This is a genomic window from Brucella sp. MAB-22, from assembly GCF_025908475.1.
GTDB lineage: Bacteria > Pseudomonadota > Alphaproteobacteria > Rhizobiales > Rhizobiaceae > Brucella > Brucella anthropi.
Genome location: NZ_CP109781.1, coordinates 229542 through 286598, shown reverse-complemented (window position 1 = coordinate 286598; position 57057 = coordinate 229542). Strand labels below are relative to the sequence as shown.

The window sequence follows — 57057 nt, the reverse complement described above, 5'->3', positions numbered from 1 at the left end:
CCATTGGAGAACTGCGGATCACGCACGCGTTCAAGCACAGCATTTTCCCAAAGCGTCAGATCACCGATTGCGCCTTCAGCGTTGCGATCTTCCGGGATGCGGCCAACACCTTCGGCCACAAACTGGCGCGGGTCGAATTTGGTAACTGTCTGCCCGAACATGACAAGTGAGCCACTCGCAGGCTGGCTGAGACCCGAAACGAGACGCCCAAGCGCTGCCTGCCCATTACCCGACACGCCAATGATGCCAAGCGTTTCGCCAGCGCGAAGGTGAAAGTCGAGGTCACTAAGGCGGGCCGCGCCATCTTCCACCACTGTTACATTCTTCGCTTCCAGCAAGGTTTCGCCGGGCGTTGCCGCAGCACGCGAAGGGCGCGAAACACGACGGCCAACCATCAGTTCGGCGAGTTCCTCTTTGGAGGTTTCGGAAGCCTTGCGTTCGGCGACCAGCTTGCCACCGCGCAGCACGATCACCCGGTCGGCGGCGGACATAACCTCATGCAGCTTGTGCGAGATGAAGATCAGCGACAGGCCTTGACGCGCCATTTCTTTCAGTGTCGCAAACAGGTTCTCGGCTTCCTGCGTGGTCAGAACGGCGGTCGGCTCGTCGAGGATCAGAATATCGGCGTCGTTATAAAGCGCTTTGAGAATTTCCACGCGCTGCTGTTCACCGACCGAAAGATCGCCAAGCCGTGCATCGGGATCAACCTGCAGGCCGAAGCGTTTGGCGATTTCCGCGATCTTGTTACGCGCAGCACCATGCGCAGATTTGAGCTTCCAGAGGCTTTCAGTGCCGGTGATGATGTTTTCCAGAACCGTGAGATTGGGCGCGAGCGTGAAATGCTGGTGCACCATGCCAACGCCCGCATCGATGGCGGCGCGGGGCTTGCCCTGCGGGATTTCTGCACCCTTAACGAAGACACGGCCCTCATCCGGCACATAATGGCCGAACAGGATATTCATCAGCGTGGTTTTGCCTGCGCCATTCTCGCCCAGGAAAGCGAGGATTTCGCCGCGCTCAAGCTTCAGCGAAATATCGTCATTGGCGGTGAGCTGGCCAAACCGCTTGGTGATGTTCTGCAGTTCAAGAACGGTCGTGGTCATATGTTCAACCCCGCAACGGGAAATCTGTGCTGCCAGCGCTGGTCCGCCTCCAGACGCTGGCCAAGGCTCAAAAGCAGCCGGTCCGCGCCCATCGGCGCTACAAGCTGCAAGGCGACCGGCATGTTGTTGGTATCCGTCGCAAAGGGAAGCGAGAGCGCCGGAAAACCGGAAATATTGGCGAGCGCTGCATAAGGTGCGAAAGCATTCATCTTCTGCCAATGCGCATCGACATCACCGTGATCCATGGGAAAGGAGCCGAGCCGCATCGGCCCGCGCGCGAGCATAGGCGTGATCAGCACGTCGATGTCGCGGAAAATCTGCCAGAGCATATGTGCGGCGCTGACAGCTCCGTTCATGGTGCGGTAAAGCGCGGTGGCTTCCATGCGCCGCCCGCGCTCCGCAACGGCGCGGGTGAGCGGTTCAAGCTTGTCTTCATCAAGGGCCAGAAAATCGATTGCAGCCGCAAGATTGACGGAAATGATACGGTCGAATGCGCGCGCGCTGGAAGCGATCAGCGGGCTGAATTCCGAAGCCGGGATTTCGCGGATTGTGTGCCCCTGTGCCTCAAGGAAATGCGCTGCATCTGCCACAACCTGCAGGCGCTCTGATGTGATTGGATAGTTTGCGAGATCGCCGGTCACGATGCCGATACGAAGGCGGTCCGGCAAATCGCCTGCCAGCATCGCCGGGTCGGGCAGAAAGCCTTCCGTTTTGCCTTCAACAAGCGGCAGAAGCGCTTTCGCATCACGGACCGAGCGGCAAAGCGCAAACTCGCTCGCAATGCCTGCAAGATAATTGCCGAAATGCGGACCCGCTGGCATAGCGCCACGACTTGGTTTCAGACCGACAAGCCCGCAGGTTGCGGCGGGCACACGGATGGAACCACCAGCGTCGGTAGCGTGCGCAATTGCGACTATCCCGGCTGCAACCGCTGCTGCCGCTCCGCCGGATGATCCACCGGGTGAAAGCGTTTCATCGAAGGGATGGCATGCAGGCGGTGCTCCCGCTGGTTCGCTCGCAAGCGCCAGACCGAATTCGGGAACGGTGGTAGTACCGAAGAAATTCAATCCGGCTGCGCGTAGCCGGTGGCCGAGTTCGGAATCCATCTGAGGTGAGGCATTGAGGAATGCCTGCGAGCCGAGCCGGATCGGCAGACCGGCACAGGGCCCGCCCAGATCCTTGAACAGGGAGGGAACGCCCGCGAAGGCAGCTCTGGATGGCGCTGCATCGAATGAAATAGCACCGGCGCGGCCAAGATCGCGATCGAGATATGCAATGGCGCCCAAGGGGCGCCATTTTTCTGCTGCGTCGAGAGCGGCATCCATGGCCTGTTCGGCACTGAGGATTCCTTCCGCAATCGCCTGCGCGAGCGCGGTCGCATCCTGCTGGTTCATGTCGATTGCCACGATATGCTTGCCCGTCCTAAATGATTACTTCGGTTCGGCCGGGTTCGGCTTGTACTCGAACTTGCCTTCCTTCAGTTCCACACGGCGGGCTTCCATCTTGGCTTCCGCTTCGGCAGGGGCAATACCCTTGACGTAGATGATGTCGTTGCCGCCTTCCTTCATCAGGCTGAACGGCGTGTAATCCTTGCCGGTTGCCTGGCTGGCCTTCACGTCGGCGATAGCCGCATTCAGGATCGGGCGGAAATTCCAGATCGCATTGGCGAAGACCGTGTCGGGATAGCGCGGCGTATAGTCGATCAGCGAGCCGATGGCCTTGATACCACGTTCCTTGGCCGCGTCTGCCGTGCCGATGCGCTCGCCGAACAGGATGTCCGCGCCAGAGTCGATCTGGGCAAGACCGGCTTCACGTGCTTTCGGCGGGTCAAAGAAGGTGCCGATGAACGACGCGATGAACTTCGCGTCGGGACGGGTTTCCTTCACGCCATCCTGAAAGGCATTGATGAGCATGTTGACTTCCGGGATCGGCACGGCACCGACGGAGCCGAAGGTGCCGGACTTGCTCATCGCGCCTGCCAGCATGCCCGCGAGATAGGCAGATTCAAAGTTCCATGTGCCGAAAACACCAAAATTATCGCCCTGCGGCTTGCCGGAGGAGCCCATGACGAAAGCCGTCTTTGGATAATCGCCTGCCACTTGGCGCGCTTCGCGTTCGACGGCATAGGATTCGCCGACGATCAGCTTGATGCCCTGTTCGGCATATTCGCGCATGGCGCGGGGGTAGTCGCTCGCCGAAACGCCCTCGGAGAAGACATATTCGATGACGCCGTCGTCATTTGCCTGCTTCAGTGCCTCGTGAAGGCGGGAATTCCAGGCATTCTCGACCGGCGAGGCGTGGATGCCCGCGACTTTCAGCTTTTCATCGGCCGCAAAGACCCGAGTGGTCATTGCCGTTGCGCCGAGTGCTGCAGACATTGCGAGAATGTTGCGACGGGTAAAGTTCGGTGCTTTGATGATTTTGGTCATAGGACCCCTCTTTTGTGTTTTCGGCGTGCCGGGAATGCACTGCCGGTTGCTTCGTTTTGTGTGAGCAGAATGTATGAGCAACGGTTCTATCTTTGCTCAATCTGCCTCGAATACAAGCGAATTAGGCTGCGGCCTGAAAATTAGGCATGGGGTTTCAAGCCGCGACTGTTCCGGTTCGTTCATCCAGCAATGTGCTGGGTAGGCCGAAACTGTTGATATTATTAGCCGATTGGCGCGTAATCAGCCCCGTCAACCGAAGACGGACGGCCTTCGAGGTTGAGGCGGCTTATGCGCTGCGGTGTTTCGGCGATGACCTTGCCACGCTTCACGACGGTCAGGCGGTTTGCCTTGAGCCGCAGCGCTTCAATTGGATCGCGCGCCTGCAGCACCACGAAATCGGCATTGCAGCCCTTTGCAAGACCGTAGCCTTCGAGGCCCAGCGCCTTGGCGGAATTGACGGTGAGTGCATCGAAAACCTGCTTCTTGCCTTCGATCGACGTCATCTGCGCCACGTGAATGGCCATATGGCCGACTTCTAGCATGTCGCCGGAACCCATCGAGTACCAGGGGTCCATAACGCAGTCGTGGCCAAAAGCAACGTTAACGCCAGCCGCCATCAGCTCCGGCACGCGTGTCATTCCGCGGCGCTTCGGATAGGTGTCCGCGCGGCCTTGCAGCGTGATGTTGATGAGCGGGTTCGGAATGGCGTTCATCTTCGCTTCCGCAATCAGCGGAATGAGCTTCGAGACATAATAATTGTCCATGGAATGCATGGAGGTAAGGTGCGAGCCGGATACACGGCCCTGCAGGCCAAAACGCATGGTCTGCGCCGCCAGCGTCTCGACATGGCGCGACATCGGATCGTCGCTTTCGTCGCAATGGATATCGACCGGCAGCCCGCGTTCAGCGGCAATGCGGCAGAGTTCCTCCAGCGAGGCTGCGCCATCAGCCATGGTGCGCTCAAAATGCGGAATGCCGCCGACGACGTCGAGGCCCATATCGAGCGAGCGGTTGACGAGATCGACCGCGCCCGGCGAACGGTAGTAACCATCCTGCGGGAAGGCCACGAGCTGCAGATCGATGTAAGGCTTCACCTTCTCGCGCACTTCGATCATCGCTTCAGCAGTGAGAAGGCGCGGATCGCTGACATCGACATGGCTGCGAATGGCCAGCAGGCCCTGCGAAACGGCCAGATCGCAATAACGCAACGCGCGCTCGACCATGGCTTCAACGGTCAGCATTGGCTTCAATTCGCCCCATAGCGCGATACCCTCAAGAAGCGTGCCCGAGCGGTTAAGGCGCGGCAGGCCGAGCGACAGGGTCGCATCCATGTGAAAATGCGGATCGACGAAAGGCGGGGTCACGAGCCGGTCGGTCGCATCGATTTCCTGAGCCGCCTGATGCTCCCCCTTGGAGGGCCCGATATCGGCAATCTTGCCGTCCTTGACCAAAATGTCCTGCTTCTCGCGACCGTCGGGGAGATTGGCGTTTCTCACGATCAAATCGAACATCGGCAGGACCTTTCGTCTGGATATGCAAGAACAGAGCTCAAAAATATGGGCTCATTTTCCAATTGCCTTATACCCTATATCCGGTGGGCGCAATGCCGGGGGAAGCTGGAAGGGGTCGTCATCCTCAATGGAAAATGCTAGGCCCCGCAATCATCTTTGTAGGATTGCCATGTTCACGATCAGTCGCGTCGAAACCTTTAGTCAGGAGATCAAGAAAAGTCGATTTCTGGCCATTGCTTCGCCTGTCGCAAACGAGCAGGCGGCGAAGGATTTTTTGAGCGAGCATTCCGATCTGTCGGCGAGCCATAATTGCTGGGCCTGGCGCATGGGGCAGAACTACCGTTTCAGTGACGACGGTGAGCCAAGCGGCACGGCAGGAAAGCCGATCTTGCAGGCAATCGACGGCCAGCAGCTGGACAATATTGCAGTCGTGGTTACGCGCTGGTTCGGCGGCATTCTTCTGGGAAGCGGCGGCCTGATGCGCGCCTATGGCGGCACTGCCGCCACCTGTCTGCGACAGGCTGAGAAAACAGAAGTTATTCCGCTGGTCGGATTTCAGTTCGCCTGCGATTTTTCAGATCATGCGCTGCTGAAAGCGCGCCTGACAGCGGTGGAAAACCTTGCCATCGCGCAAGAGAATTTCACCGGCACCGGCGTGGAAATGGCGGGCACGATGCCCATTGCCATGCGGGATGAACTATCCCGCCTTGTCACCGATCTGACGCGCGGCAAGACGATTATCGCATTTGATGACTAGAGCATGTCTCCCAAAAGTGCGGACCGGTTTTGGGATAAAGACATGCTTAAAAACAAAGAGATAGAGTGTTTCCAATGATTCAATCAAAACAGGAAATGCTCTAGATCATACCGCTCGTATATTGCTGACGCTTGTTCTCATACATCAGCAGGTCGGCGCGCTTGGCAACGGTTTCCAGCTTCTCGCCCGGCATGCTGGTCGCGGCGCCGATGGAAAGATTGAGCTTGAGCTGGGAATAATACTGGTTGTTGATATCGACCAGCCGCTGAATGTCCTCGACCATCGCCTCGGCGCCGCGCTCATCGACATAAGGCAGCACGATAGCGAATTCGTCACCGCCAATGCGTGCGGCATGGCCCGGCTGCTTCACGGCTTCATTCAGCACTTCTCCGATGCGTCGCAGCAATCCGTCGCCTGTCGCATGGCCCCATTGATCATTCGCGGCCTTGAGGCCGTTGAGATCGATGATGATGACTGAAACGGGCGTATGGCCCTTGCGCTCAAGCCGGTTAAGCTCATCGACATAATAGGCGCGATTGTGCAGCTTGGTCAGCACATCGTGCTTGCCCAGATATTCCAGATAGGCCTCGGCCTTCTTGCGCGCCGTGATGTCGGTAAGTGCGACCTGCACCAGCGACCAATCCGTCTCATGTCCCGGCAGAACAGAGAACTGCAGCAGAACATGCCGTTCGGACCCATCGAGCGCATAGTTCACCACTTCGCGACGCTGGAACAGGATTCCGTTCCACAGATCGATCAGTTGTTCGCGGAAAGAGGCTTCCATCTCATCCTTGAAGATATGCGGCAGGTTCTGCAGCAGCGTTTTCTTGTCGGATGCGAGGAAGAGGGCCGTCGTCTCGGTGTTGATTTCGAGCACGCGGATCTCGCTCATGCACTGGCGCACGAATTCTGGATGCACGTCGGTAAACACCCGAAAATCAACGATGCCGCGCTGGCGCACATCGTCCATCAGTTGCTTGATGCGGCTGAAATCCTCGACCCAGAGCGAAACCGGTGAATGTTCGAAGAGGCCCACGGCGTGCTGTTTGTGCCGATCCTGCTCGCGGCGGGCATTCTCGCGAGCGGTCACATCCTCGATGGAAAGCAGAACCCGCTCCCACGTGTGTTCATAGCCGGGAAGCACGACGCCCTTGAGCTGGATGTCGAGCCGCTTGCCGCCGAGCGAATAGTTGATGGTGTCGCTTGAGAAAGTGCCGCCGCCGTTCCAGAGCTGGACCATCTCATCGATATGCGGGTCCAGCATGTCGTCGCGAAACACGCGTTCGAGGTTGGCGACCAGATGACTGACGCTGTCCGCCTCGAAAAGCGAAAGCGTCTTGCGGTTGACCTTCAGAACCCGGATATGGCTGGTGCAGATGCGCAACCGGGTCGTGTCTTCGTGCAGGAAAGCCCCGAGATCGGTAACGCCAAGCGCACGCCATTCTTCGAACTGCTTGCGCAGACCGCTATAATCCTCAAGCCACAGGGAAATTGGCGCAAGGTCAAAAATATTGGCGCTGTCGCTCAAGGCAGACTCGATATTCATGGATTTCCCGCTCTACCATTGGCTTCCCGCATTTCCGAAACTGAGGCGTTCAGGATATGCGTCCAAACCGGATTCTCTTTTCCCATCGGGAAAAGCCGCGATGGATTATTGGGAGCGCGTTATATTACGTGAGGCTCAGATAAACTAGAGGTTTTAGTGTAAAAACACTTCGCTTTTTACGAAAAATACAAAGGGCGGCCCCTTGGGGCGCCGCCCTGAATAGATATATAGGCGGCTATCAGTTCTCAATCGGCAGCCGATGGCGCACGAGCGTTGTCCAGTACGAGCAACCCCAGGCAATGACATCGTCGTTGAAGTCATATTTCGGATGATGGAGATTGGCGCTCGGGCCGTTGCCGATGTTGATCATCGCGCCCGGCACCTCGTTCAGCATGAAGGCAAAGTCTTCACCGCCAAGCGTTGCCGGCATATCCCGAGCCACGCGGTCAGCGCCCGCAACTGCATCGGCAGCGATTGCGGCCAGTTCTGTCTCGCGTTCGTGATTAACGGTGACCGGATAGCTGCGCTGATAGTTGAGCGTGGCCTTGGCGCCGAAAGCATCGGCAATGCCCTGCACGGCGCGAGCCAGTTTTTCCTCGATATGGTCGCGCACTTCCTCACGAAGCGTGCGGACGGTACCGGTCAACCGGATTTTCTGCGGAATCACGTTGAACGCATCACCACCCTGAATGGTCGTGATCGAGATCACTGCGGAATCCAGCGGGTCGACGGTGCGTGCGGTCAGCGTCTGGATTGCCTGAATGAGTGCTGCCGTCACCGGGATGGGATCGATGGTCTGGTGTGGGGAGGCCGCATGTCCGCCAACGCCCTCGATGGTGATGTCGAGAATGTCAACCGATCCCATGATCGGGCCGGAATTGATGATGAAGTGTCCGACGGGAAGATTAGGGCGGTTATGCATGCCGTAGACTTCATTGACCGGCCAGCGCTTGAACAGGCCGTCGTCGATCATCGCCTTTGCGCCTGCGCCGCCTTCTTCGGCAGGCTGGAAGATAACGATGACGGTGCCGTCGAAGGCGCGGCTTTGCGCCAGTTCGCGGGCAGCGCCCAGAAGCATGGTCGTGTGGCCGTCATGGCCGCAGGCATGCATTTTCCCCGGCACTTTCGATGACCATTCCGCGCCGGTTTCTTCGAGGATCGGCAGTGCGTCCATGTCGGCACGCAGGCCGATGGCGCGACCGGAACGGTTCGACTGACCGCGAATGACGCCGACGACGCCGGTGCGCCCGATACCAGTCACGACCTCATCGACGCCAGCGGCGCGTAGCGCTTCGGCAACTTTTTCGGCAGTCCGGTTCACATCGTAAAGCAGCTCGGGGTTTTCGTGCAGGTCACGACGGAACGCGACGAGTTCGTCAAGCTGGTTCGATGTCCAGTTTTCAACCGGCATGTCAGGCTCCTTTTGTGTTGTCTTCAGTCTTGTCGAGGCGGTAGCGGAAATCGCAATGGCTTGCGCCCTTCATGATGGTCTGCGAGCGTTCCAGCTTCATTTCGGGATTGTAGCCGATGCAGAAATCGCCATCGCGATTGCAGGACAGCAGGTGACCGATATGGCCAAGACCCATCTCGCGGTACATTTCCGAATAACGGCAGCGCGTAACGTTGAAATCGAAATGATCTTCGCCCTGCGAAATCACGTCGATCTCCAGTGCGTTTTCCTTCGTCCACAGCGGCTGGATATCGGCAAAGTCCTGTATCGTTGGCGTGCGGCCCAGCTCGTCGGCAAAGCTCTTGCCCTGTTCGATGGCCGAACGGCTGACTGCTTCGCCGATTGCAGCCTGCGCTTCTTCCTCACCGGAGCGTTCGCGAATAACTTCGTAAACATTCTTGAGAACCAGCGCTTCGATGCGGCGACGTTCGAGAATTGACATTTGATTCATGGACCTGACCTTTCACATGAACGTTAAATGAGCGGGACTAGAGATTTGGCTCGGTGAGATCCTTGCGCCGAAGCCATGCGAGATAGAACGGCGCGATCTTCCGCGCGACTTTATGAAAAGGCAGTGGTGCCGGTTCCGAGACGGGCAGGGCAAGTTCCTGCACAGGCTCGCCGTCGAGCGCCCGTGCGAATTCACGCCCGAGCGATGTGCCAAGCGCAACACCGCGCCCGTTGCAGCCGATCCATGCCCAGCCATTGGGGCCGAGCTGATGAACGCGCGGGAAACGATCCCATGTCATGCCGATATAACCGCTCCACACATGGGTGATTTCCGGCTCGCCAAGTGCAGGGAAAGCTTCCGCCATATTATGCGCTGTCTTGCGCTTGACGCGTTCGGCGATGTTGAAATTACCCATTACCACGCCGCCGGTAATCAGCCGGTTGCGGGCATCGTAGCGGAAGAAGCGCAGATCGCCGCGCGTATCGGAAACCGCCTGCCGTCCCGGCAAAATCGTCGCCCGCAGATTGTCGCTGACAGGTGCCGTCGCCATTTGCCACGAGAGTACCGGCACGATGGTGCGGGCTAGGCGCGGGGCAAGCCCTTCGCGCAACTCGCCGGTATAGGCGTTGGTGGCGAGCAGAAAGCCCTTGGCACGAACTGTGGCGCTGGCGGTCTTGACTTCCCAATAGTCGCCCACCTGGGCATAGGAGATGACCGGGCTTTGTTCGTGAATGATTGCGCCGTGGCGTTCGGCTGCGGCTGCAAGCCCGCGCGCGAAAGCCAGCGGATTGATATGGCCGCCGGTCGGGTTGAACATGCCGCCATACCAGAAATCGCTGCCCAACAGCCGCGATGTTGCGGCGCGGTCGAAAAACTCTGCCGGGAAGCCGAAACGTTTCCATGCGTCCACGCGGGTTTGCGAAAGCTTCACCCGGCCCGGCGAATGGGCAGGCTGGAACCAGCCGTTCTGTTCGGCCTCAGCGTCGATATTTTCATCACGCACGATGGAAAACAGAATGTCGGCGCTATTGCCGATCAGTCTGGCAAAACGTTCACCTGATGCGCCGTAGCGTTTGGCGATTGCATCGGGTTCCGCCGAAGTCATGGTCGGAATGACCTGTCCATTGTTGCGCCCCGATGCGCCCCAGCCGACCGCATTGCCTTCCAGCAGGATGACGCGCTTGCCGCGTTTCGCCAGATGGAGCGCTGCTGAAAGTCCCGTAAAGCCACCGCCGACGATGGCGACATCGGCTTCCGCGTCATTGGTCAGCGGCTTTGCTTGTGTGCGGGCAGGGGCAGTGGCAGCCCAGATGGAGGGTGGAAAGACTATGTTCTGCATAGTGTCACGCATTTTCCAAACGAGGAGGCGTCCAGCCCTTGCCGGGAATGGAGGCAAGGAGGCGCTGTGTATATTCATGTTGCGGATTAGCGAAGACCTCAGCCGTCGGACCTGCTTCGGCGATCTCGCCCTTCGACATGACGATGATGCGGTCGCAAAGCTGAGCCGCGACGCGCAGATCATGCGTTACGAAAAGAAGCGACAGATTGAGCCGTTCGCGGAGGTCGGCCAGAAGCCGCAACACTTGAGCCTGTACCGAGACATCGAGCGCGGAGACCGGTTCGTCGGCGACGATGATGCGAGGCTCCAGCGCCAGCGCGCGGGCGATGCCGATGCGCTGCCGCTGCCCGCCCGAAAATTCATGCGGAAAACGGTCGGCTGCGGCAGGCGAAAGCTCGACCAGCTCCAGCAACTCGCGGGCCTTTGCGTGCGCCTCTGCCTTCGGTACGCCATGGACGATTGGCCCCTGTGCGATCAGGTCCACGACGCGGCGGCGCGGGTTGAGCGAGGCCATCGGGTCCTGAAAGACCATCTGGATGTCCTTGCGCATGGCACGCACTTCACGCGGGCTGGCGCTCAGAAAATCTCTGCCATTCACATCGACCTTGCCGCTATCGGCTTCAAGCAGACGGGTGACGATGCGCGAAACGGTTGTCTTGCCCGACCCGCTTTCGCCCACGACGCCAAGCGTTTCACCCTGACGTAGTTCAAACGAAAGGTCCTTCACGGCAGGAACGGCACTTCTTTTGCCGGTCAGCAATCCGCCGCGCGCCTTGAAGGTTTTGCGTAAAGCGCTCGCCTTGAGAATGATCGGCTGAGCGTCCACAGATGGCTTCGGTTCGGGCGGAGTGAGAGCTGGAACCGATGCAATCAGCGCCTTGGTATATGGGTGCTGCGGATGGTTCAGCACTTCGTTTGCCGGGCCTTCCTCGACCAGTTCGCCAAGCCGCAGAACGGCAACGCGGTCGGCAATTTCCGCCACCACGCCGAAGTCATGCGTGATGAACAGGATGCCGGTATCGTGTTCGCGTTGCAGGTCGCGGATCAGTTTCAGGATTTGTGCCTGCGTGGTCACATCGAGCGCGGTGGTTGGTTCATCGGCAATGATGAGGCGCGGTTTCAGGATAAGCGCCATGGCAATCATGACGCGCTGGCGCTGTCCGCCCGAAATCTGGTGCGGATAGGCGTTGTAAGCGGATTCCGGGTCCGGAATTTTCACTTCCGCCAGCATGTTCAGCACGGCGGCGCGACGTTCCTTGCGACCGAGTTTCGTGTGCAGGCGCAACACTTCATCGATCTGCCAGCCGACCGTCTTCTGCGGGTTGAGTGCGGTCATCGGCTCCTGAAAGATCATGCCGATGCGGTCGCCGCGCAGCTTCTTCATGTCGGTTTCGCTGAGCGAATAGAGATCGGTGCCTTCCAGCCTGATTGTGCCATTGGTCACGCGCACATGCGGTTCCGGCAAAAGGCGCATGATTGCGCCTGCCGAAAGCGATTTGCCGGAGCCGCTTTCGCCGACGAGGCAGACGATTTCACCGGGGTTGATGGTCAGTGTCAGGTCCTGCAGGGCGTAAGGGCGGTCGGCGCCCTTTGGCAGCGCGATCTGCAGATTTTTGATTTCGAGAACGGGTGCAGCGGTCATTATTTCTTCTGCCTCGGATTAAGCGCGTCGTTCAGGCCTTCGCCAAGCAGGCTGAAGGAAAGAACGGTGAGCAGAATGGCGATGCCGGGAATAACCGAGCAGAACCAGTCAGTGCGCAGCACGGCGCGACCTTGGCCGATCATGTTACCCCAGCTTGCATAGTTTGGGTCACCGAGGCCGAGGAAGGCGAGCGCGCTTTCCATCAGGATGGAAGTGGCCATCACCACGGATGCGAAGACAATCACCGGCGGCAGGGCATTCGGCAGGATTTCACGGAAGATTATTGAGGCATTCCCGACGCCGAGATTGCGCGCTGCATCGATGAATTCGCGCTTGCGCAGCGCCAGAAATTCGGCGCGCACCATGCGGGCAGGCGCGGTCCATGACACGATGCCGATGCAGATGATGATATTTTCGATCGATGAACCGAAGATTGCCACCAGTGTCAGAAGCAGTACGAAGCTTGGAACGGTCTGGAAGGCTTCGGTGATGCGCATCAGAACGTCATCCACCCAGCCGCCATAATAGCCGGCAAGCGCGCCGATGATGATGCCGATCACTATAGAAATCAGGGTGGCGACCACGCCGATCAGAAGCGAAATGCGCGCGCCATGGACGATGCCTGCCATGATATCGCGCCCAAGCTGGTCGGTACCAAGCGGCGTTGCAGCATTGACGAATGGCCAGACAAGCGGATCGCCAGCGCGCCGCAACGGGTCGCCGGGCGCAATGACGTCGGCCAGCAGCGCGATCAGGACCACGGCGATGAAGAGGATAAGGCCCAGCACGGCGGCGCGGTTGCGGCTGAAGCGCTGCCACAGAACTTTCGTGCGGGAGACCTGCGGGCGGGTGAGGGAGAGGTCCTGTGAAGTCATGACAGTTCGATCCTGGAATCAAGCCGCGCATAGATGAGATCTGTGATGAAATTCACGATCACCACCAGCACCGAGCACAGGAAGATGATGCCCATCAGCGTGTTGAGGTCGCGCTTGATCACGGAAGTGTAGGCAAGCTGACCGAGGCCGGGCAGCGAGAAGATTGTCTCGATCACGACGGAGCCGCCAAGCACAGTCGAGAACTGTAGTCCGAGCAGCGTAACGACAGGCAGGAATGCGTTGCGCATGATGTGATGAAACATCAGCCTTGCACCGCTGGCGCCCTTGGCTCGTGCGGTACGAACATAATCGAGGTCGGCCACTTCCAGCACGCTGGTGCGCATCAGGCGCATGTAGAAGGCGAGATAGATGAGCGAAAGCGCCGTCGTCGGCATGACGAGGTGCACGGCAATATCCCAGACATTCTTCCAGCCGGTGTAAAACCCGGCAATCGTCTTGTAACCGCCGACCGGCAGCCAGCCGAGCTTGACGGAAAAGATGAACATCAAGATGAGGCTGAGAAAGAAGCTCGGCATGGCATAGAAGACAAGGCCGAGCGTGGAAATCGCATTGTCGGTCAGCGAATAGGCGCGCCGCGCGGCGAAAGCTCCGAGCGCAATGCCGAAAATGAAGGCCACCGAAAGCGAGGAAACCATGAGCAGGAGCGTCGGCACGAGGCGGGCCATCAGTACGTCCAGCACCGGCTGTTCGTAGACATAGGACCAGCCGAAATCGAACTGTGCCAGCTTGGTCATGTAGATCCACAGCTGCGTCCAGACCGGCTGGTCGAGGCCGTATTCGGCGCGCAGATTGGCGACGAATTGCGGGTCTGCGCCGCCCATGTCGCCAACAAGCGCGTCCACCGTATCGCCAGGGGCAAGCTTGATCAGCAGGAATGACCCGATCATGATGAGAAGAATGACGGGGATCGCCTGCAAGATGCGCCGCAGCGCAAAAGTCAGGATCGGGGGCAGGGGCATTGCGGGTTATCCTGCAAGATATTCATTTCAGCATTCATAAAACTGGGGAGCCGCTGCCGGATGGCCGGCAGCGGTTGGTCTTGTTTATTGATCGATCCACAGATCGTACCAGCTGGAAGAATCCCAGCGCGGCGTGTTGTGGTGGTTCTTCAAGACCTTATTGGTCACGCCGACGAACGGATGTTCGATGGCGAAGATGATCGGCAGGTCTTTCATCTCAAGCTGCTGGATCTGGTGATAAAGATCGGCGCGCTTGGTCGGGTCGAGCTCGCTCGCGGCCTTGTCGATCAGGCTGTCCATTTCGTCCGATTTGTAGTCGAACTGGTTGGACCATGCGGTGCCGACCGGAGCGCCGGAGCGCAGCCAGACGGTGGTGGAAACAGCCGGATCGGAGCGGAACTGGTGCCAGCCGCTTGCCGTGTCGAAGTCATGGTCACGATAGACACCGTTCAGAAAGCCCGGCGCATCGTTGGTCAGGATCTGGACGTCGATACCGACTTCTTTCATCGCCTGAGCATAATATTCGGCCCAGAGCTGCGTATATTCACCCCATGGTGCCGGGCGATGACGCAGCTTGAAGCGAATGCCGTCGGGGCCAGCCGGATAACCGGCTTCGTCGAGCAGTTTCTTTGCCTTTTCAACATCATACGGGTAGGTCTGGACCTGATCCGTATAATTGGCGCCGCCGGCGCTTGGGATCGGGCCACGGCCCGGCTTGGCATAGCCGCGCATGATCGTCTTGATCGCAAAGTCGATATCGAGCGCGTGATAGATCGCCTGACGAACTTTCAGATTGGCAAGGATCGGATTGCGCAGATTGAACTCGATGGTCGAGTGGGCAACGTTGTTTTCGAAACCCTTGGTGCCGGTGTCGAAGCGGCCATCCTTCTGGAGGCGCTCGGTATCCGACATGGAAATGCCGTTGAAGGCGGTTTCCATCATTTCACCGGCTTCAAGCGCTGCGGCAGCAGCGGCCTTGTCCGGCATGAAACGCCAGACGATGCGGTCGAGATAAGGATATTCCTTGCCGCGCCAGTAGTCGTCATTGCGCTCGGCAATGATGTGCTGGCCGCGCTCATACTCGACGAACTTGAACGGCCCCGTGCCCACCGGCGCGGCGTTGTACTTGTTCTTGAGAATATCAGTGCCTTCATAAAGATGCTTCGGCACCGGATGGCCGAGATCAGGCATGGCTGCGACGAGCAGTTCCAGCGGCATCGGCTTGGAATAGCGGAACACTGCTGTGTAAGGATCGGTGCAATCGACAGCTTCGAGATTGGCCTGAAGCGTGGTCGAATAGTTGAGGAGTTTCTTCCAGAGGTTCATCGCGCTGAACGAAACGTCATCGCAGCTGAAAGGCTGACCGTCATGCCAGCGCACATTCTCGCGCAGCTTGAAGGTGATGGCCTTGCCGTCTTCCGAGGACGACCAGCTTGTGGCCAGAACCGGCACATAGCCCTCATAGGTGCGGTCGATCAGCGGCTCCATGATGCGGCCGGTGATCTGATAGACACCGGTGGAGGCGCGCAGCGCAGGGTTAAGCACACCCTGCTCGGTGTTCATATGGACGATGACAGTGCCGCCGCGCTTCACTTCTTCGGCGTGCGAAGACGCCGTCGCAAGCGAAAACGCCGCTAGAAACAGGCCAAGGCCAGCTTTTCTGATATGCATTCTCTGTTCCCCTGAAGGACGTTGAGGGAGGGCTTTCCAGCCTCTTTTCCCGCACGTCCCAATATTGTTCAAGCCCCTGAAATCGCAACGAAATGCCACCTCAGAGGGTCTTTATTGTATGCAAGCATTGATATGCTAGAATCCGTGGCGATAATGTCAAGATAAACTAATATCGCGGGCAAAATTGGTAAAATTTCTCGACCAGCCTGCGTTAATAAATGTCGATTTTCTACGACGGAGTTTGTTGATGAGCCAAAATTCCCCCGAGCAGAACGCAAACTCGGGCAAAAACGAGCGCGGTGCGGTCTGGATCACCGGTGCCGGGTCGGGCATCGGCGCTGCTATGGCGCGACGTTTCGCGCGTGAAGGCTGGCGGGTGGCGCTGACGGGCCGCAAGGCGGATGCACTTGCAGCGATTGCCGAGGCGATCGTCTCCAATGGTGGCGAGGCGCAGATATTTCCGGCCGATGTTCTCGACCGGGAGGCCGTGGCCGCGACTGCCGGAGCTATCGTCGAATGGGCAGGTCGTCTTGATGTGCTCTGCAACAATGCCGGTCTCAATATTCCGCGCCGTAGCTGGGCGGATATTGATTTCGATTCATGGGACGATGTCATCGACATCAACATCAAGGGTGCGATCAACGTGATCGCGGCTGCCCTGACGCCTATGCGCGCGCAGGGCGGTGGGTTGATGATCCACACATCGTCCTGGGCAGGGCGGTTCTCGTCTCCCGGCGGCGGCGTTCCCTATGGTGCGTCCAAGCATGCGCTCAACGATCTGAGCGCCAGCCTGAATGCGCAGGAAGGGCCGAACGGCATCCGGTCGACCGTGCTATGCCCCGGTGAGGTGGCGACGCCGCTTCTGGCGCGTCGTCCGGGCTTCGACCTCTCTCGCATGGATGATGTCATCCAGCCCGAGGATATGGCTGAAACCGCCCTCTATGTTGCCAATATGAATCCCAAGGTTACGATCCACGAGATCGTTCTGGCTCCGACCAAGAAATAGAAAAGGAAGTTTTGCATGTCTCATCCGGTCAAAGGCGTCGATCATATTTTCCTGCTGGTCGGCGATCTGGAGAAAAGTGCCGAACAATATCGCCGTTTCGGATTTACGCTGAGCCCGCGCGGCCTCCACAGCAAGGAAAAGGGCACCGGCAACTACACCATCATGTTTCCGGAAGATTATTTCGAGCTGCTTGGCATCGTCGCCGAGACGCCGGGCAATCTGCATCAGCGTGAGAAACTGGCAGCGCAGGGCGAAGGCCTCCATGCCATTGCCTGCCGCATCGACAATGCACGCGATGCCAAGGCGGAACTGGGCGTGCTGGGCATCAAGACCGGCGAGGTTGGCGCGTTTCAGCGTCCGGTAGAACTGCCGGGCGGTGGCGAGGGTGTTGCGGCTTTTGAAACTGTGTCTTTCGCGGAAAGTGAAGTGCCGCAAGGTATGGTCTTCATGTGCCAGCACAAGACCCGCGAAACAGTCTGGCTGCCGGAACTGATCGAACATGCAAATGGTGCAAATGGCCTTTCCGCCATTGTTGCCATCTCATCCGATCCGGAAGCCGCCGCCAAAGGTTTTGCCCGCCTGTACGCCAATGGCAAGGCAGAGGCACAGGATGGTGGCTGGAAGGTTTCGACAGGCTCACGTTCGGCAGACATATGGGTTGTGAGTGAGGAGAAAGCCGCTGCAATCTATCCCGGTGTGGATTTTGCCCGGACACCGGGCAAGGCTTTCGCCGTTCTGCGCATCCGGGTCGCATCGCTGGATAAGGCGCGCGGCGTTCTCGATGCCAACGGAATTTCCCACGTGAAGACATCTGCGGGCATCGCCGTGCTGCCGGAAAATGCCAGCGGCACGGTTCTGGAGTTCTCGGAACAGTAAGGGTTTGAGCAAGCGGGGCTGTGAGGCCCCGCTTTGCTAATCAGCGCGGAAAGCGCTGGTTTTCTTCCAGTACGTTCAGGTCCATGTGGTTGCGCATATAGCGCTCGGACGCCTTTTGCAGCGGCTGGTAGTCCCACGGATAATAGGCGCCGTTGCGCAACGCCGGATAGACGACGTGGCGACGAGCCTGACTGGCCCGGACGTCGGCATCGTAGCGTTCCAGATTCCAGCGTTTTTCAGCTTTGGCCAGAAGGTCGTCCAGAACGGTTTTGAATTCCGGCAGTTCCGCCAGATTGCGCAGCTCGTCGGGATCGTCGGCAAGGTTGAACAATTGTGGCGGGTCGGCGCGGCACAGGTTGAGCTTCCAGTCGCCATCCCGCAGCGAGATCATTGGCGCAATGGTGCCTTCGGCTGCATATTCGACCGGAACCGCACCGCGTTCGGCTGTACCGGAGGCAACATCTGTCAGTGAAACGCCGTCGGTCCACGGCATGATGCCCTTGAGGTCGATCCCGGCAAGGTCGGCCAGTGTCGGCAGAACGTCGAGCGTCGAGACGGGCGCATCCACGCGGCCAGCCCGCAATTGCGGGGCCGCAATCATCAACGGGACGCGAGCGGAGCCATCGAAGAAGCTCATCTTGAACCACAGGCCGCGTTCGCCAAGCATATCGCCGTGATCGGAAGTGAAGACGACAATCGTGTCATCCGCCATGCCGCAGCGTTCGACGACATCGAGCAGGACGCCGATCTTGTCATCCACATAGGAGATATTGGCGAAATAGGCCTGACGTGCCGTGCGAACCTGTTCGCGGGTCAGATCGTAATCCTCGGCCTTGCAGGCCCGCAACAGGCGTTCGGTGTGCGGGTCGATCTCGCTTTCAGCCAGCGGTCCGATTTTCGGATCAAGTTCGGGAATGTCCGCATAGAGATCGAAGAAGCGCTTGCGCGCTACGTAAGGGTCATGTGGGTGGGTAAAGCTGACAGTCAGACACCATGGCCGCTCGTCGTGGCCGCGCGCCAGATCATAGAGCTTCGCTTCGGCCTGATAGGCAACTTCATCGTCATATTCGAGCTGGTTGGTGATTTCGGCGGAACCCGCTCCGGTGATCGAACCGAGATTGTGATACCACCAGTCGATACGTTCACCGGGCTTGCGATAATCCGGCGTCCAGCCGAAATCCGCTGGGTAGATGTCGGTGGTGAGCCGCTGCTCGAAACCGTGCAACTGATCCGGACCGACGAAATGCATCTTGCCGGAAAGCGCCGTCTGGTAGCCAGCGTTGCGAAGGTGATGCGCATAGGTCGGGATTTCAGACGAAAACTCCGCAGCATTGTCATAGACGCCAGTTCGAAACGGCAACTGGCCCGACATGAACGATGCACGCGCCGGGGCACAGAGGGGGCTCGCGGTGTAGCAGTTGGCAAAACGGGCGGAATGTTCGGCAAGCTTTCTCAGATTGGGAACATGCAGGAATTCGGCCGGGCCGTCCGGAAAGAACGTGCCGTTCAGCTGATCGACCATGAGGATGAGGATATTCGGCTTTTTCATTGTGCGGGACCGTTGGCAAGTGTGGGAACGCGAAACGGCGGGCGCTGAAACGCCCGCCTGCAAACTGCGTGTTGTTCTCGGTTAAAGACCGAGGTTTGCCTTGACGGCTTCCGCGCCCGGTTCGCCCTTGAATGTGGTGACACCCGCAAGCCATTTGTCGATCTGGTCCGGATGCGCCTTCAGCCATTCCTTTGCCGCAGCCGGGCCTTCCGCGCCGTCATCCAGAATCTTGCCCATCAGCTCATTCTCGATATCGACAGTGAAAGTGAGGTTCTTGAAGAACGTTGCGGCATTCGGGCACTGCGCGGCCCAGCCGGTGCGGCCAAGCGTGTAGACTTCCGCGCCGCCGAAATTCGGGCCGAAATAGTCATCGCCACCCGCCAGATATTCTATCTTGAGCTTGTTGTTCATCGGGTGCGGCGCCCAGGCCAGAAACACGACCCACGCCTTGTCCTTGTTCTTGCGGTCCACCTGCGCGAGCATGGCTTGCTCGCTCGATTCCACCAGCTTCCAGCCGTCGAGCTTGAATTTTTGATCCTCGATGATCTTCTGGATGTTCTGGTTGGCAGGCGCACCCGGCTCGATGCCGTAAATCTCCTTGCCGAACTTGTCGGCATGGGCCGCAAGATCGGCAAAGTCCTTCACGCCTTCGCTTGCCACATAATCCGGCACGGCCAGAGTGAACTTCGCCCCTTCGAGATTCTTGACGATGACTTCGGCGGCTTTCGCCTTGTCGAGATCGTCGCGGAACTTCTGCTGTGCGGGCATCCAGTTGCCGAGGAAAACGTCAAGATTACCGGTCTTGAGCGCCTCATAGCCGATCGGCACGGACATGGTCTTTACATCGGGCTTATAGCCGAGACCTTCCAGCAGCACGCTTGCGACGGAGTTGGTGGAGGTGATGTCGGTCCAGCCCGGATCGGACAGCCGGATGGTTTCGCAAGCTGCGGGATCGGCAGCAGAAGCCGCTCCTGAAAGCCCCGCCAGTGCCGTGAACGTCAGTGCCGCAATCTTCAAGTAGCGCATTTTGTGACCCCTCCTATAGATTAAGACCAGTTATGTCTTATGTTCCTACTTTAAGGAGAACATCATTTAGGCTAAGGAAAAACCCATTCATTTTTTATCGAAGCTATAGAAAGTATTTATGGTTTCTCCATCCTGGGACCTTGGCAGCCTTGGCGTTTTCGAAGCGGTGGGACGATTGGAAAATCTGACCCTTGCAGCGCGTGAACTCGGCATGACGCAACCGGCGGTCAGCTATCAGATAAAACGCATCGAGGAGCGTCTGGGCGTCGCATTGTTCGCTCGACGGGCCCGTGGTGTCGAGATATTGCCCGAGGGCCGCATTCTTTATGAAGCAGTGCGCTCCGGTCTCGATGGAATCGATGAGGCTGTGCAGCAGATAAAACGTCGCCAGCGCGCGCCGGGACTGCGGATCGCGACCGACTATGGCTTCGCGACGTTCTGGCTGATGCCGCGTGTCGCGCAGTTTCGCCCGAAACATCCGGAGGTGGATGTGCGCATCACGGCATCATCCATGCTTCAGCCGCTCGACCGGCGTGACGCGGATATTTCGGTCCTTTTCGGCGGTCGCGAGGATTTCCCGAAGGACGCTATCGCCTTCATCGGTGAAAAAGTCGTGCCGGTCTGTTCGCCTGCCTATCTTGCCGAGCATGGCCCGTTTCCGGATGGGAAACGGCTGGGTACCGCTTCACTGCTGCATCTTGATACGCTGCAGGGTGATCGCTGGTTCACATGGCAGTCATGGCTCGATGCTATCGGTGAGGACATCGAGGACGGCAATTACGGGCTGGTCTTCAACACCTATAATCTGGTGATCGAGGCAGCCATTGCCGATCAGGGGGTGGCGCTTGGCTGGGCGGGGCTGATCGACGGGGCCGTGCAGCGCGGGCAGCTTGTCCATGCTTGCGAGGTGTCGCAGACGAGCGACAAAGGTTATTGGCTGGTCTTCAATCCGGACATTTCTGCGGGCGCGCGCAAGCTCGCACTGGAATTGCTGCAAGCAGCAGACGAAAGCTGATATTGTAAGAAAGCAGTCGCGATCCTACTTTTGCACATCATTCAATATCTGACGCGCTTGCCAAAAGCGCGCGGTTTTTTAAGAGGTGTCGATATGATTACCTGGAACCGGATCGATGAAACGAATTGAACTTCTGATCGAAAATATCATTCTGGCGTCACGCTGGCTGCTGGTTGTCTTCTATCTCGGCCTCGCCGTCGCGCTGGCGATCTATGCTGTATCCTTCGTGGGCAAGCTGTTCGATTTTGCAACGAAAGTTACCGCGCTGAATGATACCGACACGATCCTGAAAGTCCTAGGGCTCATCGACGCGGCGTTGATTGCGAGCCTCGTGGTGATGGTCATCATTTCGGGCTATGAGAATTTCGTCAGCCGCTTCGATCAGGCTGGCGACGAGGTGCATTGGCTTGGCACCATCGATGCGGGCTCGCTCAAGATCAAGGTTGCCTCGACCATCGTGGCGATCTCGTCGATTCATCTGCTGCAGATATTCCTCAACGCCACCACCTACACGTCAAACCAGTTGCTGTGGTTCACCATCATCCATCTGGCATTCGTGTTTTCGGCGCTGTTCCTCGCCTATATCGACAAGCTCACGGCCAAGGATAAAGGCGGGGCTAGAGGCAAGGGCAAGATCGAGCCGAATATCTGATGCTCTCGGATATAATTCATTGAAAAGACCCGGCTTTTGCCGGGCCTTTTGTTTTGAAAGACGAATGCAGTAAAGTTGGTTTCAATCAATGTGAAGAAGCTGCCGATATGCATTGCTGGCAGCGGTGTGGCTCCATTTCAACCTTGTGCTAGACTGACCTTCTTTGAGAGGAAGGGCTGACCATGACACGTCTGACGGCGAAGGATTTCCCGCAAGAACTTCTCGAACTCTACGATTTCTATGCCCATGGCCGGATAACCAAACGAGAGTTTCTGGACAAGGCTGCAAAGTTTGCGGTCGGCACTATGACAGCCACAACCATACTGGCCTCGCTCAGTCCCGATTATGCGATGGCGCAACAGGTCGAATTCACCGATCCCGATATCCATCCCGAATACATCACCTATTCGTCACCGGAAGGAAACGGCGAGGTTCGAGCCTATCTGGTGCGACCGGCCAAGCTGCAGGGCAAGCTGCCCGCCGTCGTGGTCGTACACGAAAATCGCGGACTGAACCCGTATATCGAAGACGTCGCCCGCCGGGTTGCAAAGGCCGGTTTCATCGCACTCGCGCCCGACGGTCTCACCTCGGTTGGTGGCTATCCCGGCAATGACGATAAGGGCCGTGAATTACAGCAGCAGGTCGACCCGACCAAGCTGATGAACGACTTCTTTGCGGCGGTCGATTTCATGATGAAAAGCGATCTGACGACCGGAAAGGTCGGCATTACCGGCTTCTGTTATGGCGGTGGTGTTGCCAATGTGGCGGCGGTCGCCTTTCCGGAACTCGCAGCCGCTGTGCCTTTCTATGGCAGGCAGGCACCGGCGGATGACGTGCCGCGCATCAAGGCGCCTATCCTGTTGCACTATGCCGAACTGGACACCCGTATCAATGAGGGCTGGCCCGCTTATGAGGAAGCGTTGAAAAAGAACGGCAAGACCTACGAGGCTTACATTTATCCGGGCGTCAATCATGGCTTCCACAACGATTCCACACCGCGCTACGACGAAGCGGCGGCGAAGCTCGCATGGGATCGGACAATCGAATGGTTCAAGCGCTATCTGGCCTGAAGTTAGAGCATGTCTCCCGAAAGCGGGAACCGGCTTCGGGATGAAGACATGCGTGAAAACGAACAGATAGGGCGCCGATCTGATGCAATCAGATCGAAACGCGCTCTAGGCCTTCGCTTTCAGGGCCTTGAAGACGTTGACGGCTATCACGACGACAATGCCGATTAGAACCGCAAGTACAGCCTGCAGGAAGGAGGTGGCGATCCATTCGAAGGCGGCTGCAAACCGGGTGCCCTCGGTCGGCAGGTGCGAGACGATGGAATGGATGAAGGCTTCAACGCTATGGATGCCGATGGAATCCAGCCCATGTACGATGATGCTGCCGCCGACCCAAAGCATGGCGATGGTGCCGACAGTGCTCAGAACCTTCAATATGATGGGCATGCCCGCGACCAGCCCCTTGCCGAGTTGCCTGCCGAAAGCCGTGTGACTGTTGCGCACGAGCGAGACGCCCATATCGTCGAGCTTCACGATGATGCCGACCACGCCATAAACGGCGAAGGTGATCAATATGCCGACTGCGGCGAGGATGACCGCCTGCGTATAAATGCTCGACGGAGCCAGGCCCGCCAGCGTCAGCGCCATGATTTCCGCCGACAGAATGAAGTCCGTGCGGATCGCACCGCTGACGGTTGTTTCCTCGATCTCCTTGGCAGTCGTGCCCTTGGTTTCCTCGTGTTCCTCTTCCTTGTGCGGGATGAAGAACTCCACCAGCTTTTCCGTTCCTTCAAAGGCCAGATAGACACCGCCGATCATCAGAAGCGGCATGATGAAGGATGGTGCGAAATAGCCGAGGATGAGCGCCAGCGGCAGCAGGACGATGAGCTTGTTGCGCAGCGATCCCTTGGTGATTTTCCAGATGACCGGCAATTCACGTTCCGGTTTCAGCCCCACAACATATTTCGGCGTGACGGCCGTATCATCAATTACGATGCCTGCAGCCTTGGCGCTGGCCTTTGCCGTCTGTCCTGCAACATCGTCGAGCGAAGCTGCCGCCATTTTCGCAATGGCTGCGACATCATCGAGAAGCGCGAACAAGCCGGACGCCATGGGGAACCTTTCTATATTGCTGTTGCAGGTAGCTAAACTTTGAATGGGCGGTACGTCTAGATGGAAATCATCATTGCCTGCAACTGTATCTGAAATCGATACAATCTGTGCATGATTGTCAATGTTTCAATGATCATACCGATGGCTATATTGGCGGTAACACAACAGGAGAGATAGCCATGCTTAATCAGATCAAGGGCCTCCACCACGTGACCTCGCTTGCCGCCGATGCGCGCTCCAATAACCGCTTTTTCACCGATATTCTGGGACTGCGCCGCGTCAAGAAGACCGTCAATTTCGACGATCCGAGTGTCTATCATCTCTATTATGGTGATGAACTAGGCACGCCCGGCACTGTCATGACCTATTTCCCGTTTCCCGGCATGCCGCGCGGTCGCGATGGTACGGGCGAGGTGGGGACGACGGTATTTGCCGTGCCGCAGGGTTCTCTTGGCTTCTGGAAGGATCGTTTCGAGCAATCCGCCGTCAAGATTGAATCCGAAGACGAAGCGTTCGGCGAAAAGCGTATCCATTTCCGTGGACCGGATGGCGACAGTTTTGCACTGGTTGAAGTGAAGGACGATCCACGTGCGCCGTGGGCACATGAGGGGATTGATGCCGAGCACGCCATCCGTGGCTTTCATTCGGTCTCAATGCGGCTTCGCGACGAAGGCGCGACCTCGGAACTGCTGAAATATATGGGATATCAGAAGCTCGATGCGAAGGACGGTGTCACCCGGCTCATCATGCCGGAAGGCAATGGTGCGGGCGTCATCGATCTGGAAGCCTTGCCAGCAGTTGGTCGCAACCAGCAGGGTGCCGGTTCCGTGCATCACGTGGCATTCGCCGTCGAAAACCGCGAGAAGCAGCTGGAGGTGCGCAAGGCGCTGATGGATACGGGCTATCACGTCACACCGGTCATCGACCGCGATTACTTCTGGGCGATCTATTTCCGCACGCCGGGCGGCGTGCTGTTCGAGGTGGCGACCAACGAACCCGGTTTCGACCGCGACGAGGATACGGCCCATCTCGGTGAAGCGCTGAAGCTGCCGGAGCAGCACCAGCATCTGCGTGGCTATCTCGAAGAGCATCTGGACAGGATCTGAAGACGTCGGGACAGGAGATCGAACATGACAATCCAAACCTATGAGCACCGGCTGAAGGCCGGTGCGAACGGAGCGCCGCTGTTCATCGTGTTTCACGGTACGGGCGGCGATGAAAACCAGTTTTTCGGTCTGGCGGAACAGCTTTTGCCGGAAGCGACCATCGTGTCGCCACGCGGTGATGTGTCGGAATATGGCGCTGCGCGCTTCTTCCGCCGCACAGGCGAGGGCGTCTACGATATGGAAGACCTTGCTCGCGCCACCGACAAGATGGCCGATTTCATCGCTGGCCTTGTGGCTCAGCACAAGCCGTCCGAAGTGATCGGGCTCGGCTATTCCAATGGCGCCAATATCATGGCGAACCTTCTGATCGAGAAAGGCAGGGTGTTCGACAAGGCGGCACTTCTGCATCCGCTGGTGCCATTCAGGCCGAAGGACAATCCGGCGCTCGAAGGCGCGAAAATTCTGATGACTGCCGGGCGGATGGACCCGATCTGTCCGCCGGATCTGACAGAAGCGCTTGCACATTATTTCGAGCGCCAGAAAGCTGATGTCGAGCTGGTCTGGCATCCGGGCGGGCACGAGTTGCGCCAGACGGAACTGGCCGCCGTTCAGTCACTGCTCCAGAATTAAGCTCAAAGCCACCGTTCAATTTTGTACGGCGGCATTATTGTTCTGGCTCTCTTGTAAAAAACAATATACATTATATTTAATTGTATATTGAAAATAGGGTGCCATGATGGATGCGATTTCGGGCCGAGTGCCAGCCCATGAAAACAAGATGACGCGCACGGAAATGGAGGGGCGGGCAACCGAGGTTGCCGAACTCCTCAAGACGCTGTCGCATCCGGCGCGGCTTATGCTGGCCTGCACGCTTGCAGAACGGGAATATTCGGTTGGAGAGCTGGAGGAAGCGCTTGGCATTCACCAGCCGACACTGTCGCAGCAGCTGGGCGTGCTGCGCGAAGCGGGCATTGTCGAAACCCGTCGCGAAGCGAAGCAGATTTTCTACCGGCTGACGGAAGCCAAGGCCGCACAACTCATCGAGGCGCTTTACGGCATTTTTTGTGCACCGGAGGAGCGGGCATGATCACAACCTATCTGCAATCATTGGCAGGCGGCATGTTGCTCGGTCTTTCCGCAGTCCTGCTGCTTGTCTTCAATGGGCGCATCGCCGGGATCAGCGGCATCGTCGGGCGGCTTCTGGGCGGCAAACAGGTTCCAGCCAATGCGGTCTTTGTCGTCGGCCTCGTTCTGGGGCCGATTATCTATGCGGCAATTTATGGTTCCTTTCCCCCGGTCACGATGGCTATGTCCTGGCCCGTCATCGTCGTGGCAGGACTTCTGGTCGGTATCGGAACGCGGATGGGATCGGGCTGCACATCCGGTCATGGCATCCTCGGCATGGCGCGGTTTTTCAGGCGTTCGATAGCCGCAACGCTCACCTTTCTTGTAACCGGCATCGTGGTGGCCAGCATTTCGGGAGCATTGCTATGAAACAGTCGGCATATGCGCGTCTGGCCATGACGCTGCTTGCGGGCGCAATCTTTGGTTTTGGCCTGTCGCTGTCGGGCATGATCGATCCATCGCGCGTGACGGGCTTCCTGAATGTTACCAGCGGCCATTGGGACCCAAGCCTTGCCTTCGTGCTGGGCGGTGCCCTCCTGGTGGCTATCCCCGGCGTGATGTTGCAGCGGCGTATGGCGCGGCCGGTGCTGGACCAGTCTTTCCATTTACCTGAGAATACTGAGATCGACCGTCGGTTGATTACCGGTTCTGCCATCTTCGGTGCGGGCTGGGGGCTGGCAGGTTTTTGTCCAGGCCCTGTCGTGTCCGCACTGTCCATGGGGTTGCCGCAGGTATGGCTCTTCGTTGCGATGATGGTTTTGGGAATGATTTTCCACGATCGTATTATGACGAAGTCTTCATAGGAAAATCATTCCGGGCGGCGAAATTCCGGACAAAAGCCAGCAGAAGCATTCAAATCTTGAACTCTTTGGTCAAATTACCCTTTTAATAGGGAGATGAATGAGTTAGGCACCCTCTGAACGATCTTGAGGGAACCGTGCCATGGCTGGATTGCTGAAACGTTTTGCCGGATATTATCGTCCGCATCGTGGGCTGTTCGCGCTGGATTTCACCAGCGCCGTGGCGTCCGGCCTGCTTGAGCTTGCCTTTCCGGTTGCCGTTACGCTTTTCATCGACAAGCTGTTGCCGACCGGCCAGCTTGGTGTGATCGCTATTGCTGCGGTCGGCTTGCTGGCCATTTACGTCGTCAATGCCTTCCTGCAGGTCATCGTGACCTATTGGGGGCATATGCTTGGTATCAAGATCGAGACAGAGATGCGCCGCAAGGCCTTCGATCATCTGCAGAAACTCTCCTTCGGCTTCTTCGACAATCAGAAGACCGGCCATCTTGTGGCGCGGCTGACCAAGGATCTGGAAGAGATCGGCGAAGTGGCGCATCACGGGCCGGAAGATGTCTTCATCGCGATCATGACCCTGATTGGCGCCTTCATCCTGATGCTGTGGGTGCATCCGCAGCTTGCGCTGATTACCGCCGTCATCGTACCGCTGTCGGCCTATGTCACCGCCCGCTATGGCGGACGCATGACGCACACATGGCACGCGCTTTACCGGCGTGTGGGCGATTTCAACGCCCGTATCGAGGAGAATGTCGGCGGCATCCGCGTTGTTCAGGCCTTCACGAACGAAGATCATGAACGCCAGCTTTTCGCGGAGAGCAACGACAAGTATCTCACCACCAAGCTCGCCGCCTACAAGATCATGGCCGCGTCGATGTCTCTGTCCTATCTGTCGATGCGCTTTGTGCAGGTCGTGGTGATGCTGGCAGGCGCCTGGTTCGTGGTGCGCGGCGAACTGACGGCTGGTGGATTTGTCGGCTTCCTGCTGCTGGTGAACGTGTTCTTCCGCCCGATTGAAAAGATCAATTCGGTCATCGAAACCTATCCGAAAGGCATTGCCGGTTTTCAGCGTTATACGGAATTTCTCGATACGCGCCCGGATATTGCAGACCGCCCCGGTGCGCAGTCCGTTGCGCGTTTGAGCGGTGATATCGAATATCGCGATGTCAGTTTCGGCTATAGCGCTGAACGCCCCATTGTCGATGGTCTCGATATTTCCATTCGTGCTGGCGAAACAATTGCCTTTGTTGGTCCTTCAGGTGCGGGCAAGACGACGATCTGTTCGCTGCTGCCGCGCTTCTACGACGTGACGCAAGGCGCTATTCTCGCCGACGGCATCGACATTCGCGATATGACCCTGAAGTCTCTGCGGTCGAATATCGGTATTGTCAGTCAGGATGTGTTCCTGTTCGCCGGAACGATCCGGGAAAACATCGCCTATGGCCGTCTCGATGCGACTGACGCGGAAATTGTCGAGGCTGCGCGCCGCGCGCGGCTTGATGGCGTGATCGCCAATCTGCCGGAAGGCTACGACACGATCATCGGCGAGCGTGGCGTCAAGCTTTCCGGCGGGCAGAAGCAGCGCATGGCCATTGCGCGCATATTCCTGAAGAACCCGCCGATCCTGATCCTTGATGAGGCGACTTCCGCACTCGATACGGAAACCGAACGTGCCATCCAGCAATCGCTGGCCGAGCTTTCGCGGGGGCGCACGACGCTGGTGATCGCACATCGCCTTGCAACCATCGTCAATGCCGACCGCATTCTGGTGGTGGAGGGCGGACGGATTGCCGAACAGGGCAGTCATGCCGAGCTTCTGGCCATGAAGGACGGACGCTACAAGCGCCTGCATATTGCGCAGGCCGGGCTGGATCAGGGGCATTATTCAGCAGCGGAATAGGCTGATCTGCACATCAGGATACGCTTAAGAAAGGCGGCCTTTGGCCGTCTTTTTTATTGTCTGACAACGAGCGGAAGAGTTTCCTTTGATATCTGATGTATCAGATATTGACATATCAGATTCGCTGTTTCAGGATCGGAGCGTGAATTCAGTGACAAACAGGTGTTGCCTTGGGTGATAACGTTTCCCCCCTTTCTCCGATCAAGGTGAAGAGCCTCAGAGACCATGTGCATGACAATCTGCGGGAGGCGATTATTTCCGGGCGGATCAAGTCCGGCGAAAAGCTGAATGAGAGGCAGCTGGCATCCGATCTGGGCATCAGCACGAGCCCTTTGAAAGAAGCGCTGCGCCAGCTGGAAGGAGAAGGGCTGGTGCGCACGGAGGCCCGTCGTGGAACGTTCGTCTCGTTCAATGCGCGGCAGGCCGAAGAGATGACGCTCGCTCGTGCCGCGCTTGAAAGCATCATCGCGCGGCAGGCGGCCAAGCATGGCGGCGAGGAGGCGTTCGGCTTTCTTCGCGCGGTGATTGAAGAAATGCGGGCGGCGGTCGAGGCAGGCAATGTCGATCAGCTGATCGAGCTGAACGAGAAGTTCCACGACGGCATCCATGAGGCATCGGGATGTGAATATCTGCGCCGGTTGCAAAATGCACAGCGCATGTACGACCACGCCGCAAGGGTGACCGTTCTGTCGCGCGAGGATGTGCGTCGGCAGTCCTTCAACGAGCATGAAGCAATCATGAAGGCAATTACGGCACGTAACGGCGATCTGGCTGAGCGTCTGATGCGCGAACACATCGTGAAAGCGGGAGACACGCATATCGAACTGGTCTTCTGACCAGTCATTGGGAGGAAATAATGGATCTAGCGGAATACCGCCGGGTGCTTCGGGGCATTTCGGGTGTGCACGCGACTGCCTATGATACAGATGGCGAAATCGATGACGCGCTGACGGCGAAAATTGTCGAGCGGATCGCCGGCGCCGGTGTGCATAACATCGTTACCGGCGGCAATACGGGCGAGTTCTACAGCATGACTGTGGATGAGGTCATCCGCTTGCAGGCTATCGCGGTGAAAGCGGCAAATGGCAAGGCTGCAGTGACTGCCGCAGCTGGCCGTTCCGTGCGTGATGCGATCAGGATTTCACAAGCAGCACAAGCCGAAGGTGCCGATGGCGTGATGATCCATCATCCGCTTGATCCCTTTGCGGCGCCGCATGCGCAGGTGGATTATTTCATTGCGATTGCCGAAGCCATAGACTTGCCAATCGTTGCCTATATCCGTTCGGATCTGATTCCGCTCGATGAAATGGTGCGCCTTGCGACCCATGCCAAGGTCGCAGGCGTCAAGTTTGCATCGCAAAACACGATGCTCTTCTTCGAATGCTGTCGGGCGACAAAAGGCATGGATGCGACCTGGATCTGCGGCTTGGCGGAAAGCTGGGCCTTGCCTTTCTATGCCCTTGGTGGCCGCGGCTTTACCTCTGGCCTCGTGAATGTTGCACCGAAGCGTTCGCTGGCGGTCTGGAATGCGCTGGAAGCGGGAGATTTCGCAAAAGCGCGGGCGGTAGTCGAAAGCATTGCCGATTTCGAGACCATGCGCACCAAGTACCGTAATGGCGCGAACGTGACTGTTGTGAAGGAAGCGTTGCAAATTCAGGGGTTTGAGGTCGGAAAAGTGCGACTACCCGGATTGCCACAGCTTGAAGCGAATGATCGCGAGGTGCTCCAGACAATCGTCTCGGGCTGGGAGACTGATGGCATTGTCTGACAAATGAAACCCGGCCGTCCTGACAGGGAGAAGAGGGGCGCACCGGAAACCAAAAAGTGGAGGAGAACATGAATAAGGGAATTTCACGTCGTACATTCATGGCGGGGGCCGGAATTGCAACTGGCATGGGTATCATGCTGCCGAAAGGCGTATGGGCACAGTCGGCGAAACTGCCGTCTTCGCCGGTGGCGCTCAACGTCATCGATGCTGCAGGCAATCTTGCTCTGACCCAGCCGATCTTCGACAATTTCGCTGCCGAGCAGAAAGCGCTGGTTTCGCGCTTTACCTTCAACAAGGCACCGGCGCCGGAACTACCGGGGAAAATCAAGGCGCAACAGCGCGCCAACCGCATCGATATCGACATGGTGATCGTCGGGCCGGATGCGCTTTCCGCCGGACTTGCCGATGACATATGGACCGACATCATCGCGTTGCCGGATAACGGCTTGCCGAATCTTCAGGATATCTATCTTGAACCCGCATGGCGTATGCAGGAAATGTCGAAGGGCAAGGGCGTTGTGGTTTCCTATTATCCATCTGGCCCCCTTCTTGAATATCACCCCGACAAGGTGAAGACACCGCCCAAGACCGCTGAAGAACTGCTGGCCTGGACGAAGGAAAACCCGAACAAGTTCATCTATGCTCGCCCGGCCAATTCCGGTCCGGGGCGCACCTTCCTGATGGGGCTTCCCTATCTTCTGGGTGATAGTGATCCGAAGGACCCGGTCAAGGGGTGGGACAAAACCTGGGCCTATCTGAAGGAGTTGCACAAGAATATTGAATACTACCCGGCAGGTACGGGCGCGCTCATGAAGGAACTGGGTGAAGGCACGCGCGATATGACGGTGACCACCACTGGCTGGGACATCAATCCGCGTGCGCTCGGTGTGGTGCCGAAGGAAATGGGCGTCAGCAAGCTGGAAGGCTTCCACTGGGTTTGCGATGCGCATTACTTCGCCATTCCCAAGGGCGTGTCCGAGGAAAAAATCGCAGTGCTGATGGAGTTCATCAAGTTCTCGCTCAAGCCCGACCAGCAGGCCTATTCCTACGATGCCGGTTATTTCTATCCGGGTCCTGCTGTGAAGGACGTCACCATCGAAATGGCGCCGAAGGAAAGCCAGAACATCATCGCGGAGTTTGGCCGTCCGGAGTATGCCGACTGGATTGCAAATAATCCGATCGAGCTGCCGCTCGAACCGGAGGCGCTGGTCGCTGCATTCCGCCGCTGGGACGAAGAGGTCGCCGCTGGTTGATTGACCGAAGGCTGGGTGGTGGGCCGTGAAGGGCTCGCCACTGGCCGCTGATAGTCGCCAATTCTAAATCATGGTGCTTGTGTCAATGTCCTTTCAAGAACTCCGGCTCGACCGGATGAGCCGATCATTCGGAACTTTCAATGCGCTGCGGGAAATCAACCTCACAATCCGGAAAGGCGAGTTCATCGCACTTCTGGGACCTTCCGGCTGCGGGAAATCGACGGCTCTCAATTGCATCGCCGGACTTCTCGGCACGACGAGCGGTGGCATCTATATCGATGAACGGCGCGTGGACCAGTTGAAGCCGGAGGATCGCGGTTTCGGCATGGTGTTCCAGAACTATGCGCTGTTTCCGCATATGAATGTCCTGCAAAATGTCGGGTTCGGTCTCAAGATGCGCGGTCTGGCAAAAAGCGAAATAGAAAAACGTGCACGCGCTGCATTGGCTTTGGTGCGCCTGCAAGGACAGGAAGAAAAACTGCCGGGACAGCTTTCCGGTGGCCAGCAGCAGCGCGTGGCAATTGCCCGCGCCATCGTCATCGAGCCGCCGGTGGTTCTCATGGATGAGCCGCTTTCCAATCTCGATGCGAAGCTGCGGCTTGAGATGCGAGCCGAAATCCGCCGCATCCATAACCAGCTCGGCTCAACGACGATCTATGTGACCCACGATCAAGACGAAGCCCTGTCGCTGGCCGACCGCATCGTGGTCTTGCGCGACGGTGAGATCCGTCAGGTCGGCAAACCGCACGAGCTTTATGAAGAGCCCCGCTATCGTGATGTCGCCGCCTTCATGGGTTTCCGCAACGCCTTGCCAGGCAAGGTCGTGCGCGTCGAGAACGGGCAGGCGATCATTTCCGTCGCGGGAAACGAACTCGTTGGCCGTGCGATGGATGGGCTTGAGCCGGGTGACGATGCCGTGCTGATGGCACGCGGCGATGATGTCGTGTCCGGTTCGGGTCATCGCAATGACCTGCAGGCGACCGTCGAGACCATCGAATATCGAGGGCGCGAATATGTCGGTACAGCCCGCACCGAAACCGGGATGGAGCTGATCTTTCATGGGCCGCAGGGCGTGGAGCCCGGCAGTGGTATCGTGTTGGGCGTCGATGCTGGCCATGCGCTGGTTTTCCCGGCGGAGGGCTGAGCGATGGTGGCTGAGACCTACGCGGATGCACCGCTTAAGCCCGGTTTGCGACAACGGCTTGCAAATCACGGCTTCGACGGCGTCACCCTTCTGATCCTGCCCGCGCTGCTCTTTGTGGTGGGTGTATTCATCTATCCGTTTCTTTACGGGCTAGTTCTGTCCTTCAATCCAATTGATGGCGGCGGTGCACTGGCCAATTACCACAAGTTCTTCTCCGATCCCTATCTTTACAAGACCATCGGCGCGACGCTTTGGCTTGCGGTTCCCGTCACCGTCATCAGTGTTCTTTTCGCGGTTCCCATCGCCATGCGCGTGCGTCTGATGCCGCGCCAGCGCCTGCTGACCACGATCCTCGTTCTGCCGGTGACGCTCGGCACGGTTCTGATTGCTGAAGGTCTTTTGAATTATCTGGGGCCGCAAGGCTGGTTCAGTCGCACGCTGATCTATATTGGCCTGATCGATAATCCGCTGAAGCTCACCAATAATTACTGGGGGGTCTTTGCATCGCTGGTCATTACGGTTTTTCCGTTCACCTTCCTGCTGACGCTTTCCTACATAACCGGCATTGATCCCGCACTGGAACGGGCCGCCGCCACGCATGGCGCCAATAGCTGGCAGCGCTTTCGCCATGTCATGCTGCCATTGCTGGTGCCGGGGCTGGTGGTCGCGGCCTGCCTCACCTTCGTGCAGGCATTTGCTGTGTTTCCATCCGCTGTCCTCTTGGGCGCGCCGTCGGGACCGACCCGCGTGATATCCATCGCTGCAGCACAGGCGGCCTTCGAGCAATATGACGACTCCATGGCTTCATCCATCGCCATGATCATGGCGGCAGTGCAATTGCTCGTCGTCGGCGCTCTCCTCGGTGTGCGTTCGCTCTTCTATCGCGGTTCGACCGCAGGCGGAAAGGGATAGATCATGATCCGCGATACTTCCATCCTTTCCAAGCTCTGGATCACTCTCGTCTGGCTCGTAACCGGCTTCTTCGTGCTCAATGTTCTTGCTGTCATCGTGGCCGTGGTGGTTTCAAGTTTCGGCACGCGCTGGCTGGGTACATGGCTGCCAGACGCGTTTACCACGCGCTGGTATGCAGCCGCCTGGGCCGAGTTCCAGCTCGATCAGGTGCTGCTGGTCACCTTTCAGGTCGTCTTTGCCGTCGTGATCCTGTCGGGCATTCTGGGCGTGACGGCGGCTTATGCCATGGCGCGCCGCGATTTTCCCGGCAAGAAGCTTGTGCTTCTGATCTTCCTGCTGCCGCTTCTGGTGCCGCCGATAACCTTCGGCATTCCGCTGGCAACCGTGCTTTACAAGTTCGGGGTGGGCGGCACGTTCTGGGGCGTCGTTCTCGCCAATCTCGTGCCGACGGTACCCTTCGTCATTCTGGTGATGATCCCCTTCATCGAGCAGATCGACCCGAAGGTCGAGGCGGCGGCGCGTGTGTTTGGCGCAGGCACATTCAAGCTCTTCATCCATGTGCTTCTGCCCATGCTGTTGCCCGGTGTGCTTGCGGCCATGCTGCTGGTTCTGGTGCGCACGGTCGCAATGTTCGAGCTGACCTTCCTGACCGCAGGGCCGACATCGCAAACGCTCGTCGTCGCGCTCTATTATTCGGTGTTCGCTGCCGGGGTCCGCTCCGTCCAGTCCATCGACGCCATGGCGGTCATTTACATGGTCACCTCGCTGGTGTGGCTGCTTCTGGCACTTCGCTTTGTCAATCCGACGCAAATCGTTGCGCGCAACCGTCAACCGTCCGCGCATTGAGGCACAACAGGATGAAAATCACGGCTATCGAAACGGTGCAGCTTCCGCACCTCAACAACATCGTGTGGGTACAGGTCTACACCGACGAGGGCATTGTCGGCCTTGGCGAAACATTTCGCGGTGCAAATGCGGTCGCTGCTTATATCCACAGCGATATAGCACCGCTGCTTGTCGGCCAGAACCCGCTGGAGATCGACCGTATCTCCAAACTGCTGCTGGAGCCTTATGTCGGCTTTCGTTCGTCAGGCGTGGAAATCCGTGCCGCCTCGGCGATAGACATCGCGCTCTGGGATATTTTTGGCAAGGTGACCGGCCAGCCAATCCATCAGTTGCTCGGTGGTCTGTCTCGACAATCGATCCGCACCTACAATACCTGCGCGGGCTACACCTATAACAAAAGCGGCGCGCGCCGATATATCGGTGATGCCGACGAGGCGAAGGAAGGGCCCTACGAGGACCAGCTCGCATTCCATCGCGACGCCGGGGCCTTGGCTGAGAGCCTTCTGTCGGAAGGCATCACGGCCATGAAAATCTGGCCCTTCGACCCGTTCGCTGTCGCATCCGGCGGAAATTTCATCCATGCCGGCGATCTCGACAAGGCGCTGGCACCGTTTCGCCAGATACGCGATGCGGTCGGCGAGCGGATGGAAATCATGGTCGAGTTCCACTCCATGTGGGACTTGACGTCGGCTCTGGCCATTGCGCGCGAACTGAAAGCCTTCCGGCCATTCTGGTCGGAAGACCCGATCAAGATGATGAACCCGCAGGCGCTGGCCGTTTACGCACGCCAGTCCGGCATTCCGGTCTGTGCCAGCGAAACCATGGCGACGCGTGCGCAATTTCTCGATGTCCTACGCGCCGATGCCTCCGATTATGTCATGCTCGACATTTCATGGTGTGGCGGGCTTTCGGAAGCGAAGAAGATCGCCACCATGGCCGAGGCATTCCAGCGCCCCATTGCGCCGCATGACTGCACTGGTCCGGTGGTGTTCGCGGCCTCCGTCCATCTGTCGCTCAACGCGCCCAACGCGATCTTTCAGGAATCTGTGCGGGCCTATTACACCTCATGGTATCGCGATCTGGTGACGGTGATGCCGCGCATAGAGAAGGGCATGATCTATCCGTTCGAAGGAGCGGGTCTTGGATTGGAGTTGTCTGATTTCGTATTCAGTCATCCCGATGTCATTCGGAAAAAGACGGGAGCTGAATGATGGGACCGTTTCGCTGCATAGCCGATTTGCGCGGGCAACTGATGGAAAGTCCGGTCTGGGATGACCGCAGGGGAACACTTTTTGCCTGCGATATCTATGGGCGCCGCATATATGAAATCGACATTGACGCCGATAGGGGTGTGCTTCGTGAATGGTCCTTTACAAGCGAGGTAGCAAGCTTCGGATTGACAGAAAGCGGACGTCTCGTGGTGGCGCTTTCGCGTGAGGTTGTCCTGTTTGATCCTGAAACGGGCATCCGTGAACCGCTATGGGCGGGGTACGATGAGCCGGGAACATCCCGCCTCAATGACGGCAAGGTCGGTCCTGACGGTGCGTTCTGGATCGGCAGCATGGATGGCCGTCCTGAGCGGGAAGCCATCGCGCGGCTCTACCGAGTAACATGGGACGGCGAGGCTTCTGTTAAGGCCGAGGGTTTTGAGATTTCTAATGGTCTGGCGTGGACGGCGGACGGCAGAACCATGTTCCATACGGATTCCCGCGGGCCGTGGATCGACCGTTATGACTTCGACCCGGAGACCGGTGAGATTAGTGGGCGCAAGCGCATTTGTGACCTCGATGAGCAAAGCGGCAGGCCGGATGGCGGCGCCTGCGATGCTGAGGGTGCTTATTGGAGCGCGGGTGTATCCGCTGGCATTCTGAATCGCTTCGACTGCGAGGGTAATCTGCTTGAAAAGGTTCCGGTACCGGTTCCAGCTCCAACAATGCCCTGTTTTTGCGGACCAGACCTGACACTTCTGGCCATCACCTCGCATCGCCAGTTGCCGGAAGCGACCCTGGAGGCCGCACCTCGGTCGGGTGGCGTATTTCTGGCGCAGGCTTCGGTTGCAGGAGCCCCGGTCGCCCGGATGAAGGGAGTGTAACGTGATCGCGCAGGCACTCCTGAATATTTGTTTTGAATTGAATATCATCTCGAAGCCGTTTTGCGCCCTTCGGGATATTTTCTGATCGGGAAGGAAGGGAAATGACCAGAAAGACCTATGGAGATCTGCGTTCGGCGCGCTGGATGCTGCCCGATGATCAACGCTCGTTCGGCCATCGTTCGCGCACCATGCAGATGGGATATGATCCGGTCGACTGGGAAGGTCGTCCGATCATCGCCATCATAAATACATGGTCCGAGGCCCAGCCTTGCCACATGCATTTCAAGGATCGGGTGGAATGGGTCAAGCGCGGCATCCTGCAGGCAGGCGGATTCCCGATGGAACTGCCTGCATTGTCGTTGTCGGAGAATTTCGTGAAGCCAACAACCATGCTTTATCGCAACCTGCTGGCGATGGAGACCGAGGAACTTCTGCGCTCGCATCCTGTCGATGGTGCGGTGCTTATGGGCGGTTGTGACAAGACAACGCCGGGTCTCGTCATGGGGGCCGTCAGTATGGGACTGCCGTTCATTTTCTTGCCCGCCGGACCAATGCTGCGCGGCAATTATGCCGGTAAATATCTGGGCTCCGGCACTGATGGCTTCAAATACTGGGACGAGCGCCGCGCAGGCACCATTTCCAAGGAGGAATGGCAGGGGATTGAAGGTGGCATCGCACGGTCCTACGGCCATTGCATGACCATGGGAACCGCATCTACCATGACCGCGATTGCCGAAGCCATGGGGCTGACGCTTCCCGGTGCATCATCGATCCCGGCTGCGGATGCCAATCATCAGCGCATGTCCACGCAGTGCGGTCGCCGCATTGTGGAAATGGTCTGGGAAGACCTGACGCCGGAAAAGATCATGACGCCCGCTGCAATAACCAATGCGGTCACTGTTGCGATGGCAACGGGATGTTCGACAAATGCCATCATTCATCTGATCGCGATGGCGCGCCGGGCAGACGTGCCACTGGAACTGGACGATCTGGATCGCATCGGACGCACGACGCCTGTGATCGCGAATATCAGGCCTTCCGGCACGACCTATCTGATGGAAGATTTCTACTATGCGGGAGGGTTGCGAGCGCTCATGAAGCAGCTTGGCGACAAACTCGATCCTTCGGCCGTGACCGTGACCGGCAAGCCGCTGACCGACGGTCTGGATGAGGCTCACATCTGGAACGATGACGTGATCCGCCCGCTTTCCAATCCGGTCTATCATGAAGGTTCGCTTGCGGTGCTGAAAGGCAATCTCTGCCCCGATGGCGCGGTGATAAAGCCTGCTGCCTGCGATCCCCGCTTTCACCGCCATAGTGGCCCGGCGCTTGTCGCGGACAGCTACCCCGACTTGAAAAAGATCATCGACGACGCCGATTATCCCATGACGCCGGATACGGTTCTGGTGCTGCGTAATGCCGGTCCGCAGGGCGGGCCGGGAATGCCGGAATGGGGCATGATCCCCATGCCGAAAGCGCTGTTGAAACTTGGGCTGCGCGATATGGTGCGGATTTCGGATGCGCGCATGTCGGGAACCAGTTTCGGTGCCTGTGTTCTGCATGTCGCGCCGGAATCCTTCATCGGGGGACCACTCGCCCTGCTGAAGACGGGCGACATTGTCGAACTCGACATTCCAGCCCGCAGCCTCAACATGCTGGTTTCGAACGAGGAGCTGGCGGCACGGCGCGCGGCCTGGCAGACGCCACCACCCAAATATGAGCGCGGCTATGGCTTTGTCTTTTCCAAGCATGTCGAACAGGCCGACAAGGGCTGCGATTTCGACTTCCTGAAAACCGATTTCGGCCGTCCTGTCGACGAACCGGTCATCTATTGAGAGGCAGTTTCGATGTCAGATTATGTGCTTTCCGAGGAAACGCGGGCCAAGCTGAAGACGGTTTCGACGGCTTCCGTTGCGACGGCGCTTTACAAGCGTGGCCTGCGCAACCAGTTCATTCAGGGTGTGTTGCCGGTGGCGCGCAAGCGCGAGAACATGGTCGGTCAGGCCTTCACGCTGCGCTACATCCCGGCGCGTGAGGACCGAAATCCCATCACGGTTTTTCGTAATCCGGATCACAAGCAGCGCGTTGCGATAGAGACCTGTCCGCCCGGTTACGTGCTGGTGATGGATGCACGCAAGGATGCGCGTGCGGCGACGGCCGGATCGATCCTCGTAACAAGGCTCGCCTTGCGCGGCGCGGCGGGCATTGTTTCAGACGGCGGCTTTCGCGACGTCAGCGGGATCGGCGAGCTTGATATGCCTGCTTATTGCGCAAAGCCATCTGCGCCGACCAATCTGACGCTGCACGAAGCGGTGGATATCAATGTGCCGATAGCCTGCGGCGATGCGGCAGTGTTTCCGGGCGATGTGCTGGTTGGCGATGCTGACGGTGTCATGGTCATTCCGGCTGGTCTTGCGGATGAAATCGCAGCGGAATGCATAGGCATGGAAACCTATGAGGATTTCGTGCTGGAAGAAGTGCTGAACGGCGCCACCATTGTCGGCCTTTATCCGTGCACGAAGGAAGAGACCGAGCGCAAGTTCCAGAACTGGCGCGAGCAGAACGGTCGTTGATAATCAAAGGGAGGCGTAACGCCTCCCTTTTTCATGCAGCTTTGTTGCCGTGTTTTAGTAGAGCACGTTCTTGGCTTCCGGCTGGTCGATATTGTCCTTGGTGACGACGACGGCGCCCGTATCGACAACCTTCTCGACCTTTTCCTTGTTCAGCACCTTCAACAGGGTTTCGATGCCCTTTTCGCCCATCTGGTAGGAACCCTGAACCACGATGGCATTGAGCGTGCCGTCCTTGACGAATTCCTGCAGGTCCTGATTGCCGTCGAAGCCGATGGCAGTCAGCTTGCCGGACTTGCCTGCCTGCTTGATCGCGCGGCCCATGCCGATGGCGGTCGGTTCATTGGCACCGAAGATGCCGACGAGGTCGCCATTGGCCGCCAGAACGTCGGTGGTCTGGTTGAGCGCCGTCGCCATCTGCGATTGCGAATAGTAAGGGCCGACGACTTCCAGCTTGGAATTGGCCTTGATGTAATCCACGAAGCCACCGACGCGACCGATTTCCGAGCCAGCGCCCGCAACATAGGACATGACGGCGATCTTGCCGGTCGTGCCTGCCTTGTCGATCAAGGCCTTGGCTGCGGCTTCGCCGGCCTTGCGGTTATCGGTGGCGAGGAATGACTGGTAGTATTTGTCGCTGCCATCGGCGAGCTGCGAGTCGATGATGACGACCGGAATTCGGGCTTCCCACGCCTTCTTCACGGCAGGCGTCAGCGCATCCGGATCGGACGGGGCAAGAAGGATTGCATCCACTTTGCGGTTCACGGCATTTTCCACCATGTTCACCTGATCGGCGATGGCCGATTCAGCCGCCGGACCCTGGAAGGTCATGGTGTGATCCTTGGAATCCTTAATCGCAGCTTCGGCACCCTTCTGGACGTTCTGCCAGAAAGTCGAATTCACGGTCTTAACGATAACGGCGATTTCGCCCGCCGAAGCGCTTGCCGCTCCCGCAAGTACAAAAGCCGAAGCCATCAATGCAGAAACCAGTCTACGCATGTTTTCCTCCTGTTATCGAGCTCTTGGCTCTACCCTTTTCCGGAATGCCTGACACATTCCGTCTCCCCTTTCATCGGCGGTTGCGCATCTGGTCGATCCATACGGTGACCAGAATGACGAGGCCGATGATGATCTGCTGTGTGAAAGCGGAAATGCCATTCATGTTGAGGCCGTTCCGCAGGATTCCGATGACGAACGAGCCGATGAACGTGCCCGAAATCGTACCCACACCGCCGATGAGCGAAGTGCCGCCGATGACCGCGCTCGCAATGGCGTCGAGCTCATAGGCGACACCTTCATTGGGCTGTGCGGTCACGAGGCGGGACATGAGAACGCAGCCCGTCAGACCCGCCAGTGTTCCCGATACGACATAGGTGAAGGCCGTTACACGGGCGACGTTGACGCCCGAAAGCCGCGCTGCTTCCGCATTCGATCCGATGGCATAGATGTGGCGGCCAAGCACGGTGCGGTTCAACACGAGTGCGGCCACGACCGCGATCACGATCATCAGCACAACCGGGTAGGGGATGCCGGGGAAGGTGACGACAGGAAAGCCCTGTTCGTCAATGCTCTCGATGCGGAAAAGCGAGCCGTTGCCCAGCACGCCGAAGGATTCGCCAAGGCCGGAGACGGCGCGCGCACCGGTGATCTGAAGAGCCACACCGCGCGCAATCAGCATCATGCCGAGCGTGGCAATGAAGGGCGGCAGTTTGAGCTTGGTGATGACGACGCCGTTGATGAGGCCGCAGAGCGATCCCGTCAATATACCGAGCAGCATGGCGAGCGGGATCGGCAGCGAAAGGTCCTTGACCGCAAGTGCGGCCACAACACCGGCGAGTGCCAGAACCGAGCCGACCGAAAGATCGATGCCGCCGGTTATGATGACATAGGTTGCGCCGATGCCGAGAAACGCGATTGAGGTCACCTGCAAGGCGATGGTCATCGCATTGTTGACGGTCATGAAGGCGCTGCTGGTGACGGAAAAGATCGCCGCCAGAATGATAAGGCTGCCGACAGCCGCAAATTTCTGGATGATATCCTTCTGACGGTCGCTGAGCCCCTTGGATTTTACCGTCTGCTGGGGCTTGTCCGTAGTGATTTCGGCCATTACTGCGTCCTCATTTGTCCTGCCGGCCCCGACCGGAGGCATAGGTCATGATTTCTTCCTGCGATGTCGCGGCCGTGTTCAGGACGGCGGTGATGCGCCCCTCGTGAAAGATTGCCACGCGGTCCGAAAGCCCCAGAATTTCGGGCAGTTCCGAGCTGATCAGCACAATGCCGATACCCCTTGCGGCCAATTCGTCCATGATCTGGTAGATCGCAAATTTTGCACCGACATCGATGCCCCGCGTCGGCTCGTCGAAGAACATGATGCGCGGCTCGCGGAACAGCCATTTGCCGATAATGATCTTCTGCTGATTGCCGCCCGAAAGCAGTCGAACGGGCTGGGCCAGTCCCGGCGTCTTGATGTTCAGAAGATCGACATAACGCTGGCTCGCCTGCCGCTGACGCTCGAAATCGATTACGCCATAGGCACTGCTGACTGCTTCCATATTGGCGAGTGTGAGATTGGCATCGACCGGCATCTTGACCGCCAGTCCTTGCGCCTTGCGGTCTTCAGACAGATAGGCAATGCCTGCCTCGATGGCGTCGCGCGGGCTGGAGATGGAAAGCGTCTCGCCTTCAAGCACAATCGTTCCGGCATCGTGCGGATCGGCGCCGAAAATCGCCCGCGCTACTTCCGTGCGCCCTGCGCCCATCAGTCCGGCAAAGCCGAGGATTTCTCCGCGCCGGAGTTCAAAGCCGATATTCTCGAAGAGGCCGCTTCGCGTCAATCCGCTGACGGAGAAAATGACTTCCTCCGTCGGCTTTCGGGTCGGTTCCGGAAACTTTTCATCAAGCGAACGCCCGACCATCCCGGCCACGATTTCATCCACGGTCACAGCGTCAAAGTCCTTGGTCCAGACATAGCGTCCGTCGCGCAGGATGGTGACGCGGTCGACGATCTCCGCCATTTCATCGAGACGGTGCGAAATATAGACGATGCCGGTGCCTTGCGCTTTCAGTTCGCGGATGACCTTGAACAGAAGCTGCGCTTCCTGCTCGGTCAGCGAGGAGGTCGGTTCGTCCATGATGAGGACGGAGGCATTGAGCGAGAGGGCCTTGGCGATTTCAACCATCTGGCATTGGGCGACCGACAGGTTCAGCACCTGCGCGGACGGGTCGATCTTGACACCAAGCCGGTCGAGGCAGTGCTGTGCGTCCTGCTTCAGCTTGCGGCGGTCAACGAAGAAACCGCGTTTCGGCTCGCGAGCGAGATAGATGTTTTCGGCAACGCTCAAATGTGGAACGAGGTTCAGTTCCTGATGGATGATGGCAATGCCCGCCGCTTCCGATTCAAGCGTGGAAGCAAAGCGGACAGTCTGGTCGCGATAATGGATCGTCCCGCCATCAGGCTGATAGACGCCACTGACGATCTTCATCAGGGTCGATTTGCCCGCACCATTCTCGCCGCAGACGGCATGAACCTCGCCCGCCCGCAATTCGAAGCTGACATTCGACAGGGCTTTGACGCCTGGAAATTCTTTGGAAACGGAATCCAGCTTGAGCAAGATAGGCGCGGTATCGGCGCGCGCAGTCGCTGACGGCAATCCTCCCATCGCGCTTCCTCCCTCGCGCAAAGTTTCGTCACCTATGAATGGAAGAAGTAGAAGCCTGCTGGTTTCTGGTCAAGCCAATTTTGCGCGAGCAGCAAAAAAACCCGCTACATCGCGGACTGGCTCTCCAGAATTTCAATTATTAAACCTAATTGGCCTGACCAGACCATGATTTTGCGGTTTTACCTGCATCGTGAATCATTTACTGAAAAGAAGAGAAAAGGCAGCTACTGCTGGCGAGAAGAGAGCACATAAGTACTGCAATTCCGACAGTATCGCAGTATTTTGTGTCGCGGCCTCTGGAAAGAGGGGCGGTTCCTTTCTATCATTATATTCCGATTATCTGATCCCGAGGGGCAGTTTTGTACTTTGAAATAATTACGGTCGTGCTGTTGACGATCCTCAATGGTGTTCTCGCCATGTCGGAACTCGCAGTGGTTTCCTCCCGCCCGGCGCGACTGAGGGTAATGGCCGACAAGGGCAGCCGCGGTGCCCGCATGGCCATCGAGCTTGCCGATAATCCCGGCCGTTTCCTGTCCACCGTCCAGATCGGTATCACGCTGGTTGGCATTCTGTCGGGTGCATTTTCCGGCGCGACGCTGGGTGCCCGTTTGTCGGGCTGGCTTCTTGGGCAAGGCTTGTCGCCAGCCCTTGCCGATGCTGTCGGCGTCGGCTCGGTGGTCGTGGTCATCACCTATCTGTCGCTGATTGTCGGCGAACTCGTGCCAAAGCAGATCGCACTGCGTGAGCCGGAAGCGGTTGCAAGCCGTGTCGCGCCGACCATGACACTGCTGTCCAAGATGGCCGCACCTCTGGTCTGGCTTCTCGATACATCGGGCCGTCTGGTCTTGAGACTGCTTGGCCAGTCGGGCAAGTCGAGCGACGGCGTGACCGACGAAGAGATCAAGTCCGTTCTCGCCGAAGCGCATAGCGCGGGCGTGATCGAGACAGAGGAATCCCGCATGATTGCAGGCGTTATGCGCCTTGCGGACCGGACGGCACGCGGGCTGATGACGCCGCGCATGGATGTCGAAATGGTCGATGTGGATGATAGTTTCGATGAAATTCGCCTGCAACTGCACAATACGAGCCGTTCGCGGCTTCCTGTGCGCGGCGAAGATTCCGATGAAGTGATCGGCGTCTTACAGGTGCGCGACTTCTTCAATCAGCTGTCCTCCAGGGGCAGTGTCAATCTGCGCGAAATCGTGCGGGACGTTCCGGTCGTGTCGGACTTTTCCGATGCGCTCGACGTGGTGGAAGCCATTCGCGGCACGCCGACGCATATGGTGCTCGTCTATGACGAGTATGGTCATTTTGAAGGTGTGATTACTGCGGGCGATGTGATGGAAGCGATCATCGGCGCCATGCAGGAGGACCATATCGAGGAAAAGGCTATCGTGCGCCGGGCGGATGGTTCTTATCTCGTCTCGGGCTGGATGCCGATTGACGAGTTCTCGGAGTTTTTGCGTTTCCCGATTGACGACGATGCGGAATACAACACCGTTGCCGGGCTGGCGCTTGAGGAACTGAAGCATCTGCCGGATGTGGGTGAAACTTTCGTCAAGAACGGATGGGTGTTCGAAATCGTTGACCTTGACGGACGCCGCATCGACAAGCTGCTGCTGACGGCGGAAGAACAGTCGACAGAGTAGTTTGCGGGTGGCGCGTCCCTAACTATTGTTGAGCGCGCGCCTCAAGCGGCATGTCGATGGTATGCCTTGTCCGCCGAAGTGATCGTCTTGATTGAACTGCCGTACCATTGGCATTTTAGATTGTATGCATGTTATAGTTGTCAGTCGGGGGCAGGTTTGCTGTCATTCCTTTTTAATCAGGACACGAGGGGCGTCCCGATTGGAAAAAAGCTGAACGTGCTCTGGCCAGTGGTGGCGTTTAAATGGGGTCGAGAACTGAATATTGGCTTCAACTGGTCAGGTCTGCCTATGGCAGGCAGGACAGCCCGATAGCCGACAAGATACTTGCGGACCAGCTCAGGGAGATTTGCGACGGCGCGCGCTTCTCGATGCCCATCAGCACGATTCTGTCCGTGCTCATTTTGCTGGTCCAGATTGCTGCCGGGCATTTCTGGATGCCCATCATCTGGTTCGCGCTGGTCAATATCATCAATGCGCTGCGCTTTATCGATGCGATAGCCTATTATAGAAGCCCGGCTGCGCCAGTTGAGAATATCGCGGTTCTGCAGCGCCAGCTCGCCCGCTTTCAACTGCTTGGCGCAATGGCCGGTTTCGTCTGGGCCGGTATCGCCATTCTTTCCCATGGGTTCTCTGATCCGCAATCGTCGGTCTATCTGGTCATTCTGGCCGGTATCTGCGCGGGCGCCGTCACCTACGGCTCCTCCTATGCCGCCGTTGCAATCAATTTCATAACGCCGCCGCTTGTCGTGACGGTGGTGTGTCTGGTCCTGCAAGCCGACCTGCAATATGGCGTGATTGCCGTTGCTGTTGTTCTGTTCTGGCTCGGGCTTACGCGTGGCGCACTCTTGGGGCAGAACCGCTTCATCCAGACCAGCAGGTTGAAACACGAAGCCAAGCAGTTGGCTGACGAAATGGCGCTCAAGTCGCAGGAGGACCCGTTGACGGGGCTCTTCAACCGGCGTGGCCTTGAAACCTCCATTCGCCTCTATCCTGTGAAAGACGGCCCGTTCATCATCATGCTGATCGATCTCGACGGGTTCAAGTCCGTCAACGACACCTATGGTCACAAGGTGGGTGACGACCTCCTTGTCGCCATTGCGCAGCGTATCCGTCAGGTCTCGCCGGAGCGTTCCGTTCTGGCGCGTATTGGCGGTGATGAATTCGTACTCGCTTATCCCGAGCCTTCAGCCAAGATCGAGGCCGGATTGGTGGCCGCACGCATCATCGGCAGTTTGACCGCCCACTATGAGGGGATTCTGTCGGTGGAGATCGGCGCCTGTGTCGGCATTTGCCGGCTGGAGCGTCTCGATCCGGTCGAAATGTTGCTGCGCGCCGACTTCGCGCTTTATGCGGCCAAGAAACGCGGACGCAACGAATATTATTTTTTTGAGAAGCGTCTGCAGCACGAGTGGGAGCGCAAGCAAAGCATCGAGCGAGACTTGCGCATTGCAATCGAAACCGGGCAGGTGCAAACCTACTTTCAGCCGGTGGTGCAACTCTCCAGTGGGCGCATGGTTGGTTTTGAGGCATTGCTGCGCTGGGATCATCCGCAGCACGGCACAATTCCCCCGCCGGAAATCATCGATGTTGCGTGCGAAGTGGGTGTGGTGCGTCAGCTGACGAATAATGTGCTCTTCAATTGCTGCGAGATGATCGACAAGCTCACCGAAGGCGGGCGCAGCGATCTGACAGTTGCCATGAATCTTTCCCCTCGCGAACTGGCGGGGGGGCGTATTCCACACGAAATCCTGTCCCAAATGGAAAAACGCGAACTTCCGATGTCCATGCTTGAAATCGAGATAACGGAGGAAGCTCCCTTCGATCAGCGCGGGATGAGTGACAGCCTCGGAGTGCTGTCGAGCGCTGGTGTCTCTATCGCACTTGACGATTTTGGCACCGGCTTTGCTACTTTCGCCTCCTTGAAGAAGGGCCTCATCACCAAGATCAAGATCGATAAGGTTTTCGTGCGTGGCATTGCCGAATCCGAAGGCGATCAGCATATCGTGCGCGCTATGGTCGAGCTGGGCGATGCTCTTGGCATCAAGGTCACTGCCGAAGGGATCGAGACCGAGGAAGATCGCGACATGCTTTGTAAACTCGGTTGCAATGCCGGGCAGGGCTTCCTGTTTTCACCGGCTCTGCCGGCGAGCATGGCTCTTGATGCCCTTGCCAAAGCGAGTGCCAGCTCACGGTTCGATCAGGCTGTCCGGTAGTTTGGGTGGATAATCCATCTCGATTTCGTCCTGACCGTAAATAGGGCTCTTCAGGTTGGGGCCGGTCAGGATGGGGCGGATCTTGTATTTTCCTGCAGTCAGCCCTTCGGGAAAGAACGGCGAATAGGCGTCGTCGTCGCCGACCGGGTGATAGATCACAAATTGCCCGCCGCGCTTCTGTACGGGATTATCGTCGAGCGTTTCGCTCTTTCCCGGCTCAAGGGTCTTGTTGAAGAGATCATAGAGCTTATGCGTGGTCTGCTGGCCGTCGGCAGATGTGAAAATCAGGTGCAATTCACCATAGCCGAGTTCCACGGCTTCGCGGCTTTCATTGGCCAGCGTCAGCGTGAACAGGTGCTTGTAATAATCCTGATCCTTGTCGACATCGCTGTAATCCGCGAGACCGAGCTGCAAGGATTGCGGTTTTTGCCCGTTTTCCGCCTGCCAGGTCGCAAGGTCATAGGCTTCTTTCAGGGATATCCAGCCCTCCAGCGGCCCGGTTTTGGCCAGATAGGCAATTTTCATCCAGCCATCGCCGGCAAAGACAAGCTTGCGTGCCTTGTCGCCCTTGGCCAGATAGGAGCTTGTGGTGCTTTGCCGGTCAGGACTGCTGTATAGGGTCAGCTTTTCCAGCGGGACTTCCCAGCCTTGTTCGGTTTCATCCGGTGCCAAAGGCATTTCAAGAACGCTGTTTCCCTGTGCGTCATAGGTGACCATGCGCATGGGTTTCATCAGGTAGGGCCAGCCAGACATCTGCTCTTCCGGGCGCGATTGTTCCACAAGCCGCACCGTCTGGCCGCGATCAATCGACAGGATGTCGACGCGGTTATAATGCCCATCCAGACTACAGCTGCTTTTGATCAGCTTTCGTTCCGGGATGCGCTCGACATTCCACAGCTCGCCGCAATTCAGTTTTCCGCCAAGTTCGTCCTCAATAATCAGTGGGGAAAAGGCTTTGGCTTTTGGATCATAGAGATAAAGCGCGGCGCCAACGTCGAGACTTCCCGCTTCGCGGGCACCCAAAGAAAAATCGGTGTAGCCATCGAAGTCATAGTCGCCGGTTTCGAAGCTGACAGGCCCGTCCAGTCCGTTGAGCCAATCGGAATCCAGCAAAATGAGTTTCGATCCATCGGGCTGGGTCAGAACATAACCCTCTTTGCGTCTTTCGATATGCGCGCTCACGCCCGGTTCTGGCAGAAGGCGAGGAAGATTTTCTTCCGCGAAAGCAAGGTTCATCAGGCCTGGCGATAGAAATGCCAGACAAATTCCGAGTGCCGCGAGGTGGAAAAATCGTCTCATTGCCATCTGCTTGTTTGATGTGGTCAGCTTTGCTTACACGAGACATGGCTGAAACGGGAGTTGTTCTTTCCCGTCATCCAAAGCTTGGTCGCAAACCGGATGAGATGTATGGTCCCAGCAACGAAGAACCGGCGGGAGACGCGAATAGTGGAGGAAACGTAATGACCGATAAAAAACCTGACGGTCCGGTACTTTTGTCGGGCGGCAATCCCCAGATTGCAAAAGGGGAAGGGGATGCGCCGGTTCAGGCCTACATCGCTGCCATGCCGGGATGGAAAAGCGAAGCAGGTCGCCGCCTGGATGCGCTCATCGTGCGTACCGTTCCCGATGTGCATAAAGCGGTCAAATGGAATTCCCCCTTCTACGGAATGAAGGGAGAGGGGTGGTTCCTCAGCTATCATTGTTTCGACAAATATATAAAGGTTGCATTCTTTCGCGGCGCCAAGCTGAAGCCGATGCCGCCGGTTGAATCCAAGAGCCAGGATACGCGCTATTTCCACATTCATGAGCACGACGATGTGGATGAAGCCCAACTGACGGACTGGATCAGACAGGCAAGCCAACTGCCGGGTGAGAAAATGTAGGTTGGAGCGCAGATCGAAAGACGCTCTGGGAGGGGTTTCATGACAGATGATAATGACGCTTCAAAGCTTATTGACGGGCGGATTGTCGAGCTCGATGACTGGCGCGGCGAGACGCTCGCCCGAATGCGGGCGCTCATAAAGAAGGCCGATCCCGACGTGATCGAGGAATGGAAATGGCGTGGCGTGCCGGTATGGTCGCATGACGGCATCATCTGCACCGGCGAGACTTACAAGAAGGTCGTGAAGCTGACTTTTGCCAATGGCGCAGCGCTGAACGATCCCGCCCGCATCTTTAATTCCAGTCTTGAAGGCAATACGCGCCGCGCGCTGGACATAAGCGAAGGTGAAGAGGTCAACGAAGATGCCTTTATCGCACTCGTTCAAGCTGCCATAGCGCATAATACAGCCAAGCGGGCGCAGCGAAAAACCAAACGCAGCTGATTGCCCCCCTAATTTGCGAGAATTTTTGTGAAATCCGTCGGTTTGCGGCGGATTTTTTTAATGCGCATTTCGATGCTCGGGTGCGTGTCTGTCGCGCAAAAGGCAGTCTCAAAGTTACGAGCACACGAAATCGCGAAGACAAAACATGTATCTATGTCTATCTTTATTTCTTATAATTGATCATCTTGTAGAGTGGTTATTTTAGAAAATACTAATGAAAGTAACAATAATATCTATTTAATAAATTGTAATATTGTATAAGTATCGTCTCGATACAAAAATAATTGCCACTTGATCTAGGGCTTTTTTGTTGTGGCGGTAAAGAGGATATTCAGATGTGTATAGCCTGTAATCCGGGTATGGTGGCGTTTCTGCGGTCCACGGCCTCAAGGCGCGATTTTCTCAAATATCTCGGCGCTGCCGCCGCGACTTCGGCCTTTGCCTGTTCTTCGCCGGGCATGGCGTTCGCGCAGCAGGCTGCAGCACCCGCGGGCGATATCATCTTCAAGGGCGGGACAATCCTGACCATGAATGACAAGGCGCCGCGTGCCGAAGCGATTGCCATTCGCGGCAACAAGATATTGGCCGTCGGCAAGCTGGATGACGTGCAAGCCGCCATCGGTTCCGGAGCGCAGGTGGTGAATCTTCAGGGCCGCACCCTGATGCCCGGTCTGATCGATCCGCATATGCATTTCGTGTTCACGGCATTCGAGGACTGGATCGATGTCAGCCCGATCACGACACCGGATTACGCGACCGTCTGGTCGAAATTGCAGAAAGGCGTGGCGGATGCCAAGCCGGGGGAATGGGTGCGCGCACAGCAGTTCGATGCCAGCATCACCCGTGACGCCAAAATTCCGACGATTGCCGAACTGGATGCGCTTGCGCCCAACAATCCTTTCTTCATGCAGGAAAGCAACGGCCATATCGCCTATGCCAACAGTGCCGCCTTCAAGGCCGCCGGGATCACCCGCGAGACGCCTGATCCGTCCGGCGCGCGCTTTGTGAAGGATGCCAATGGCAACCTGACCGGACGTCTGGAGGAGATGGCGGCGCAACAGGAATTCCTTGGTGTCATGCCGTCTCCGACGGCGGCGGATATGATCGGTCGCGTCCAGCGTTTTCTGGATCATGCAAGCTCCGTTGGTTGCACCATGCTGCACGATTGCGGCATCGGTATCATGGCCGGTGCGCAGGATCTCAAAATCCTCGATGCGGTTCTGGGCGAAGGCAAGGCCCCAGTGCGCTATCGTGGTATGCTCGTGTCAACGATCATGGATGAATGGGAAAAGGAGGGGATCAAGCCCGGTCGCGGCAACGATCTTTTCCGCGTCGATGGCATCAAGGCGTGGGCCGATGGTTCCAATCAGGCGCAGACCGGTTATCAGCGCGAGAATTATCTGGGCACCGATGAACGTGGCGCGCTGAACTACAGCCTAGAACAGGTCACGGAAGTTATCCGCCGGGCGCATGAAGGCGGCTGGCAGGTTGGCGTTCACGCCAATGGCGACGCGGCAATCGACATGGTACTGGATGCTTACGAGGCCGTTCTCGGAAAGTCCTCGAACAGCGATCTTCGCCATCGCATCGAACATTGCAGCGTTTTCCACCCGGAACAGATGGTACGTATGAAGGATATGGGGCTTTCGCCGTCCTTCCTGATCGGCCATGTGCGCTGGTGGGGTAAGGCGTTCCGCGACCGTCTTCTGGGGCCTGAGCGCGCCCGCTTCTATGATCCGTGTGCTTCCGCGCTGGCTGCGGGCCTCAAGATATCGCTTCATTCTGACTGGAACGTGACGCCGATCGAACCGCTGCGTTATGTCGAGGATGCCGTCACCCGCGTGATGAACGAAGGTGGCGACGTGTTCTTCCCCGAAGAACGTATTCCGGTGGATGCAGCGCTGCGCGCTGTTACCATCGATGCGGCCTGGCAGTGTCATATGGAAGACCAGATCGGTTCGCTGGAAACCGGAAAGTTCGCAGACTTCGCCATTCTGGAAGAAGACCCGACTGCGCCGGATGTGAAGATCGGCAAGATCAAGGTCAGCGAAACCTGGATGGATGGTACCAGACGTTACACGGCCTGACCGGAAAAATCCGGCGACAGAATGAAAACTGTCGCCGGATTGATTTAGCTTCATAGAATATCGGCGGCGCGGTGATCTTTATCGACGCCGTCGATCAGAAACACCTCTCCTTCTGATCCTTGCCTGCGCCATTCGATAATCGCCTGATAGGCAGGCGAGGCATACCAGTTGCGTGCTGTTGCCAGATCGGGAAAAGCGATGACGATCAGATCGTCCGGTGACAAACCTTCCAGTTCGTCCTTCGGTCCGCCGTGGATGATGAAGTGTCCGTCGAACGGTGCGAGAGTTTCATCAATGGCCTTCAGATAATCGACAATTCCCTGATTGACCCGGACATTGCGAAGCTGCGCGATTGCATAAGCGGTCATTTGAGGTCTCCGTTCGATCAGAATGCGGTTTGAGGGATGCGGGCGGCACGAACTTCGAGCCAGGTAAGCACAGTCACAGCCGCGGCCTGTCCAACGAGAAAAACCCAGCCGAACAGATTGGGTGCAATCATTCCTGCAACAGGCAGGAAAAGGCTGGCAGCAACCCATGCGCCATTGCCAAGAATGACGAGGTTTACCGCCCATGCGGGAGGATTTGTGCTCCGCGACACCCAGGCCATAAAGGCCGCCACTGGCAGCAGCAGTACGCCTGCCCAGTAAAGCAACGGTGCTGGAATTCCGGTCAGTTCGCCCACCGGTGCTGAGGCAGTGACAAGCGCGGCACCCATCGCTGCGCAGGTGATGGCATCGATTGCGACGATTGGCTTGAGGGCAAATATTGGGTGTGTGGTTTTCATCCTATCGACCTTTCAATTTGGCGTCCCGTTCTTCGGGCTGGCTGCATATTTGCCCTGTTGCGTTATGGGGTCGATTACGTGAGAGGTAATTGTTGCTATGAATTTTGCGACGCATTCCAGAATGCATCTGCCAGCCATGATGGGCAGTCAAATCGTTGAAGGGATCGGACAAGCCTATGACCGAAGCACAACAGACAGTCGGCTCGCTTCTCCGGGAATGGCGGCAGCGCCGCCGCTTCAGCCAGCTATCCTTGGCGGTCGAGGCCGAGATTTCGCAGCGTCATCTGAGTTTTCTTGAATCGGGGCGCTCGGTGCCGAGCCGCGACATGGTTCTGCGTCTGGTCGAACATCTGGACGTGCCGCTGCGGGCGCGCAACCGGATACTGGTTGCCGCCGGATATGCGCCCGTTCACGGCGAGCGAGGGTTGGAAGCGCCGGAATTTGCCGCCGCGCGAAGCGTGATTGAAGCCCTGCTGCACGGACACAACCCGCATCCCGCCCTTGCAATCGACAGGCATTGGACCCTGCTTCTGGCGAACAAGGCGGTAGGTGTTCTGACCGAGGGGGTGGCGGAACATCTTCTGCAGGGGGAGGTGAATGTGCTTCGCCTCAGCCTGCACCCGGAAGGACTGGCCCCGCGCATCCAGAATTTTCGGCAGTGGCGCAGCCATATTCTTGCGCGCCTTGCCCGCGATGCGGACAATTCAGCCGATCCGCGTCTGGCAGCGCTTCTCGATGAACTGAAATCCTATCCGGTCCCCGCGCGCGCGGTGTCTTCGGGTGGGGGGACTGTCACTGATAATCCGGTGGCCATTCCGCTCAGGATCGACAGCCTTGAAGGCCCGCTGGAGTTTTTGAGCGCGACGACGGTATTCGGCACCGCCGTCGATATCACGCTGTCGGAAGTGGTCATCGAGACCTTCTTCCCCGCCAATGAGGAAACGGCAGCCGCCATGCGGCGGCTCACCGTCGAGTCGTAGTTTAAACAGCCCGCGTCAACCCGCCATCCACGCGCAGATTCTGGCCGGTGATATAAGCGGCGCCATCCGATGCGAGGAAGGCGATCGTCGCCGCGATTTCCTCGCTCTTGCCATAGCGCTGCAATGGGACGCTTGCCCGGCGCTCTTCCGTCTTCGGCAGGCTGTCGATCCAGCCCGGAAGAACATTGTTCATGCGAATATTGTCAGCAGCATAGGTGTCGGCGAAAATCTTGGTGAAAGAGGCGAGCCCTGCGCGGAACACCGCCGAGGTTGGGAACATGGCGCTCGGCTCGAATGCCCATGCGGTCGAGATATTGATGATGACACCAGACTTCTGCTTCTGCATCGTCGGCACGACGAGACGCGACGGGCGAACTGCATTCAGGAAATAAGTGTCCATTCCCTTGTGCCAATCTTCATCGGTAATTTCGAGGATCGGCGCACGCGGGCCATGACCTGCGCTGTTTACCAGCACGTCGATACGGCCCCATTTTTCCAGAACAAGGTCTACGAGGCGCTTCAGATCATCATTCGACTGGTTTGATCCGGTGACGCCGAGGCCACCCAGCTCCTGTGCCAGCGCTTCGCCCTTGCCGGAGGATGAGAGGATTGCAACCTTGAAACCGTCCTGTGCAAGCCTGCGCGCGGCGGCTGCGCCCATGCCGCTTCCGCCAGCCGTTACAATCGCTACTTTTTCTACTGTCATGATGCGTTCCTTTTCCCGAATTGTTGCACGAGGTCGCAACTGTCGACAACCATTATTTGACGTTATAGCGGAGAGCCGTTATCGTGACGAACGAAAACGCGTAACGTAAATCAATAGAAAATCTATCGAGTTCAATTCATGAAAAGGCTTCCCTCGCTCAATGGTCTGCGTGTGTTTGAAGTCGTCACGCGACATCTGAATTTCCGGCTGGCAGCGGAAGAACTTGGCGTGACACAGGCAGCAGTGGCCCAGCAGATACGCGGGCTTGAGGCAGAGCTTGGACTGAAACTCTTTGAACGCCAACCCCGCACGCTGGTCATGACCGAACCGGCCCGTGCATACATTGCCAATGTGCGACGGGCTTTCGACCTGCTTTCGGAGGCGACCGAAATGCTGCGACCCGAGCCGCAGCACCTGACCATCAGCGTGACGCCGACCTTCGCATCGAAGTGGCTGATCCCGCGATTGGCGGAATTTACGCACGCACATCCCGATATAGAATTGCGCATTGTCGCCAGCGACAAGGTCGCCAATTTCCAGACCGATGCCGTCGATCTGGCGGTACGCTACGGCGAGCCGCCTTTCGGTCCGGGGCTGAACGCGGAGCTGCTTTTCGAGCACGTGATTGTCGCCGTGGCAAGCCCGGTGCTGGTCGAAAGGCTTGGTGATCCGGGGCTGCCGGAAAACCTGGAACGCTATCCGCTGCTGCACGACGCACATAATTTCTGGCCGCAATATCTGGAAAAGGCTTTCCCGGGCGGCGTGTCGACATCGCCGAAGAATATCCGCTTTAACCAGACGTCACTTGCCATCGATGCGGCGATTGCCGGGCAGGGGTTGGCACTGGCAAGCCGTTTCTTCGTGGAGAAGGAAGTTGCAGCGGGCAGCCTCGTCCAGCCAATGGCCACCGAGCTGCGGGTGGGCGCGGATTTCTATGCGGTTTCCCTGCGAAAGCCGCGTCATCCGGAATCGGTCGACGCAGTCAAAGCCTGGTTAAAAAGCGCATCCCGAAAAGTGTGAAGCGGTTTTCGGACTAAGATGCGCGTTGAAACAAACTGCATCCCGAAAAGTGTGAAACGGTTTTCGGATGAGATGCGCGTTGAAACAAACTGCATCCCGAAAAGTGTGAAACGGTTTTCGGATGAGATGCGCGTTGAAACAAACTGCATCCCGAAAAGTGTGAAACGGTTTTCAGGATGAGATGCGCGTCAGGTTGATGGCTCGGGCACTTCCAGCGGGGCTTTCTGGCTGCGGGTCGGTATGGTGATGCAGACAAGGCAGATGACAACCAGAAGAACACCAAACCAGCCGAGGGTGGAAAGGCGTTCGCCGACAATCACCACTGCGAAGAATGCGGCGACAACCGGTTCAAAAAGTGTGATCGTCGTCGCCACACTGGTTTCAACGCGGCTCAACCCGTAGCCAAAGCAGACATAGCCGAGGAACATCGGCACGAAGGCCATGTATAGGCCGACAGCTGCATTGTTCCACGAGGCTAGGAACGGTCCGCCGGTTGCGAGCAGAACCGGCATCAACAAAAGACCGCCTATACCGAAAGTCGCGCCCATGGCGGTTGTCGATGATATGCCGCCCTGCATCAGCTGGCGCGCGCATGAGGAATAAAGCGCATAGGTGAAGCCCGCCACCAATCCGACCGAGGCTCCCATGAGTGTGGAGTCTTCTGCAGACGCGGCATGGCCGCCGCCGTCCTCCGACATGCTGAGCAGGACCATGCCAACAATGCCGATGATCGCACCTGCCAGCCAGCGCAGCGAAGGGCGAAAGCCGCTTTGCCGATACTCAATCCCTGCCGAAAGAAGTGGGGCGGAACCGAGCGAAATGACCGTTCCGATGGTCACGCCAGCCATCCGCATGGAGCCATAGAAGGCGAGGGGATAGATCGCGACGCAGACGGCTCCCACCAACAGGACGCGCCATTGATCGGCGAGCGCCTTTCGTGAAGCGATCAGCCCGCGCCAGGCGATTGCCGCCTGTGCCAGTCCGCCAAGTCCCATGGCAGCAGCGCCGATCGCCGCCGCGCTAACCTCGGGCGCAAAGGTTGCTGCGGTGCCTGTCGTGCCCCAGATGGTGGAAGCGACGATGATGGCGGTCACTCCCAGAAGATAGTTTTTTGATGATTGCATTTTACACTGGTTTCAAAATTGTCGTGACCATGGCCTTGGCCTCGCCAAGACGCGCACTATTGCCTTCAAGGCCAGCCCGCATGATTGCTCCTTCGAGAATGAAGGAGAGCTGCACGGCGAGCTGGCGAACCCGGGGCGGATCGTCCGGGATCAAGCCGGTGAGATGTGTCACAAGCAGGCCTTCGACTTCTTCCTTGTGTTTTCTCACCGCCTTGCGGCCCGGATCGCCAGCGGGCAGTTCTGCTGCCGCATTTAGCAGCCCGCAGCCGCGAAACCCGTGTTCGTAGGCAAATTCCGCATGGTCGCGATAAGCGTCGAATATGGCCAGTATCCCATCCATCGGGCTTGCTGCCTTTTCCAGGCGCTTGTCATACAGGCCCAGCCATTCGGCATGGCGATGCTCCAGATAGGTGGCCACCAGCTCCGCCTTGGATGCGAAGTTGTTGTAGAGGCTCTGCTTTGCCACGCCCGCACGCTGGATGATCGCGTCGATCCCGGTCGCCGAAATGCCCGTATCGTAAAACAATTCCGCTGCCGCTTGCAGAAGCCGCTCGCGTGCCGGTTTTGAGCTGGGCGTCGCAGGATCGCTCATCACATCTGGTCCATCTATTAGGTAGACCAGTCTACCTAATTGATAGGTGGAGTCAATCGGGGGAGAAAAACCGTTTGGAAGCTTCACTGGAGGAGAAGTTCTGCGCCGGTTTTGGTTTTAACCCCTTGTCCCTTGGGAGAGATTCACGTATCCGCTCTATTAGGCAGATGGAACGGGAGGTCGTCCGGTGCCGCAGAGAATTTCCCCCCTGGCGCCTTTCCAATACAAAACATTTCGGGCGCTCTGGTCAGCTACATTGGTTTCCAACCTCGGCGGTCTGGTGCAGACGGTCGGTGCTGGCTGGATGATGGCAACCATCGCCCATTCGGACGATATGGTTGCACTGGTGCAGGCTTCGACAACTCTGCCCGTGATGATCTTTTCAGTTGCTGCAGGCGCCTTGGCCGA

The 57057-nt window shown here is 57.8% G+C and carries 54 protein-coding genes (2 of these 54 running past the window's edge); 30 read left to right on the top strand and 24 right to left on the bottom strand.

The features are described from left to right. The 4 genes from OHI65_RS01250 to OHI65_RS01235 all read right to left on the bottom strand — a co-directional run. Positions 1-1103: the 5' portion of an ABC transporter ATP-binding protein gene (locus OHI65_RS01250; protein WP_125301334.1), read on the bottom strand. The gene continues 427 nt to the left of window position 1, outside the view; the window shows 1103 of its 1530 coding nt (coding positions 1-1103); it begins with the start codon at positions 1101-1103; its stop codon lies beyond the left edge, outside the window. After that, positions 1100-2497, bottom strand: a complete 1398-nt coding sequence (locus OHI65_RS01245) for an amidase (protein ID WP_125301332.1) — start codon at positions 2495-2497, stop codon at positions 1100-1102. The genes OHI65_RS01250 and OHI65_RS01245 overlap by 4 nt, the downstream gene beginning before the upstream one ends. A gap of 36 nt (positions 2498-2533) precedes the next feature. Continuing rightward, positions 2534-3532, bottom strand: coding sequence for a BMP family protein (locus tag OHI65_RS01240; protein WP_151609575.1), 999 nt, complete (start codon positions 3530-3532; stop codon positions 2534-2536). 221 nt (positions 3533-3753) lie between these two features. Next, the gene (locus OHI65_RS01235) at positions 3754-5043 is read right to left on the bottom strand and encodes an amidohydrolase family protein (RefSeq protein WP_125301328.1); all 1290 of its coding nucleotides are present in this window, start codon (positions 5041-5043) and stop codon (positions 3754-3756) included. Positions 5044-5212: 169 nt separating this feature from the next. Between OHI65_RS01235 and OHI65_RS01230 the strand changes: the two genes are divergently transcribed. Beyond that, positions 5213-5800, top strand: a complete 588-nt coding sequence (locus tag OHI65_RS01230; RefSeq protein ID WP_125301326.1) for an IMPACT family protein — start codon at positions 5213-5215, stop codon at positions 5798-5800. A gap of 100 nt (positions 5801-5900) precedes the next feature. On the opposite strand, the gene OHI65_RS01225 is transcribed toward OHI65_RS01230, so the two are convergent. The 8 genes from OHI65_RS01225 to OHI65_RS01190 form a co-directional block, all read right to left on the bottom strand. After that, entirely contained in the window at positions 5901-7346 is a 1446-nt protein-coding gene (locus tag OHI65_RS01225; protein WP_125301324.1) for a GGDEF domain-containing protein, read from the bottom strand. A 238-nt stretch (positions 7347-7584) separates the two neighbouring features. Continuing rightward, positions 7585-8757, bottom strand: coding sequence for a M20 aminoacylase family protein (locus OHI65_RS01220; protein WP_125301322.1), 1173 nt, complete (start codon positions 8755-8757; stop codon positions 7585-7587). A 1-nt stretch (position 8758) separates the two neighbouring features. Next, on the bottom strand, positions 8759-9247 hold the full coding sequence (locus OHI65_RS01215; protein WP_010658513.1) for an L-2-amino-thiazoline-4-carboxylic acid hydrolase: 489 nt from the start codon (positions 9245-9247) through the stop codon (positions 8759-8761). Between the two features lie 37 nt (positions 9248-9284). Continuing rightward, positions 9285-10586, bottom strand: coding sequence for an NAD(P)/FAD-dependent oxidoreductase (locus OHI65_RS01210; protein ID WP_125301320.1), 1302 nt, complete (start codon positions 10584-10586; stop codon positions 9285-9287). Positions 10587-10590: 4 nt separating this feature from the next. Further along, a complete protein-coding gene (locus tag OHI65_RS01205; protein WP_125301318.1) occupies positions 10591-12228 on the bottom strand; it encodes an ABC transporter ATP-binding protein in 1638 nt (545 codons plus the stop codon). Then, positions 12228-13103 carry an ABC transporter permease gene (locus OHI65_RS01200; protein WP_029927785.1) on the bottom strand — a complete coding sequence of 292 codons (876 nt, stop codon included), beginning with the start codon at positions 13101-13103 and terminating at the stop codon, positions 12228-12230. The genes OHI65_RS01205 and OHI65_RS01200 overlap by 1 nt, the downstream gene beginning before the upstream one ends. Beyond that, on the bottom strand, positions 13100-14083 hold the full coding sequence (locus tag OHI65_RS01195; protein WP_125301316.1) for an ABC transporter permease: 984 nt from the start codon (positions 14081-14083) through the stop codon (positions 13100-13102). The genes OHI65_RS01200 and OHI65_RS01195 overlap by 4 nt, the downstream gene beginning before the upstream one ends. Positions 14084-14167: 84 nt before the next feature. Then, positions 14168-15754 (bottom strand): ABC transporter substrate-binding protein, encoded by a 1587-nt coding sequence (locus OHI65_RS01190; protein ID WP_125301314.1) that lies wholly within the window; start codon positions 15752-15754, stop codon positions 14168-14170. A 247-nt stretch (positions 15755-16001) separates the two neighbouring features. On the opposite strand from OHI65_RS01190, the gene OHI65_RS01185 reads away from it, so the two are divergent. Both OHI65_RS01185 and OHI65_RS01180 read left to right on the top strand, forming a co-directional pair. Further along, positions 16002-16760, top strand: coding sequence for an SDR family oxidoreductase (locus tag OHI65_RS01185; protein WP_012092756.1), 759 nt, complete (start codon positions 16002-16004; stop codon positions 16758-16760). Positions 16761-16775: 15 nt separating this feature from the next. After that, complete coding sequence (locus tag OHI65_RS01180; protein ID WP_012092757.1) at positions 16776-17636, top strand: VOC family protein; 861 nt, start codon at positions 16776-16778, stop codon at positions 17634-17636. Between the two features lie 40 nt (positions 17637-17676). Here the strand turns inward: OHI65_RS01180 and betC are convergent, their stop codons facing one another. Then, on the bottom strand, positions 17677-19185 hold the full coding sequence (betC, locus tag OHI65_RS01175; protein ID WP_264358716.1) for a choline-sulfatase: 1509 nt from the start codon (positions 19183-19185) through the stop codon (positions 17677-17679). An 81-nt stretch (positions 19186-19266) separates the two neighbouring features. Next, on the bottom strand, positions 19267-20211 hold the full coding sequence (gene choX, locus OHI65_RS01170) for a choline ABC transporter substrate-binding protein (protein WP_125302330.1): 945 nt from the start codon (positions 20209-20211) through the stop codon (positions 19267-19269). 118 nt (positions 20212-20329) lie between these two features. On the opposite strand from choX, the gene OHI65_RS01165 reads away from it, so the two are divergent. The 3 genes from OHI65_RS01165 to yghX all read left to right on the top strand — a co-directional run bounded on the left by OHI65_RS01165 (position 20330) and on the right by yghX (position 22948). Then, entirely contained in the window at positions 20330-21226 is an 897-nt protein-coding gene (locus OHI65_RS01165; protein WP_012092760.1) for a LysR substrate-binding domain-containing protein, read from the top strand. Positions 21227-21341: 115 nt separating this feature from the next. Next, positions 21342-21878: a TIGR00645 family protein gene (locus OHI65_RS01160; protein ID WP_125302333.1), complete on the top strand. Its 537-nt coding sequence runs from the start codon at positions 21342-21344 to the stop codon at positions 21876-21878. 182 nt (positions 21879-22060) lie between these two features. After that, entirely contained in the window at positions 22061-22948 is an 888-nt protein-coding gene (gene yghX, locus OHI65_RS01155; RefSeq protein WP_125302336.1) for a YghX family hydrolase, read from the top strand. Between the two features lie 105 nt (positions 22949-23053). On the opposite strand, the gene OHI65_RS01150 is transcribed toward yghX, so the two are convergent. After that, positions 23054-23998 carry a DUF808 domain-containing protein gene (locus OHI65_RS01150; RefSeq protein WP_125302339.1) on the bottom strand — a complete coding sequence of 315 codons (945 nt, stop codon included), beginning with the start codon at positions 23996-23998 and terminating at the stop codon, positions 23054-23056. A 179-nt stretch (positions 23999-24177) separates the two neighbouring features. On the opposite strand from OHI65_RS01150, the gene OHI65_RS01145 reads away from it, so the two are divergent. The 16 genes from OHI65_RS01145 to OHI65_RS01070 all read left to right on the top strand — a co-directional run bounded on the left by OHI65_RS01145 (position 24178) and on the right by OHI65_RS01070 (position 39514). After that, positions 24178-25104 carry a VOC family protein gene (locus OHI65_RS01145; protein WP_125302341.1) on the top strand — a complete coding sequence of 309 codons (927 nt, stop codon included), beginning with the start codon at positions 24178-24180 and terminating at the stop codon, positions 25102-25104. 24 nt (positions 25105-25128) lie between these two features. After that, positions 25129-25734, top strand: a complete 606-nt coding sequence (locus OHI65_RS01140; protein ID WP_125302344.1) for an alpha/beta hydrolase — start codon at positions 25129-25131, stop codon at positions 25732-25734. A 106-nt stretch (positions 25735-25840) separates the two neighbouring features. Then, positions 25841-26191 (top strand): sulfite-sensing transcriptional repressor BigR, encoded by a 351-nt coding sequence (gene bigR / locus OHI65_RS01135; protein ID WP_036563524.1) that lies wholly within the window; start codon positions 25841-25843, stop codon positions 26189-26191. After that, positions 26188-26598, top strand: a complete 411-nt coding sequence (locus tag OHI65_RS01130) for a YeeE/YedE family protein (protein ID WP_125302346.1) — start codon at positions 26188-26190, stop codon at positions 26596-26598. Before bigR ends, OHI65_RS01130 begins: the two co-directional genes overlap by 4 nt. After that, complete coding sequence (locus OHI65_RS01125; protein ID WP_125302349.1) at positions 26595-27032, top strand: YeeE/YedE family protein; 438 nt, start codon at positions 26595-26597, stop codon at positions 27030-27032. The genes OHI65_RS01130 and OHI65_RS01125 overlap by 4 nt, the downstream gene beginning before the upstream one ends. A gap of 139 nt (positions 27033-27171) precedes the next feature. Beyond that, the gene (locus OHI65_RS01120; RefSeq protein WP_125302351.1) at positions 27172-28926 is read left to right on the top strand and encodes an ABC transporter ATP-binding protein; all 1755 of its coding nucleotides are present in this window, start codon (positions 27172-27174) and stop codon (positions 28924-28926) included. A gap of 227 nt (positions 28927-29153) precedes the next feature. Next, positions 29154-29762: a GntR family transcriptional regulator gene (locus OHI65_RS01115; protein ID WP_010658533.1), complete on the top strand. Its 609-nt coding sequence runs from the start codon at positions 29154-29156 to the stop codon at positions 29760-29762. Positions 29763-29782: 20 nt separating this feature from the next. Beyond that, complete coding sequence (locus tag OHI65_RS01110; RefSeq protein ID WP_010658534.1) at positions 29783-30694, top strand: dihydrodipicolinate synthase family protein; 912 nt, start codon at positions 29783-29785, stop codon at positions 30692-30694. A 98-nt stretch (positions 30695-30792) separates the two neighbouring features. Beyond that, positions 30793-31947, top strand: a complete 1155-nt coding sequence (locus OHI65_RS01105; RefSeq protein WP_231771617.1) for an extracellular solute-binding protein — start codon at positions 30793-30795, stop codon at positions 31945-31947. Positions 31948-32017: 70 nt separating this feature from the next. Beyond that, positions 32018-33091 (top strand): ABC transporter ATP-binding protein, encoded by a 1074-nt coding sequence (locus OHI65_RS01100; protein ID WP_172488812.1) that lies wholly within the window; start codon positions 32018-32020, stop codon positions 33089-33091. Between the two features lie 3 nt (positions 33092-33094). Next, complete coding sequence (locus OHI65_RS01095; protein WP_125302354.1) at positions 33095-34003, top strand: ABC transporter permease; 909 nt, start codon at positions 33095-33097, stop codon at positions 34001-34003. A gap of 3 nt (positions 34004-34006) precedes the next feature. After that, complete coding sequence (locus OHI65_RS01090; protein ID WP_125302357.1) at positions 34007-34849, top strand: ABC transporter permease; 843 nt, start codon at positions 34007-34009, stop codon at positions 34847-34849. A gap of 11 nt (positions 34850-34860) precedes the next feature. Further along, positions 34861-36060: a mandelate racemase/muconate lactonizing enzyme family protein gene (locus OHI65_RS01085; protein ID WP_125302359.1), complete on the top strand. Its 1200-nt coding sequence runs from the start codon at positions 34861-34863 to the stop codon at positions 36058-36060. Beyond that, positions 36057-36941, top strand: a complete 885-nt coding sequence (locus OHI65_RS01080; RefSeq protein ID WP_125302362.1) for an SMP-30/gluconolactonase/LRE family protein — start codon at positions 36057-36059, stop codon at positions 36939-36941. Before OHI65_RS01085 ends, OHI65_RS01080 begins: the two co-directional genes overlap by 4 nt. 101 nt (positions 36942-37042) lie before the next feature. Then, complete coding sequence (gene araD, locus OHI65_RS01075; protein WP_125302364.1) at positions 37043-38776, top strand: L-arabinonate dehydratase; 1734 nt, start codon at positions 37043-37045, stop codon at positions 38774-38776. Between the two features lie 12 nt (positions 38777-38788). Continuing rightward, on the top strand, positions 38789-39514 hold the full coding sequence (locus OHI65_RS01070) for a ribonuclease activity regulator RraA (protein WP_125302367.1): 726 nt from the start codon (positions 38789-38791) through the stop codon (positions 39512-39514). Between the two features lie 54 nt (positions 39515-39568). Here the strand turns inward: OHI65_RS01070 and OHI65_RS01065 are convergent, their stop codons facing one another. The 3 genes from OHI65_RS01065 to OHI65_RS01055 all read right to left on the bottom strand — a co-directional run bounded on the left by OHI65_RS01065 (position 39569) and on the right by OHI65_RS01055 (position 43170). Further along, positions 39569-40510 (bottom strand): ABC transporter substrate-binding protein, encoded by a 942-nt coding sequence (locus OHI65_RS01065; protein WP_125302369.1) that lies wholly within the window; start codon positions 40508-40510, stop codon positions 39569-39571. Between the two features lie 70 nt (positions 40511-40580). Then, the gene (locus tag OHI65_RS01060; RefSeq protein WP_012092778.1) at positions 40581-41618 is read right to left on the bottom strand and encodes an ABC transporter permease; all 1038 of its coding nucleotides are present in this window, start codon (positions 41616-41618) and stop codon (positions 40581-40583) included. A gap of 10 nt (positions 41619-41628) precedes the next feature. Beyond that, complete coding sequence (locus tag OHI65_RS01055; protein ID WP_264358715.1) at positions 41629-43170, bottom strand: sugar ABC transporter ATP-binding protein; 1542 nt, start codon at positions 43168-43170, stop codon at positions 41629-41631. A gap of 359 nt (positions 43171-43529) precedes the next feature. Here OHI65_RS01055 and OHI65_RS01050 point away from each other — a divergent pair, with 359 nt between their 5' ends. Continuing rightward, positions 43530-44819, top strand: coding sequence for a hemolysin family protein (locus OHI65_RS01050; RefSeq protein ID WP_012092780.1), 1290 nt, complete (start codon positions 43530-43532; stop codon positions 44817-44819). A 242-nt stretch (positions 44820-45061) separates the two neighbouring features. Beyond that, on the top strand, positions 45062-47032 hold the full coding sequence (locus tag OHI65_RS01045) for a putative bifunctional diguanylate cyclase/phosphodiesterase (protein ID WP_125302375.1): 1971 nt from the start codon (positions 45062-45064) through the stop codon (positions 47030-47032). On the opposite strand, the gene OHI65_RS01040 is transcribed toward OHI65_RS01045, so the two are convergent. Continuing rightward, positions 47006-48268 carry a hypothetical protein gene (locus OHI65_RS01040; protein ID WP_235824470.1) on the bottom strand — a complete coding sequence of 421 codons (1263 nt, stop codon included), beginning with the start codon at positions 48266-48268 and terminating at the stop codon, positions 47006-47008. The genes OHI65_RS01045 and OHI65_RS01040 overlap by 27 nt on opposite strands. 224 nt (positions 48269-48492) lie before the next feature. Between OHI65_RS01040 and OHI65_RS01035 the strand changes: the two genes are divergently transcribed. The 3 genes from OHI65_RS01035 (at position 48493) to OHI65_RS01025 (ending at position 51443) form a co-directional block, all read left to right on the top strand. Then, a complete protein-coding gene (locus OHI65_RS01035; RefSeq protein WP_012092783.1) occupies positions 48493-48915 on the top strand; it encodes a DUF1801 domain-containing protein in 423 nt (140 codons plus the stop codon). A gap of 39 nt (positions 48916-48954) precedes the next feature. Continuing rightward, the gene (locus tag OHI65_RS01030; protein ID WP_125302381.1) at positions 48955-49356 is read left to right on the top strand and encodes a DUF1801 domain-containing protein; all 402 of its coding nucleotides are present in this window, start codon (positions 48955-48957) and stop codon (positions 49354-49356) included. Between the two features lie 335 nt (positions 49357-49691). Further along, positions 49692-51443, top strand: coding sequence for an amidohydrolase (locus OHI65_RS01025; protein WP_125302384.1), 1752 nt, complete (start codon positions 49692-49694; stop codon positions 51441-51443). Between the two features lie 50 nt (positions 51444-51493). Here OHI65_RS01025 and OHI65_RS01020 read toward each other — a convergent pair whose 3' ends face one another. Beyond that, the gene (locus tag OHI65_RS01020; RefSeq protein ID WP_125302387.1) at positions 51494-51811 is read right to left on the bottom strand and encodes a DUF1330 domain-containing protein; all 318 of its coding nucleotides are present in this window, start codon (positions 51809-51811) and stop codon (positions 51494-51496) included. Positions 51812-51828: 17 nt separating this feature from the next. Continuing rightward, a complete protein-coding gene (locus OHI65_RS01015) occupies positions 51829-52227 on the bottom strand; it encodes a hypothetical protein (RefSeq protein ID WP_012092787.1) in 399 nt (132 codons plus the stop codon). 176 nt (positions 52228-52403) lie between these two features. Here OHI65_RS01015 and OHI65_RS01010 point away from each other — a divergent pair, with 176 nt between their 5' ends. Continuing rightward, the gene (locus OHI65_RS01010; RefSeq protein ID WP_012092788.1) at positions 52404-53207 is read left to right on the top strand and encodes a helix-turn-helix domain-containing protein; all 804 of its coding nucleotides are present in this window, start codon (positions 52404-52406) and stop codon (positions 53205-53207) included. Between the two features lies 1 nt (position 53208). Here the strand turns inward: OHI65_RS01010 and OHI65_RS01005 are convergent, their stop codons facing one another. Further along, positions 53209-53913, bottom strand: a complete 705-nt coding sequence (locus tag OHI65_RS01005; RefSeq protein ID WP_012092789.1) for an SDR family oxidoreductase — start codon at positions 53911-53913, stop codon at positions 53209-53211. A gap of 138 nt (positions 53914-54051) precedes the next feature. On the opposite strand from OHI65_RS01005, the gene OHI65_RS01000 reads away from it, so the two are divergent. Continuing rightward, complete coding sequence (locus OHI65_RS01000) at positions 54052-54933, top strand: LysR substrate-binding domain-containing protein (RefSeq protein WP_012092790.1); 882 nt, start codon at positions 54052-54054, stop codon at positions 54931-54933. A 188-nt stretch (positions 54934-55121) separates the two neighbouring features. On the opposite strand, the gene OHI65_RS00995 is transcribed toward OHI65_RS01000, so the two are convergent. Together OHI65_RS00995 and OHI65_RS00990 are read right to left on the bottom strand one after the other, a co-directional pair. Then, positions 55122-56057, bottom strand: coding sequence for a DMT family transporter (locus tag OHI65_RS00995; protein ID WP_264358714.1), 936 nt, complete (start codon positions 56055-56057; stop codon positions 55122-55124). Between the two features lies 1 nt (position 56058). Beyond that, positions 56059-56649: a TetR/AcrR family transcriptional regulator gene (locus OHI65_RS00990; RefSeq protein ID WP_125302392.1), complete on the bottom strand. Its 591-nt coding sequence runs from the start codon at positions 56647-56649 to the stop codon at positions 56059-56061. Positions 56650-56836: 187 nt separating this feature from the next. On the opposite strand from OHI65_RS00990, the gene OHI65_RS00985 reads away from it, so the two are divergent. Beyond that, positions 56837-57057 carry the start of an MFS transporter gene (locus OHI65_RS00985; protein WP_125302395.1) on the top strand. 1408 nt of this gene lie beyond the right edge of the window, so 221 of the gene's 1629 nt are visible here — the first part of the coding sequence; the start codon lies at positions 56837-56839; its stop codon lies beyond the right edge, outside the window.

Coding starts and splice junctions, on each gene's coding strand:
- OHI65_RS01065 (WP_125302369.1), bottom strand. CDS start 40,510: ATGCGTAGACTGGTTTCTGCATTGATGGCTTCGGCTTTTGTACTTGCG.
- OHI65_RS01035 (WP_012092783.1), top strand. CDS start 48,493: ATGACCGATAAAAAACCTGACGGTCCGGTACTTTTGTCGGGCGGCAAT.
- bigR (WP_036563524.1), top strand. CDS start 25,841: ATGGATGCGATTTCGGGCCGAGTGCCAGCCCATGAAAACAAGATGACG.
- yghX (WP_125302336.1), top strand. CDS start 22,061: ATGACACGTCTGACGGCGAAGGATTTCCCGCAAGAACTTCTCGAACTC.
- OHI65_RS01045 (WP_125302375.1), top strand. CDS start 45,062: ATGGGGTCGAGAACTGAATATTGGCTTCAACTGGTCAGGTCTGCCTAT.
- OHI65_RS01105 (WP_231771617.1), top strand. CDS start 30,793: ATGGCGGGGGCCGGAATTGCAACTGGCATGGGTATCATGCTGCCGAAA.
- OHI65_RS01150 (WP_125302339.1), bottom strand. CDS start 23,998: ATGGCGTCCGGCTTGTTCGCGCTTCTCGATGATGTCGCAGCCATTGCG.
- OHI65_RS01230 (WP_125301326.1), top strand. CDS start 5,213: ATGTTCACGATCAGTCGCGTCGAAACCTTTAGTCAGGAGATCAAGAAA.
- OHI65_RS01205 (WP_125301318.1), bottom strand. CDS start 12,228: ATGACCGCTGCACCCGTTCTCGAAATCAAAAATCTGCAGATCGCGCTG.
- OHI65_RS01015 (WP_012092787.1), bottom strand. CDS start 52,227: ATGAAAACCACACACCCAATATTTGCCCTCAAGCCAATCGTCGCAATC.
- OHI65_RS01240 (WP_151609575.1), bottom strand. CDS start 3,532: ATGACCAAAATCATCAAAGCACCGAACTTTACCCGTCGCAACATTCTC.
- OHI65_RS01180 (WP_012092757.1), top strand. CDS start 16,776: ATGTCTCATCCGGTCAAAGGCGTCGATCATATTTTCCTGCTGGTCGGC.
- OHI65_RS00995 (WP_264358714.1), bottom strand. CDS start 56,057: ATGCAATCATCAAAAAACTATCTTCTGGGAGTGACCGCCATCATCGTC.
- betC (WP_264358716.1), bottom strand. CDS start 19,185: ATGAAAAAGCCGAATATCCTCATCCTCATGGTCGATCAGCTGAACGGC.
- OHI65_RS01195 (WP_125301316.1), bottom strand. CDS start 14,083: ATGCCCCTGCCCCCGATCCTGACTTTTGCGCTGCGGCGCATCTTGCAG.
- OHI65_RS01220 (WP_125301322.1), bottom strand. CDS start 8,757: ATGCCGGTTGAAAACTGGACATCGAACCAGCTTGACGAACTCGTCGCG.
- OHI65_RS01130 (WP_125302346.1), top strand. CDS start 26,188: ATGATCACAACCTATCTGCAATCATTGGCAGGCGGCATGTTGCTCGGT.
- OHI65_RS01090 (WP_125302357.1), top strand. CDS start 34,007: ATGATCCGCGATACTTCCATCCTTTCCAAGCTCTGGATCACTCTCGTC.
- choX (WP_125302330.1), bottom strand. CDS start 20,211: ATGCGCTACTTGAAGATTGCGGCACTGACGTTCACGGCACTGGCGGGG.
- OHI65_RS01020 (WP_125302387.1), bottom strand. CDS start 51,811: ATGACCGCTTATGCAATCGCGCAGCTTCGCAATGTCCGGGTCAATCAG.
- OHI65_RS01225 (WP_125301324.1), bottom strand. CDS start 7,346: ATGAATATCGAGTCTGCCTTGAGCGACAGCGCCAATATTTTTGACCTT.
- OHI65_RS01110 (WP_010658534.1), top strand. CDS start 29,783: ATGGATCTAGCGGAATACCGCCGGGTGCTTCGGGGCATTTCGGGTGTG.
- OHI65_RS01160 (WP_125302333.1), top strand. CDS start 21,342: ATGAAACGAATTGAACTTCTGATCGAAAATATCATTCTGGCGTCACGC.
- OHI65_RS01085 (WP_125302359.1), top strand. CDS start 34,861: ATGAAAATCACGGCTATCGAAACGGTGCAGCTTCCGCACCTCAACAAC.
- araD (WP_125302364.1), top strand. CDS start 37,043: ATGACCAGAAAGACCTATGGAGATCTGCGTTCGGCGCGCTGGATGCTG.
- OHI65_RS01190 (WP_125301314.1), bottom strand. CDS start 15,754: ATGCATATCAGAAAAGCTGGCCTTGGCCTGTTTCTAGCGGCGTTTTCG.
- OHI65_RS01200 (WP_029927785.1), bottom strand. CDS start 13,103: ATGACTTCACAGGACCTCTCCCTCACCCGCCCGCAGGTCTCCCGCACG.
- OHI65_RS01215 (WP_010658513.1), bottom strand. CDS start 9,247: ATGAATCAAATGTCAATTCTCGAACGTCGCCGCATCGAAGCGCTGGTT.
- OHI65_RS01125 (WP_125302349.1), top strand. CDS start 26,595: ATGAAACAGTCGGCATATGCGCGTCTGGCCATGACGCTGCTTGCGGGC.
- OHI65_RS01055 (WP_264358715.1), bottom strand. CDS start 43,170: ATGGGAGGATTGCCGTCAGCGACTGCGCGCGCCGATACCGCGCCTATC.
- OHI65_RS01100 (WP_172488812.1), top strand. CDS start 32,018: ATGGTGCTTGTGTCAATGTCCTTTCAAGAACTCCGGCTCGACCGGATG.
- OHI65_RS00990 (WP_125302392.1), bottom strand. CDS start 56,649: ATGAGCGATCCTGCGACGCCCAGCTCAAAACCGGCACGCGAGCGGCTT.
- OHI65_RS01095 (WP_125302354.1), top strand. CDS start 33,095: ATGGTGGCTGAGACCTACGCGGATGCACCGCTTAAGCCCGGTTTGCGA.
- OHI65_RS01040 (WP_235824470.1), bottom strand. CDS start 48,268: ATGAACCTTGCTTTCGCGGAAGAAAATCTTCCTCGCCTTCTGCCAGAA.
- OHI65_RS01000 (WP_012092790.1), top strand. CDS start 54,052: ATGAAAAGGCTTCCCTCGCTCAATGGTCTGCGTGTGTTTGAAGTCGTC.
- OHI65_RS01070 (WP_125302367.1), top strand. CDS start 38,789: ATGTCAGATTATGTGCTTTCCGAGGAAACGCGGGCCAAGCTGAAGACG.
- OHI65_RS01005 (WP_012092789.1), bottom strand. CDS start 53,913: ATGACAGTAGAAAAAGTAGCGATTGTAACGGCTGGCGGAAGCGGCATG.
- OHI65_RS01080 (WP_125302362.1), top strand. CDS start 36,057: ATGATGGGACCGTTTCGCTGCATAGCCGATTTGCGCGGGCAACTGATG.
- OHI65_RS01030 (WP_125302381.1), top strand. CDS start 48,955: ATGACAGATGATAATGACGCTTCAAAGCTTATTGACGGGCGGATTGTC.
- OHI65_RS01010 (WP_012092788.1), top strand. CDS start 52,404: ATGACCGAAGCACAACAGACAGTCGGCTCGCTTCTCCGGGAATGGCGG.
- OHI65_RS01140 (WP_125302344.1), top strand. CDS start 25,129: ATGACAATCCAAACCTATGAGCACCGGCTGAAGGCCGGTGCGAACGGA.
- OHI65_RS01060 (WP_012092778.1), bottom strand. CDS start 41,618: ATGGCCGAAATCACTACGGACAAGCCCCAGCAGACGGTAAAATCCAAG.
- OHI65_RS01120 (WP_125302351.1), top strand. CDS start 27,172: ATGGCTGGATTGCTGAAACGTTTTGCCGGATATTATCGTCCGCATCGT.
- OHI65_RS01210 (WP_125301320.1), bottom strand. CDS start 10,586: ATGCAGAACATAGTCTTTCCACCCTCCATCTGGGCTGCCACTGCCCCT.
- OHI65_RS01145 (WP_125302341.1), top strand. CDS start 24,178: ATGCTTAATCAGATCAAGGGCCTCCACCACGTGACCTCGCTTGCCGCC.
- OHI65_RS01245 (WP_125301332.1), bottom strand. CDS start 2,497: ATGAACCAGCAGGATGCGACCGCGCTCGCGCAGGCGATTGCGGAAGGA.
- OHI65_RS01185 (WP_012092756.1), top strand. CDS start 16,002: ATGAGCCAAAATTCCCCCGAGCAGAACGCAAACTCGGGCAAAAACGAG.
- OHI65_RS01235 (WP_125301328.1), bottom strand. CDS start 5,043: ATGTTCGATTTGATCGTGAGAAACGCCAATCTCCCCGACGGTCGCGAG.
- OHI65_RS01025 (WP_125302384.1), top strand. CDS start 49,692: ATGTGTATAGCCTGTAATCCGGGTATGGTGGCGTTTCTGCGGTCCACG.
- OHI65_RS01165 (WP_012092760.1), top strand. CDS start 20,330: ATGGTTTCTCCATCCTGGGACCTTGGCAGCCTTGGCGTTTTCGAAGCG.